We start from the raw sequence: 57,671 nt of genomic DNA, 5'->3' as shown, positions 1-57,671 counted from the left end.
CGTCGCGCAGCGCGATCTCGGCTTGCTCGCAATAGAAATGGGAAATGGGGTCGGCCAGCTTCTTGCCCTGGAATTTTTGCAGACGAATCGCCACATCGATGGCCTTGTCCCAATCCCGCAACTGCTGGTGGATGATCAACAGCTGTGCCAGCGCCGTCTCTTCAAAATCGCTATCGTCACACAGCTCATTCCAGAGCGCTTCAGCACGGTCTAGCAAACCGGCAGCCAGAAAGTCGCGAGCCAGCTCCTGCAAGGCCAGCTGGCGCTGCTCCCGGGTCAGTTGGCGGGTCACCAGATTCTGGTGGATCTTGATGGCACGATCGACCTCCCCGCGCTGGCGAAACAGGTTGCCGAGGGAGAGGTGTGTTTCGATGGTTTCACTGTCCACCTCAAGCAGCTGGATAAAGAGATCCACCGCCTTGTCGGATTCATCGGACAGCAAATAGTTGAGGCCCGCCACATACTGGCGGGAAAACTGGTTACTCTGTTTCTGGGTGTCCTGGCGAACACTCCTGCGCCCCATGTACCAGCCATAACCGGCAGCGATGGGCAACAGCAGGAAAAGCAGTTCAAGCATTGAGGAACATTATTCCTTACCCGGTGACCGGGCCAGCTCCAACTCGCGGGATTGACGACGCATGGTGCGGTTGAGGGTGCGGTTTTGCATTTTCAGGCGCAGGAACAGCAGGCCAAATACCAGCCAGCCCAGCAAAAAACCACCAGCGAAGAAGAAGCCCAACAACATGGCAAGTGAAAACTCGCCCTGAGCAATCAGGTAATTGAACTGAACCAGCTGGCCATTTTGTGAACCCAGGGCCAGGGTCAGAACAAACACCAGCACCAGCGGAATGAGGGCCAAAATACGCTTCATAAGAGCTCCCTGTCAGTATCTAATGAGAGGCTGATTATCCTTAAAATCGCAGGCAGACTCTAGAGTGAATGGGAAAAGAGTTTAAGAAACAAGACGATTGGCACAGGAATAGGCGCCAAAAACAAAAAAGGCATACCCGAGGTATGCCCATTTCTGCATTATTCAATGATGTTGACGCGCTCGCGCAACTCTTTGCCAGGTTTGAAGTGCGGGACATATTTCCCGGTCAGTTCAACCTTGTCCCCGGTCTTGGGGTTGCGTCCCACACGGGGCGCACGATAGTGCAGTGAAAAACTGCCAAATCCGCGGATTTCAATCCGGTCGCCGTTTTGCAAGGTCGACGCCATCTGTTCAAGGATCTCCTTGATGGCGGCTTCGACATCCTTGGCCGGCATATGCATGCGGCTGGATGCCAGTTGTTCGATGAGATCTGATTTGGTCATAACGTTAAATCTCCTTCCCCGATCACATGCAATATTCATTTTGCCAGGATAAAAAAGGGCGGCGCAATGCCGCCCTTTTCTTGCATCAAGGATTACTCACCCTTGGCGGCTTTGAACGCTTCCATCATAGCATTGCTGAACACAACTTCTTCTTGTTGGTTCAGGCTATCGATAGCAACACGCTCATCAGCCTCGTCCTTAGCACGGACAGACAGGCTTACGGTGCGGTTCTTACGATCAACGCCCATGAATTTAGCTTCTACTTCGTCACCAACAGACAGCACCAGAGTGGCGTCTTCTACGCGGTCACGAGCAGCGTCGGAGGCACGCAGGTAGCCTTCTACGCCGTCAGCCAGTTCGATAACGGCACCTTTGGCATCAACCTCGGTAACCTTACCCTTCACGATAGCACCTTTCTTGTTGTCAGCCAGGTACTTGTTGAACGGGTCTTCTTCGATCTGCTTGACACCCAGGGAGATGCGCTCACGCTCCGGATCCACTTGCAGAACAACGGCTTCGATCTCGTCGCCTTTCTTGAATTCACGCACGGCTTCTTCGCCCTGGTTGTTCCAGGAGATGTCAGACAGGTGAACCAGACCGTCGATGCCGCCATCCAGACCGATGAAGATACCGAAGTCAGTGATGGACTTGATCTTGCCGGAAACACGGTCGCCTTTGGCGTGAGTTTCGGCAAACAGCTGCCACGGGTTGGATTTGCACTGCTTCAGACCCAGGGAGATACGACGACGCTCTTCGTCGATGTCCAGAACCATCACGTCAACCACGTCGCCAACGTTAACAACTTTGGACGGGTGGATGTTCTTGTTGGTCCAATCCATCTCGGATACGTGTACCAGGCCTTCAACGCCTTCTTCGATTTCAACGAAGCAGCCGTAGTCGGTCAGGTTGGTCACGCGGCCAGACAGACGGGTGGTCTCCGGGTAACGCTTGGCGATAGCAACCCAGGGATCTTCGCCCAGCTGCTTCAGACCCAGGGATACACGGGTACGCTCGCGGTCGAACTTCAGAACCTTGACAGCGATCTCGTCGCCAACGTTGACGATTTCGGAAGGATGCTTAACGCGCTTCCACGCCATGTCGGTGATGTGCAGCAGGCCGTCAACACCGCCCAGATCTACGAATGCACCGTAGTCGGTCAGGTTCTTGACGATACCCTTAACTTCTTGACCTTCTTGCAGGTTAGCCAGCAGGCTTTCACGCTCGGAGGTATTCTCGGTCTCGATCACGGCACGACGGGAAACAACAACGTTGTTGCGCTTCTGGTCCAGCTTGATGACTTTGAACTCGAGTTCTTTGTTTTCCAGGTGAGCGGTGTCACGGATCGGACGCACGTCAACCAGAGAACCCGGCAGGAAGGCACGGATGCCGTTCAGTTCAACGGTGAAACCACCCTTGACCTTGCCGTTGATGATACCGATAACGGTAGCTTGCTCTTCGTATGCCTTCTCAAGCTGCAGCCAGGCTTCGTGGCGCTTGGCTTTTTCGCGGGACAGCTTGGTTTCGCCGAAACCATCTTCGATAGAGTCCAGAGCCACATCAACGGTATCGCCGACGTTGATTTCCAGCTCGCCCATGGCGTTCTTGAATTCTTCAGCCGGAATAGCGGACTCGGATTTCAGACCGGCGTCAACCAGTACGAAACCGTTCTCGATAGCAACGACAGTACCCTTGACGATGGAACCTTGACGGGTTTCAACGGCGTTCAGGGACTCTTCAAAGAGTTGAGCAAAAGATTCGATCATTGTTTATGTCACAAATGAAACATCCACTTGCAATCCGGCGCAAGCGGGGCTGTTTTAAATAATCTGCGCCATCCTTGGTGCAGACGACCGGGTGTCAGCTTGCGCTGGCATCACCAAGTTGTTGCTCTGCATAGGCGAGCACTGTTGCCAGCACGTCATCTATGGTCATGGCGGTAGAGTCTACCACCAGAGCATCTTCTGCCGGTTTCAGGGGCGCAGTAGCGCGATTTCTGTCGCGATCGTCACGTTCCCGGATCTCGGTTAAAAGACGCTCAAAGTTAACATCAAAGCCCTTATCTTGCAACTGCTTATAGCGGCGCTGGGCCCGTTCTTCGGCGCTGGCGTCGAGGAAAATCTTCACCTCGGCCTCGGGAAAAACCACGGTGCCCATGTCGCGACCATCAGCGATCAGACCCGGAGCCTGACGAAATGCCCGTTGACGGCGCAGCAAGGCTTCGCGTACCCGAGGGAAGGCGGCGATTTTACTGGCGGCATTGCCCACCTCTTCGGTGCGGATGGTGCGCGAGACATCTTCCCCTTCCAGGATCACCTTGACCAGATCCCCTTCAACCTGAAATTGCACATCCAGATTGGCGGCCAGCGGTACTAATGAGGCTTCACTGTCCAGCGCTACATCGTGATGCAGAGCGGCCAGGGACAACACCCGATAGATGGCGCCCGAGTCCAGCAAGTGCCAACCCAGCTTCTCGGCGAGCAGCTGACACAAGGTGCCTTTTCCTGCGCCACTGGGGCCATCAATTGTCATCACGGGGGCCATCTGAGGCATAACTTCTCTCCTGCACTGTGTTGCTCCCATCCCGAGGGGGTGGGTTAATGGGCGCCGATTATACCCGAATGTGGTGAGCCTGGCAGTCATCAATCCGCACAAAGGACCAAAACCACGGCGGGCAGTTGTGCTTGTCTCTTACTTGGACATTTCATTAAGCAATGCAGGGACTTGTTCTTATGGTCGTTGCCGACAAGGCGCGCTAAACTGGCCCCCTTTTTTGAGCCGTTAGCAGTAAGGAGCAACCTATGAGCAGCGTTACCCTCGTGGCCAAATCAAAATTGCCAACCCCCTGGGGCACCTTCACGCTGGTAGGTTTTCAGGAAACCGGCACTGGCAAGGATCACGCCGCACTGGTGATGGGCGACATTACCGGTGAAGAGCCCGTGCTGGGCCGGATCCACTCAGAGTGCCTGACCGGCGACGCCCTGTTCAGCCTGCGTTGTGACTGCGGTTTCCAGTTGCAGGCCGCCATGGAAAATATCGCCAAGGCGGGTCGTGGCGTGTTGTTGTATGTGCGTCAAGAGGGCCGTGGCATCGGTTTGCTCAACAAGATCCGTGCCTATCACCTGCAGGATCAGGGTGCCGATACCGTTGAGGCCAACGTGGCCCTGGGTTTCGCCGCCGACATGCGCGATTACACCATCTGCGCCGATATGCTCAAGCAGCTTGAGGTCAAGTCACTCAAACTGATGACCAACAACCCGCGCAAGATGAAGGCGATGGAATCCTTTGGCATTCCGGTGGCCGAACGGGTGCCGTTGCAGGAAGGGCGCAATCCCCACAACGAGTTCTATCTGTCTACCAAGGCCAACAAGCTGGATCACATGCTGAAGAAGTGAGCCTGCATTGACGAATGCCAGATAGTCAAACGCCTCCAATTCGGAGGCGTTTTTCTTGAGACAGTCACATACCGACCCAGGCTATCGCACTGGCACGGTCAGATTGGCCAGCAGTGCATCAAGCTCTTCGCCAGTGCGGGCAGCACAGCATTGGTCGACCTGCTCCCGGGTCAATTGCGGCGCGAGACGTGCAATCAGGTCATACAGATAGCCGCACAAAAACGCCCCTCTGCGTAACCCGATAGCGGCCACACCACCAGGTAGCCAGGGCACAGCCTTGAGCAGCAGATCCCCATCGCGCTGGAGCTCCCAGGCAAAGGTTGCCATCACCCCGATGCCCATCCCTTGTCTGACATAGGTCTTGAGCACATCGCTGTCGCTCGCACAACAGGCGATACGGCTCTCGGCATGAGCGCAATCAGAGCCCTGAGTAGTGGAGAGAGCCCTTCCGTCAGTCACCAGGGCAAACTCGACCAGCTCGGCCTGGGTCAGCGATGTCGCTTTGGCCAACGGATGATCCTTTGGCAGCACCAAGCCCCGTTGCCACTGAAAACAGGGCAGTATCAGCAGATCGCTCCCTTCCTCCAGATCATCGGCAAGCAGCAGATTGGCAGCGCCATCATGCACGGCTGCGCGGCACTGCGCCGCACTCCCCTGCATAACCGTCACCGAGACTTTGGGAAAGCGGGCCATGAATCCCTTGAGGATGGCAGGCAGAATATAGCGAGCCTGCAGATGGGTGGCAGCAATGGTGAGGGTTCCCTGCTCAGGATGCACATGCTGCCTGGCCATCACCTTGATGGTGGCCACCTTGTCCAGCACCTCGGCGGCCACTTTGATCACATCCCGACCGATGGGGGTGATCTGGGTCAGGTGTTTGCCACTGCGCTCGAAGATCTGGATCCCCAGTTCATCCTCCAGCATCCGCACCTGTTTGCTGATCCCGGGCTGGGAGGTAAAGAGGCTCTCGGCGGTGGCCGACAGATTCAGCCTGTGGTTCGCCACCTCGACGATATAGCGCAATTGCTGCAGTTTCATGGTGTAGCCCTCAAGCGAACCCACCATTAATAGTAACAAACTTTCTGCAAGGGCCCGCCGCCATCAGGCCGGGCGCTCCTTGAGCAGGAAATCGCGCAAAGCACGGTTGGCCATGGAGAGCGGATCGCCACGCCGCCACGCCACACAGAGATCGAGATAGATGGGCGGGTCGAAGGGCACACCACTCAGATCCGGTTCCTCTTCCAGCACCATCCGCAAGAAGGTGGTCACCGCAAAGCCTTGCCGCACCACGGCCTTGAGCAGAGGGATGAGATTGCTCTCGAAGGCGATATCGGGTTCGACGCCCAGGCTCTGGGCCAGCGCCTCCATATGCTCCCGGTGATAGAAACCGCGGCGAAACAGCGCCAACTCCTGAGCAAAAAACTGCGAGAGGGTCACGGCCGGTTCGCCGCGCAGGGGGTGATCATCCCCTACAACCATCAACATCTCTTCGCTTAGCAGATGTGCCCCCTCGATGGCGGGCGGCAGATCACTGGTGATGAGGATGGCCAGATCGAGGGAGCCATCCACCATCCGGCTGAGCAGCTCGCGGGTACCGGCCTCTTCGACCCGGATCTTGAGCCCGGGATAGCGATGCTTGAAGGCCATCAGACGAGGGGGAAAATAGTAGGAACCCATCATATAGGGGATCCCGATCCGCACCTCCCCTCGCTCCAACCCCTTCAGTTCGGCCATCTCAGCCTCGGCCTGATGCATTTGCAGCAACAGGCGCTCGGCATGACGACAGAGCACCTCCCCCTCCGGGGTGAGCCGTACCGCACGGTCCTGCCGATCAAACAGCCGCAACTCGAGCTGCTGCTCCAGTTTGGCGATGGCCATGCTGATGGCAGGTTGTGCCACATGCAGGCTGTTGGCAGCCTTGGTAAACGAACCGGTATCCCTGACCGCCAGCAGATAGGTGAGCTGTTTCAGATCCATGCATCAATTTGTCTTATGAGATAGATAACTTAAATATATTATATTTATAACAGCAAGGACTCTACCCTGACCAAAAGCTGTCAGGACAATACGCAATGATTGAAGTCGGAAGTCGCGAGTGGATACGTGCAACCCTGGCCCTCAGCCTGGGCTCTTTTCTGGTGTTTCTGAACCTCTACCAGACCCACCCCCTGTTACCCCTGATTGCCGAGGTCTTCTCGGTCAACTCCCTCTCGGCCAGCTGGACCCTGGCAGGCTGTACCGCAGGCCTCGCCGCCTCCCTGCTGATCTGCGCCAGACTGGCGGATCGCCATGGCCGTCGGCAGGTCATGCTGGGCACCCTCACCTTGGCAATCCTGCTCTCGTTGTTGATCCCGCTGGTTGAGCAGTTCAGCTCCCTGCTATTGCTGCGCATCCTGCAGGGGGCGCTGCTGGCCGGGTTACCAGCCACTGCGATTGCTTATATGGGGGAAGAGTTCAGCAAACGGGCGCTGCTCTCGGCGGTAGGGGTCTATATTGCCGCCAACTCCCTCGGTGGCATTGCCGGTCGGGTGGTCGGTGGCCTGCTGGCGGGCTGGTTTGGCGACTGGCAGCATACCTTTCTGGGGATTGGTGTTATCAGCCTGTCGCTGTTGCCGCTGGTCTTCTGGCTGCTGCCCCCTCAGACCCGCTTTGTGGCGAGCGCCCCCGTTCGTGGTCAATTTGTCCGCGCCTTGCAGCAACACCTGACCAACCCCTTGCTGGTAGGGGCCTATCTGATTGGCGGCCTCAACTTTATGGTGTTTCTGAACCAGTTCAGCTACCTCACCTTCTTGCTGGCCAAGCCCCCCTTCTCCCTGCCCACTCAATGGCTCGGCATGCTGTTTCTCACCTATCTTTCGGGGACCGTGGCCTCCTCCCTGAGCGGCCGTTTCGCCAACCGCTGGGGGGCACAACGCATGCTGCTGGTCGGGATCGCGCTGATGGCCATCGGCAGTCTGTGGCTGCTGCAGGGCAGTCTGCTCGGGATCCTGAGCGGCTTGCTGGTCTCCAGCTTCGGTTTTTTCCTGGCACACGCCTGTGCCAGTGCCTGGGTCGGTCATCATGTCGAACACAACCGGGCCCTCGCATCCTCCCTCTATCTGGTGGCCTACTATCTGGGAGCCAGTCTGGGTGGGCTTTACTTGCACCCGTTCTGGGAACGGGGCGAGCTGGGCGGGTTGGTCATGGGAATTGAACTGGTCCTCATCCTGACGGTGGGCTTGAGCCTCTGGCTTGGTCGTCTCAAGCAACAAACAGAATCGCCACTGCCCACCCAGCAACCCCACCGGCACGGGTAAGGGGCTCCGCGCAAACAGGCTCACGCACAATTAGATAACCATCTCGCGGCCAAGCACCGCCAGATAGCAAAAGGTGTCACACGGTGATAATGCCGATCATTTAAGGATCCATTGACCGATCCTTCTAGCCCCCTTTGTCGCCCCCAGCACTTTCCTGCAAGCTAGCAAAAAGCTTGGCCACAAGAGCATCGAGCGGCGGTTCCACGACACCGCCGCAGGCAGGCACCCGCAGGCCAATGTAGTGGTCTAATCACCCCGGTTGGGCCAAGCTGCAGCTGCTTGCCGTCGATAGAGTGATGTGGCGCACGCCCGATCCCCCGGACAACTCTGCCGCCTTTGCCAAGTCCGGTACCCAGCAGGCGAGACCGCCTATCCGCAGGTTCGCATACTTTGTCAGATGGAGCTAACCAGCCACCAGCTTGTTCAAACCGTCATGGATAGCTGCGCCGTCAACGAGATTGTGCTGGCGGAGAAGCTTATCGACCACACGCCAGGCAAACCACCGGCAACGAGCGGCACTGGCTGCTGCCACTCAACGCGGGGGCGCAAAGAAGTGGCCGCTGTTGCCCGAAACGATAGAAGCCCGCTTGCTGACTCGTACTATCAACGGCAAGGAGCACCAAGTGTTGACCTCGATGGTCGACCCGATGCGTTTCCCTGGGACTGACATCGTCGAGCTCTACAACCATCGCTGGGAAATATAGATCTGGGCTATCGGGAGATGAAACACAACCTGCAACAACACCGACTGACCCTGCGCAGCCAGATGGTGAAGATGGCCGCGAGTCTCAAGGGAGACTTGGCTAGCCAGCTGAGTTTTCACATGGCGTCGGTCTATCTCATTCATGAACTGAGCTGCATGCTGTACATGTCGCCGGGGACTATCCCGAAGCGGGTAGCTGAGCTGGAGAAACAGGCGGGACAGTTTGTATTGCCAGAACGAAGGGAGCGAGGTTACCCCCGCTGCGTGAAGCCAAGGCCACAGAGGTATAGTGTGAAAAAAGCCAATAAAAACAATGCCAGTCAGGCTTAACTGACTGGCATTACCCACAAGGAGCCCTGTTTATTTGTGTATCACTGACGTATTGGCTCAGGTAAAGCTGGTGGCGGGCAACTGGCAGGCCACGGCTTCGCGGCGCAGTTGCTGCAAGCGGGCAAGCAGTCCGCTCTGGCCCAGTTCCGTCTCCTGAGGCGAGAGATTGTCCACCAGCAGCGGATAGTGATCCGTCACCGCCTGCATCAGCCAGTCGAGACGGCGCAGGGTGAGCGGGCCGCAGCTTTGGCCGCTCAGATCATCGGCCACATCGAGCCGGTGGCTGCGATACATGTCCCGCCACCAGCTGGCGACCAGCGCCTCGTCGCTCGCCAGTGCGGCGCTCCACTCCCCCTGCAAGGCATGCAAGCGGGCCAGCACTGGCGCACTGGCCCCTTCACGGATCAGGTGATGGATCTCCCGTTTCACCCATTTCAGACAAAGCTCGCGCCAGTAGCGAAATTGCGGCAAGGGATCGGCCTCATCGAGCCAGAGCCCTGACAGGGTGCGGGTCTCCAGCCGCTCCGGCACATGGAACTGCGGGTCGACCAGACCGTTGGAGTTGTATTCAAAGCGGGGATCGAAGGTCCACATATAGCCAAAATCGAACACGCTGATCTGCTCGCCGTCATCGAGCAGGTTGCCCGGGCTCGGGTCCCAGTCAAACCAGCCCCAGCGGGCCAGCTCCCCCTGCACCTCCAGCATCTGGGCCAGATTACGTTCGTTGAGCTGATGCACCGGCACGCCCCGCAACCAGGGGGAGACCAGCACTCCGGCCCGCGCCGAGCCAAAGCTGGTGCAGACCACATGGGAGAGGATGGTGGGATGCAGCTCGCGCAGCGCCTCGATTTCGCGCCGCCGCTCCAGTTCGGTCAGAAAGGCGGTCTTGCCATCGAGGTTGGCCACCAGCGAATCCTGACGCCGCCGCTTGAGGCACCAGTGGTGCCCTTCCACCTTGAGGTGAAACACCTCGGCGGTGAGACCGTGACGATAGACCTTGATCACCGCCGGATGGGTATCCTTCAGTTTGACCAGCTGTGCCAGCGGCAACGGGCAGTCACGCTCGCGTCCGATCCGGATCTCTTCCTTGCTCTCCAGCATGCGCAGCAATCTGGCCTGGCGCGCCATCACCTTAGGATTCATACATGTACCTCCTGTCGCTATTGAGAGACTAAACAGCGCCTTTCTCCCAGGCCAGCGGCAAAACCCCATGATGACGCTTTCATCACATATTCCGTGCAACCCCTCGATCGGGATCACAATTTGCAAGGTTGAACTGTAACCAAATATTCATTGAGTGGTCATTAAATTGACAACCCGGAACAAGGCCCGCACCATCGGGTCAAACTCTATGCGGATGAACGATCTCTCCCTCACTCGCTCAAAGGATGAGCTTATATGAATCGCCCCTCCTCAGGCCGCCACCGCGTCCTGAGTCTGCCCTCTGGGCTGCTGGCCCTGCTGGGCGGATTGCTGCTGCTGACGCTGTTATTGCCGCTGATCAATCCCGGCAGCTGGCTGGGCCGTGCCCAGCCGCTGGTGCTGGGTCCCGCCGACAATCCGCTGGCGACCCTCACCCGCCACGCCCAGCTCTATAAAAGCGACAGCCGCGGCCTCTATCTGGTGGTGCGCAGCCAGTGGCAGTTGCGAGGGCCGCTGCAAGCGGGGGACAAGGTACGGGTGGAGCTGCTCAACGACAAGGGAGAGCGGATCGACGAGCTGAGTCAGGCGGTGGATAAACGTCAGGTTTGCCGCAATAACCGCTGCTCATTGGATCTCAACAGCACCCTGCGCGCCCCGGACGACGCGCTGGCCAGCCGCTATCAGCTGCGCATCGGCCTGCTACTCAAGGATCGCCCCGAGAGCGGCGATTTCAGCCAGATCCTGCAAACCCTGCCGGAGCAGGGCTTCAACCTCACCTATCTGGTGGTGAGCCTGACTCTGGTGCTGGCCCTGAGCGCCGCCGTGCTCAAAACTGTGCTGCCCAAGCTGCGCCGCAGCCTGCGCTGGCGGATCATCGGCAGCCTGCTGCTCGGCAACCTCACCTTCGTGCTGCTGCACGGCTTCGTGGTGTTCAAGCTGGGGGAGTTTCTGCTCTGGTCAGGCTTTCGGCCGGAGCACTACTACCTCGCCTGGGGCAGCATGGTGCTGGGCTGGAGCCTCTGCGCGCTGGCGGGCTTCAACCTCTATATGGGGCTGGTCTTTACCGCGCTTTCGGGCATAGGTCTGCTCGCCAACTTTATGAAGATCGCCATCTACGGCGTGCCGCTCGGCGGGGATGATTTTGGCAACCTGCTGGCGCTACTGCGGATCCTGCTCGATCAACATCCCATCCTGCCCATCTTCACCCTCTTGCTGGCTCTTTTTCTCTGCTGGCGCTTCGCCCTGTCACGCTGGGTGTTACGCACTGCCGCCGCCACCGTCGCCTTCTTTGCGCTGTGCGTGTTTGCCACCCAGACAGGCAACAAGCTGCTGGGGGCCAACATTCGTTACGTGGACCGCGCGGTCAACTACCACAGGGACATCATCCGCTCCGGCCCCGGCCTCTATCTGTTCAATCTGGTGGACGAGATGCTGCAAAGCGGCAGCGTGTTTCGCTACCCCTTGCAGATCAACGAGCTGACCCCGCAGCTGAGCCATCCGCCCCAAGGCATTGCGCCGCGCTGGGATCTGGTGATCGTGCTGCAATATGAGTCGCTCTGGCTCGACTGGAAGGGGCGGATCTGCGCCCCGGCCCCTACTCTCTCCCTGCCTGCCAGCGTGCAGCAGTGGCACAAGACCATCCACTCCCCCACCACCGGCGGCATGACGGTGCTGGCGGAGTTCGAGATGAACACCGGCCTGCCGGTGGGCTTGCTCAAGCAGGGTGTGGTGCCCTACTACTACCTCTCGGAGCAGGTGCCGGGGCTGGCCCAGAGCGCCAGACAGAGCGGCTATAAGACGCTGTTCGCCCACCCCTATGTGGAAAAATTCTGGGGCCGCGCCAAGGCGATCCCGGCGCTCGGCTACGAGGAGCGCTGGTTCGATACCCGCTTCACCACCCTAGAGCACAAGGGACTCTATATTTCCGACGATGCGCTGATCGACCATATGCTCAAGCGCAGCGAGCAGGATAGCCAGCCGCTGTTTGCCTACGCGGTCACCATGCAGGGGCACGGCCCCTTCGATGGCCCCCGCTATCAGGGGCAGGAGCGCAGCGGCGCCTGCCCGAACCAGAGCGAGAGCGACACCCAGCTGCTCAACACCTACTACACCGGGGTGGTGGATGCCATGGCCTCGCTGGAGCGGCTGCTCAAGACCCTCGACCAGTCGGGCAAACGCTATCTGGTGGTGGCCTTTGGCGATCACCAGCCATTTTTGATGTCCGCCGGCAAGGGTATTCACGGCGACAAACCGGCGCGCGATGCCACCTACCAGATCCCCATGATGGCCTTTGCCCGCGCCGATGATCCCCTCAATCTGGCAACCCAGTTTGCGCCAGTGCGCCAGCTCTACCAGATGGGTCAGGCCACTCGTCAGCTGCTGGCGGGGGATATCACCCCCATCGAGGACAAACCTCTGCTCCATCCGGTGCTGGGGGAAGAAAAAGGGTTCGACCCATCGAGCCTGGTGCCGCAGATCCGCGCCAGCTTCCGGCCCGATGCCCTGCCCTGATCCCACCCCACAAAAACAGACAAGGCCGCATCAGCGGCCTTGTTTTTTGACATTCATTTAGCACTCATTCTGCTCGCCACCAGGGCTGCAGCAAGGTGAGCTGCTGACGGTCGAGATCGAGCGCCACCTCGATGCCCAGCGGCAGCGTCAGCATGGGGTGGGTATGGGCACAATCAAACTCCGCCAGAATGGGGAAGTTCAGCTCCCCCACCACCTCCAGCAGGATATCGAGCGGGCGCTTGCCGCTACCCTGATCGTTGAACAACTCGTGTTTGCCGAGAATAAGGCCGCCGATCCGATCAAAGACGCCACACAGCTTGAGATGGGCGAAGGATCGCTCCAGCGTCTCGGCAGATTTCAGGCTGTCCTCCAGCAACAGAATGTCACCGCGCTCGATGGCGGGCATATAGGGGGAACCCCAGATCCCCGCCATGGTGTTGAGGTTGCCGCCGATCAGCCGTCCCTCTACCCGCCCTGTCCCCACCGAGATCAGTCGGTTGGGCTGGCAGAGCTTGGCCCGGGTCTGGTTTTCCCAATCCAGTCGCTCATCGCTCGAGTGCGCGGGGGTAGGCAGCGTGCAGGGGACGCCAGCTTCATCAGCCAGCACAATCTGTAAAAAACTTGCCAGCGTCTCGTCCACCAGCGGCGGTAACTCGCCAAAGGAGGCCACCAGCGCCGGGCCATAAAAAGTAACCAGGCCAGTTTGGGCATGGATGCCGAGCAGCAGCGCCGTCACATCGGAGTAGCCAACGATGATTTTGGGATCGCGCCTCAGCGCCTCGAAATCGAGGTAGGGCAGCAGGGAGTTGGAGTTGCTGCCGCCAATCACCGACATGATGCAGCGCACTTGCGGGTCGCGAATAAGGGCGTTGAGCTCTTCGGCCCGCGCGGCGATGGAGCCGGATCGCCAGTGATCCTGCTGGCCAGTCAGGCTGCCCGCCTTGAGCCGGAAGCCCTTCCCCTCAAGAAACGCCCTGGCGCGGGCAAAACGGTTGGGGGCCCAGGCGGTCGCCGCGCTGGAGGGGGAGAAAAAAGCGATGGTATCGCCACGTTTGAGCAGCGGGGGAACCAATAACGTCATGACACGCGCATCCTTGCCAACATCCAGCCATTACAGAATCTTTGAGACTCTTACATAACCCCTTTGATCACAACGGGTTTTATCGTTAGCGTTTAGAAATACCAAACACTTGATTCATTATTAACAGATATTCTAAACGCTATCCCCTTCCTAGAATGACCTCATTGCGATGGCCAACCCCGGTTGGCTATCAAAGCGGTCGGTCTGACAGCCCGGACGTTTCTCCCCCACTTATCTTTTATCTCTCACTTATCAATGAGGTGCTTGTCATGAATAGAACCGCATCCCCCAGCGCATTGGTTGTAGAAGGCGGTGCCATGCGTGGCATCTTTGCCAGCGGTGTGCTGGATGCGTTTATCGAGCATGACTATCGCCCCTTTGACTTCGCCATCGGCGTCTCGGCAGGGGCCACCAACCTCTTGGCCTACCTCGCCAGCCAGCATGGCCGCAGCCACGACATCCTGACCGAGCTGGCGTGCAGCCAGCAGTTTATGGATCCCCTGCGCTTTGCCAAGGGGGGCAATCTGGTGGATATCCACTGGCTGTGGAACACCAGCTGCCGCAAATACCCCCTCGATATCCATCGCTATCGCGAGACCGGCATCCCCTTTTATGCGGTGGTGACCAATACCCTGACCGGCAAGGCGGAGTACATCCGGGTCAAGCCGGAGAACATGAACGAGGTGCTGCCCGCCAGCTGCGCCATTCCCCTCGCCTCCCACGAATACCCGGAGGTCCATGGGGTACCGATGACAGATGGCGGCGTCGCCGACTCCATCCCGGTGATCGAGGCCTACCGCCGCGGTGCCCGTCATATGACGGTGATCCTCTCCGAGCCGCTCGGCTACCGGCTCAAACCGATGCCGTTCCCCTGGATGATCCGCACCCTGCTCAAGACCCGCCCCGCGCTGGCCTATGCGCTGGAGCAGCGGGATCGCAGCTACAACGAGGCGCTCGATTTTATCGCCAATCCGCCGGCTGACTGCCAGATCGAGGTGATCGCCCCGGCCGACTACTTCCCCGTGTCCCGTTTTACCCGCGATATCAACAAGCTGGAGATGGGATACGTGATGGGCAAGTGCGCTGGCTATCAGGCCGCCCTGCTCAATTGATGACAGGCATGACCCGACCTGCCGCGACGCACGCGCCGCCAACACAATAACAATCGGGTCAGTTGAGCAACATGAGTCATAAAAACAGACCGTGGCGAGGCAAGCGCGGCCAGAACCGGTGCCAGACACTCTGAGCAGCCAGCCCCTCATCCCTATGCCAGGGCATCTCACCCTCATACAAGGTGTTTATTTATGTCGTTTCTTCTCACCCATCCCGCGCTGGCGCAGCTGTTCGAGCGGCTGCTGCCCGATTACCGGATCATGGCGCCCGCGGCCGAATATCGGGGCGGCCGCTTCTCCGACACCGACAACGTCACCTACCACAGCATCCGCCATCCGGCCGAGCTGGTGTGGCAGGAGAAGTCCCACTTCTCCCCGAAAGAGGTGGTGCTCCCCATCACCCAGACCCTGTTCCACTTCGACAATCTGGAGCTGCGCGAATCCAAGGTGGAGGCCAAGCCCACCCTGCTGTTCTTGCGCAGCTGCGATATCCACGCCCTGCGCCGACTGGATCAGGTCTATCTCAAGAACGGCCAGAACAGCGACGTCTACTACGCCAGACTGCGCAGCAAGCTCAAGCTGGTGCTGCTGGAGTGCCGCGAGAGCTTCGAGAACTGCTTCTGCGTCTCCATGGGGAGCAACGAGACCCGAGACTACGCCGCTGCTATTCGTCTGAGTGATGAGGGTGCCCGTATCGAGGTCAAGGATCCCGAGCTGCTCGGCTACTTTGCCGAGCTGGGCGAATCCGATGACTTCACCCCGGAGTTTGTCCAGAGCAACCCGGTCAAGGTACGCCCCCCGGACAGCGTCTGTGACGACCCCCAGCGGATCCGCCAGATCCTCACAGCTCACCCGGTCTGGGCCGAGTACGACAGCCGCTGCATCGGGTGCGGCCGCTGCACCACCTCCTGCCCGACCTGCAGCTGCTACAGCGTGCACGACCTCACCTATGCAGAGAATCCCAAGCAGGGTGAACGCCGTCGCCAGTGGGCCAGTTGCATGGTGGATGGCTTCAGCGACATGGCCGGTGGCCACGGTTTTCGCGCCAAACATGGCGAGCGCCTGCGTTATCGCGCCCTGCACAAGGTCAACGACTACAAGGCCCGTCAGGGAGAGGAGCACATGTGCGTCGGCTGCGGCCGCTGCGACGATCGCTGCCCTCACTACATCTCCTTTAGCAACATCATCAACAAGATGACCGATGTGGTCGAACAGACCATCGCAGCCGACCACGCGCAGGGGGCGAACTGATATGTGCCAGTGCCAGCAAACCGCAACAGCAGAACAACAGCAGAACGTGGTCGAAAACCGTCTGCTGCCCAAGGCCTACACCATTCTGGCCATCGAGCGTCACACCGAGCTTGAGTGGAACTTTCGGGTATCACGCGATTTTGATGTCCACTACGGCCAGTTTGTGGAGATCTCCCTGCCTACCGTCGGCGAAGCGCCCATCTCGGTCTCCGACTATGGCGATGGCTATGTGGATCTGTTGATCCGCAAAGTCGGCAAGGTAACCGATGCGCTGTTTGCCCTCGATGTGGGCGACAAGGTGTGGATGCGCGGCGTCCATGGCAACGGCTATCCGCTGGAGGCCTACCGCGACCAGCACCTCATCGTGGTGGCGGGCGGCACCGGCGTCGCCCCGGTCAAGGGGCTGCTGCGCCGCTTCAGCAAACATCCGGAAGAAGTGAAGTCCCTCGACATGATCCTCGGCTTCAAGAACGAGCAGGCGGTGCTCTATCGCCACGAGATGCCGCTCTGGGCCGAGCAGCAGAACCTCATCGTCACCCTGGATGAGGGCAAGGAGAGCGAGCAGTTTCGCATTGGCCGGGTCACTGACTACATCGACCAACTGGATCTCGCTGACAAGGAGGATATCCAGGTGATCGTGGTCGGCCCCCCCATCATGATCCGCTTCGTGGTACTCGCCTTCCTCGAGCGGGGCATCCCCAAGGATCGCATCTGGGTCGACTACGAACGCCGCATGGCTTGCGCCGTGGGCAAGTGTGGCCACTGCCGGATGGGCGACACCTATATCTGCGTGGATGGACCGGTCTTTCGTTTTGACCAGGCCCAGCATCTGATCGACTGAGGGAGAACACCATGAGTCTCGATATCGACATCATCAAGGCCCGCGCCAAGAACGAATACCGCCTCTCCAAGGTGCGCGGCGAAGCGATGATCAGCGTACGCATTCCAGGCGGGATCATGCCCGCCCACCTGCTGGCGGTGGCCCAGCAGATCGCCGAACAGTACGGCAACGGCCTGATCCACCTCACCACCCGCCAGAAGCTGGCGATGCCCGGCATCAAGTATCAGGACATGGACAAGGTCAACGCCGCCCTCGAGCCCTTTATCAAGGAGATCGAGGTTGAGACCTGCGGCATCGAGGTAGAGGACACCCGCGCCGGTTACCAGACCATCGGCGGGCGCAACATCGTCGCCTGTCAGGGCAACACCATCTGCCAGAAGGGCAATATCGACTGTACCGGGCTGGCCCAGCGGATGGAGAAACACCTCTACCCCAACCCCTACCACCTCAAGATGGTGATCGCTGGCTGCCCCAACGACTGCGCCAAGGCCAACATGGCCGACTTCGGCATCCTCGGCATCGCCAAAATCCACTTCAATGCCGAGCGCTGTATCGGCTGCGGCGCCTGCGTCAAGGCGTGCAGCCACCACGCGGTAGATTGCCTCGCCATCAAGCATGGCAAGGCAGTCAAGGAGGAGAGCAAGTGCATCGGCTGTGGCGAGTGCGTGCTGGCCTGCCCGACCCTGGCCTGGCAGCGGGATCCCAAGCAGCTCTATATGGTCAAGCTGGGGGGACGCACCAGCAAGAAGACCCCTCGTACCGGCAAGCTGTTCCTCAACTGGGTCACCGAAGAGGTGCTGCACGCGGTGATCAAGAACCTGTTCGAGTTCGAGGCCGAGATGCTGGATGGCAAGCCCATCTACCTGCACATGGGTCACCTTATCGACCGAGCCGGTTATCACAAGTTCAAGGAGCGGGTGCTGCGCGGCGTCACCCTCAATCCGGAAGCCATGGTCGCTGACCGCATCTTCTGGGCCGAAGATCAGTACGTCGCCAACATGCACGTCAAAGCGGTGCAATAGAAAAACCTCGTTTGGGGAAGCGTGATCAAGTGGCCGACACCGGTGGGGATCTGTCGTTGGCCCGGGCGTCGATCACCCTTCCCCTTTTTTATTCCCGTCGGGGGACCGTTCCCCCGACCATCCGGGGTGCGTCACGGCGCGCCCTGCTACCTCGCCCGACGCGGCATTGCGAGCGGGCCTGCATCCGGAGCCTGTTATGGACTTTCTCCCTCTCTTTTGTCAGCTGCAAAACAAGCCGGTGCTTATCGTTGGCGGCGGTGAGGTGGCGGTGCGCAAGGCGCGCCTGCTGCTCGATGCCAAGGCGAAGATCACCATCAATGCCCCGCATCTCGAACCCCAGCTGATGAGCTGGGCCGAGCAGGGTCGCCTGACCGTCTGCGCTGCAGATTTTCACCCCGAGCTGCTCGATGGCAAGTGGCTGGTTATCGCCGCCACTGACAATCCAGAGGTCAATCATCAGGTCTTCAGCGAAGCGAATCTGCGCCAAATCTTCTGCAACGTAGTGGACTCACCCGCCCACTGCAGCGCCATCATGCCAGCCATCATCGACCGCTCGCCGCTGATGGTGGCCATCTCCAGCGCAGGTTCGGCGCCGGTACTGAGCCGCCAACTGCGGGAGAAAATCGAAGCCATGCTGCCGCAACACCTCGGCCAGCTCGCGGCGCTGGCCGGACGCCTGCGCGAGCGAGTAAAGGCCATACCGGACAAGCTGGCCCGCCGCCGCTTCTGGGAACGGCTCTTTAGCCACGATCGCCTCGCCCTCCAGCTGGCGCGCGGCCAACAGCAGGCAGCCGAACAGAGCGTCGCCGAGCTGCTCAACGAGCCGCTGCAGAGCAAAGGGAGCGTCACCCTGGTGGGGGCTGGCCCCGGCGATGCGGGGCTGCTTACCCTAAGCGGTCTGCAGCAGCTGCAACAGGCAGATGTGGTGGTCTATGACCGGCTGGTCTCGCAGGAGGTGCTGGCACTTGTTCGCCGGGATGCCGAGCGGATCTTTGTTGGCAAGGAGGCGGGCCGCCACTGTGTGCCCCAGCAGGCGATCAACCAGCTGTTGCTGGAGCAGGCTCGCCTAGGCAAACAGGTGGTACGGCTCAAGGGGGGCGATCCCTTTATCTTTGGCCGGGGCGGCGAGGAGCTGGAGACTTTGGCCGAGGCAGGCATCCCCTTCTCGGTAGTGCCGGGCATCACCGCGGCCTCGGGTTGCGCCGCCTACAGCGGCATTCCCCTCACCCACCGCGACCATGCCCAGCGAGTGCAGTTCATCACCGGGCACGACAAGGAGGGCAATATCGCCCAGGAGTGGTCGGCGCTGGCCGCGCCTCACCAGACTCTGGTGTTCTACATGGGTCTAGCCCACGCCGCTCGCATTCAGGATGAGCTGCAAACCCACGGTATGCCCGGCCACACCCCGGTGGCGCTGGTAGAGCAAGGCACCCAGCTGAGTCAACGAGTGGTACGCGGCGAGCTGCAACAGCTGGCCGCACTGGCTCGTCAGGTGAAGAGCCCGAGCCTGATCATCATCGGCTCTGTGGTGACCCTCGCCGACAAGTTGGACTGGTATGGGGAGGCCAACACCCTCACCGGGGTCTGATCCGGCAGATGCGCCCAAGGGGCGAGATAATGCCCTCCAGAGACAAAAAGCAGACACCGTGCAACCGGTGTCTGCTTTTTTCATCAACAGGATCAGCGCTAAACCACGCGCCCGTTACTCCAGCGTGATGGGGCCGGTGTTCTGGGCATCGCTGTCATTCCAGCCGCTCTCATAACGAATGCGCGGATCCCCCTGCAGGGTGTAGAGAATGGTGCCCTGACGAAACTGCAGCGCACCATCGGCCCGCTTGGCCTTCACCTTGCCCCCGTTGACCCACACCTGCTCCTTGCCATCCACCTGAATGTTGGCCACGGTGGCACCGGTCTCGCTATTTTTGGCGGTCCACTTGCCTTGATAAGGGGAATCCCCTTTAGCCATCGGCAGCGCAGCCGCCTTGCCAGCAGACCAGGCGCTGACCGTACAGATGCCGTTGGCTCGCTTGTCATGCTTGATGGCGTAATCGACGCTGGGCTCGCTGGTCGCGGAGTCAGAGGTGATGCCGATCATGATCTTGCCGCTCTGGGCGGTATAGGCGGTCGGCGCATCGGTTTTCAGCGTGGCCTTCTTGCCATTGATAAAGACATTGCCCCCTTGCGCCTTGACCTGAATATTCATCGGGCAGCTGGCGGTAAAGTTGGGAACGGCCGCGACGGCACTACCGGCATAAGCGGCGATGGCCAGCGTGATAACAGTCAACAGAGCAGATTTTTTGTGCATCTTGATACGCCTTCAAGAAAGAGTGATTCATGCAAAATGGGGTCATCCGTGATGAGGTGTCGTCCTGATGGCTGCCACTCTAGTCCGGCGAATCAGGGGGGCCCAGTTAAAAAAAATAAAACCCGCCCCATCGGGTTATGAAAAAATATAAAAGTTTGAAATCATCAACTTAGACTCATTAATGGCATGGGCTCAACACCCCGTTCACGCCTCGTTACCCACTGCCTGGCACAAAAAAGCCGATAACCCGGTTATCGGCTTTGGCCCGAACAGCTGGCGGCAGGATATCAGAACACCACGGCGGTGCCGCTGATACTGACCATCAGCATGCTGCCGTTTTGCCCCACCACCTCGTAGTCGATATCGATGCCAACCACCGCATTGGCACCCAGGGCGGCGGCACGCTCTTTCAACTCATCGAAAGCGATCTCGCGGGCACGGGCCAGCTCTTTTTCATAGGCGCCGGAGCGGCCACCGATGATGTCGCGGATCCCAGCAAAGAGATCCTTGAAAATGTTGGCGCCAAGGATGGCTTCGCCCACCACGATGCCGCGGTATTCACGAATGGTTTTGCCTTCCAGCGTGGGGGTCGTCGAGAGGATCATCTTGAACTCCTGTGAGTAGCAGAAGGGCTCAGACTACCCCAACTGCCCGCAAATCCCAACCGGGTGGTGGCCTGTACTACGCCGTCCTTAAAAATCACGACGACCAGATAAAAAAACACCGCGCACGGGGCGCGGTGTTGCTATCGAAACGTCATGGCCGGCGGCCAGACCATCACGGATTGTATGAGACCACCGAGCCACTGAGGCCGGTCATCTGGGAGATCCGCCCCTGCATCCCCTGCAGCTTGGCCTTGGAGACATCCGGCCCGATAAAGACCCGGTTGAGCTGACCCTGCACCGGTGTGCGCGGCGAGGTGTGGGCAGAGTAGCCCGCCGCCCGCAGCTTGCTCACCAGCGCGTTAACGCTGTCGACGTTCTTGAAGGCACCAAGCTGGAGGATCCAGCTACCCTGTGCCGGCGCGGCAGCGGGCGCGGGTGTGGTCGGCTGGGTCATCTTGCTTTCAATCAGATCGTCGAGGGACTTGATCTGACCCGCCTGCGCTTTGGCTGGCGCAGGTGCCTTGGCCACTTCAACCGGTTTGGCTGGCGTCGGCTTGGGTGCAGGCTTTGGCGGTTCGACCGGTTTTTTGGCCACCACTTCCGGCTTGGACTGTGGCTTGGGTTGGGCATTCTGTTGCGGCTGGCTCGGCGCCGGTGCGGCAGGGGTTGTCGCCGGCTGCGCGCCGTTGCCCTGACCTGCAAGGGTCATGGGATCAGCCACCTCTTCCACTTGCCACTGCTGGGCCGCAGAGGCCTGTTGCTGGCTGGCCAGATGCTCAGCAGGCAAGGTGCTGGCCGCCGAGACTTGCAGCGCAGGTTTGGCTGGCTCCAGCTCGGGGCGCAGCGGGATCTTGGCAAAGGCCTCCTCCTTTTGCGCCAGCTTGTGACCATCCAGCAAGTCCGGCAGGAAAATAACAACCAGGGCCACCAGGATGACGGTGCCCACCAGACGGTTTTGAAACTTCGAGGCCAAGTTGAATCCTACCTTTACGTAACTCAATATGCGATTTGGCTCCCCGCCCGAGGGCCGGGGAGCCGGGGTGTGGCCTAGACGGCGACACCCGCCAGAATGTCGGCGACAGTGTAAAACGAACCAAACACAATGACCATATCGTCCGGACTCGATGCGGCCAACGCTGCCTGATAAGCGGCGCTGACATCATCAAATGCCCTGGCAGGCCCCTTGCCCTCCCCCAGCGCGGCAGCCAGCTGCGCAGCGGTGGCGGCGCGCGGGCCGGTCAGGCTGGCCAGATACCAGTCGCCAATCAGACCATCGAGTTCGGCAAGCGATCCTGCCATGTCCTTGTCTTTGAGCATGCCGACTACGGCGCGGCGCACGCCTGCGCAGGGCATTTTACGCAGCTGGGTCGCCAGATAGGCCGCCGAATGGGGGTTGTGGGCCACATCGACGATGACCAGCGGCGCGCTTTGCAGTTGCTGCATCCGGCCAGCCAGTCGGGCATTGGCCAGCCCGTCACGAATGGCAGACTCCGGCAGCGGCAAGCCGAGGGACTCCAGCGCCGCCAGCACGGTCACCGCATTCATCAGCGGCAGAGCCGGTTTTGGCAGATCCCGCCACTGGTTGAGGCCGTGATAATCCCAGCAGCTCTCGTGCTCATCGCCACGAAAATCGATACCGACCTGACGCAGGTTGGCACCAATGCGCGCGGCTTCGCTGGCGATGGTCGCAGGCGGATTGGGCTCCCCGCTGATGGCGGGTTTACCGGCGCGATAGACCCCGGCCTTCTCCACCGCTACCGCTTCACGGGTATCACCCAGCCAGTCGCAGTGATCCAGCGCGATGGAGGTGATCATCGCCACATCGGACTCAACCACATTGGTGGCGTCGAGTCGACCGCCCAGCCCCACTTCCAGCAGCAGCACATCGGGCGCCGCGCGGCAGAAGATCCACAAACCGGCCAGGGTGGCGAACTCGAAGAAGGTAAGGGCAATCTCGCCGCGGACCGCGTCCACCTCGGCAAAGGCGGCGCAGTGGTCGCTATCGGGCAGCTCTTGCCCGTTGACCCGCACCCGCTCGGTAAAGCGCAGCAAATGGGGAGAGGAGTAGACACCGACTTGGTAGCCTGCGGCCATCAGAATGCTGGCCGCCATGGCACAGCTGGAGCCCTTGCCGTTGGTGCCCGCCACCGTGATCACCTTGAACGGCAGTTGGGTCAGTCCCATACGCCGGGCGACAGCACCGACCCGATCCAGCCCCATGTCGATATTGACCGGGTGGATCTGCTCCAAATAAGAAAGCCAGTCGACAAGCGACCGGCTTTGGGATTGTTGCATGTTTGAACTCATCTTCACTCTTCGATGACGTGAGTATTCAGCATTTTGGCGAGCAGGCTGGCCAGACGGTTACGCATTTCGCGGCGATCGATGATGATATCGATGGCACCCTTTTCCAGCAGGAACTCGGAGCGCTGGAAGCCTTCAGGCAGCTTCTCGCGTACGGTCTGCTCGATAACACGCGGGCCAGCAAAGCCGATCAGCGCCTTGGGCTCGCCCACGTTGATGTCACCCAGCATTGCCAGACTGGCGGAGACGCCACCCATGGTGGGGTCGGTCAGCACGGAGATATAGGGCAGGCCCGCCTTGGTGAGTCTGTCCAGCGCCGCACTGGTCTTGGCCATCTGCATCAGGGAGAACAGCGCTTCCTGCATGCGAGCACCACCAGAGGCGGAGAAGCAGACCAGACCGCGACCTTCCTTGATGCACTCCTCAACGGCGCGCACGAAGCGGGCACCGACCACAGAGGCCATGGAGCCACCCATGAAGGAGAATTCGAACGAACAGGCGACAACCGGCACCCCTTTGAGGGTCCCTTTCATCACCACCAGCGCATCTTTCTCTGCCGTATCTTTCTGGGCGGCGGACAAACGATCCTTGTAGCGCTTGGAATCCTTGAATTTCAGTACATCCTGCGGCTCCAGCTCGGCACCGATCTCGGTACGACCCTGCTCATCGAGGAAGCTCTCGAGACGGGCGCGGGCGCTGATACGCATATGATGATCACACTTGGGGCACACTTCGAGGTTGCGCTCCAACTCTGCCCGGTAGAGCACCTGTTCACAAGCACTGCACTTGGTCCACACCCCTTCCGGAATGTTGTGACGACGGGGCGCAGTGATCTTGCTCTTGGGAAGAATCTTCTCAAGCCAGCTCATGGAATTCCTTAATGCTTTTGTGCCTGACAAAACGCATCGAGCCTAGATTGTTCAATGACTTACTAGCTCGATGGCAACAAATGACGGGTCATTAAACCACAATTTTTCGGGCGCAGTTACTAAAAACTGGTCGTACCCGGTGCCGAGTCCGGCAGCCACAGTGGGCCGAGCGGCAACTGCGGCAGAGCAAACTCGGCCGGGTAATCGACGTCGACCAGATAGAGGCCACCTGCCTTGGCGGTCGGCCCGGCCAGATTGCGATCCTTGGCAGCCAGCACCTCGGCAATCCACTCCACCGGTTTGAGCCCCTGCCCCACCAGCAGCAGGGAGCCGGTGATGTTGCGTACCATGTGGTGCAGGAAGGCGTTGGCCTTGATGTCGAGCACGATGTAGGGGCCGGAGCGGCTGACGCACAGATGAGTCACATTGCGCCACGGGGTGTTGGATTGGCAGGCGACGGCACGGAAGGTGCTGAAGTCGTGCTCCCCCAGCAGGCTCTGGCCCGCCTGGTGCATCAGCTCGGCATCGATGGTCTCGTGATAGTGACTGACGCCACTGCCGAGGATCGCCGGCCGGTAGTTGTGGTTGTAAATGACATAGCGGTAGCGACGGGCGGTGGCGCTGAAGCGGGCGTGGAAGCTCTCGTCCACCGGCTTGACCCAGCGCACGGCGATATCCGGCGGCAGGTTGGAATTGAGCCCCAGGGTCCAGGCGCCCTCGGCGCGGTTCGCCTCGGTATCGAAGTGGATCACCTGGCCGGTGGCATGGACACCGGCATCGGTGCGTCCGGCACACTGGATGGAGACAGGGTGGTTGGCAATCCGGCTCAGAGCCGTCTCCAGTTCAGCCTGCACGCTGATCACTTCACGCTGACGCTGCCAGCCGAAATATCGGCTGCCGTCATATTCAATACCTAGGGCAATTCGCATGGATAAACTTGTCTTGTTGTGAAAACGCAGTGAAAGAAACGGGGCGGATTATACGCGCTCAGCCCGAAAAGTCCCACCACACGCGCAATTGGCCTGGATGGCCAGCTTGCATGGCCACCCTCGCCCCATCGCAACTCGCCAAAAAAAGAGGGCAGCCCGCTGGCTGCCCTCGTTTTGCTGATCCCGTGATGGGAATTGATTTAGCCCAACCGCTTGAGCAACTTCTCGGCTTCGGCGCGCTGGTGATCGCTGCCCTGCTCTGCCGCCTCTTGCAGCAGCTCGCGGGCGCTATCCTTGTCATCAATCTCGAGGTAGGCACGGGCCAGATCCAGCTTGGCACCCACACCGCCGTCGTCGGCATCCACATCAAACCCGGTGGATTCCGGCAGCACCTCGGGGAAGCCATCGAGCCCCACATCCAGCGAAAATCCCTGATAAGGCTCCTGCTCAGTGGTGCTGGCATCGGCCTCGGCCAGCAGCTTGTCGATCTCGACGTAGCCGCTCTCCTGCGCTTGCTCACGGGGCTGCACATCGGCCGGATGAGATTCCACCTCGGCGAACGCATCTTCGAAATCGGAGAGCGCCAGCTCGTTGGGATCCCACTCCAGATCCAGCTCGGCGTCCTTCGCCGTCTTCGCCTTGGCCGGCTCAAGACCGAGCTCGGCCAGCATCGCATCGGCACTCTCGTCGGCACTGAGATCAATGGCGTTGTCATCTTTGCCAGCGGCGGGCTCGTCGAAGGCATTTTCGAACTCGCCGAGATCGAAGCTGGCCAGATCGTCGTCAGCGGCGCCGACTTCGTCAATGGAGTTCAAATCGGGCTCGAGGTCGGCAGAGAGATCCGCATCCAGCTCGGCAAACAGGGCGGCCTGCAGCTCCTCTTCGCTCATGACTTCATCAGCGGCCTTGGGCTTGGGATTGAACTCGCTGGCCAGATCCATGGCGGGCTCGTTGGCCAGCGCGATCGGCTCATCCAGCGAGAGATCGAGATCCGGCACCAGATCCGGGTCACGACTGGCTGGCTGGGCCGCCATCCGCTCCGGCTCGAAGCCTTGCAGATCCATTTCGCCATCGTCGCTGAACACCAGATCCAGGTCCGGCTTGTCCGGTTCAACCGGCATGAAGCCATCGGGGGTGTTGAGATCCGGTAGCGGGCGCACCGGCTCATTGTCGGTCACATCGACGCTCAGCAGATCATCAAATTCGCTCTGCTCCTGATCCATCATCATCGCAGTGGATTCGGAGAGGCTCTTCTCCTGCTCTTCCAGCTCGCGACGGGCACGGGCCCGCAGCCAGAGGGTCACCAGTGCCAGCACCAGCAACACCGGCAGCAAGATGATCATGGCGAGGTTGAGCGGTGAGGCGAGCAGATCCATCAGCCAATTTTGCTTGGGCTCGGGCGCAGCGACCACCGGCGGAACCGGCTGGGCTTTGAGCTCGGCAATCTCTTTTTGCAGCGCAGTCTGATCCTGCAGCTGGGCCTTGAGGGTCTCCACCTCTTCGGTCAGCGATTGCAGGCGCAGCTTGAGCCTGTGGTTCATTTCGGTCACCTGGCCGAGCTGGGCATTGGCATCTTCCAGTGCCAGCGCCATCTCGGTGGCAGGTTTGCCGACCGGTTTATCCAGATCGGAAGGCAGAGGCGCCGGTGTAGTGCCTTCTGCAGCGCTTGGTACAGGCGCGGGAGCCACTGCCTCTTTCGGCGCGGGCTCGCTCACCTTGGCCACTTCTTTGGTTTCAGCAGCCGGTTGCGGTGCCACAACAGGCGCAGGAATGGGTGCGGCTTTCGCCACCGGCAGCGGTGCCGGGGCAGCTTTCACCGGCTCGGATTTGGCCGCCTCAACCTTCGCAGGTTTGACGGCAACCGGTTTGGCCGTGTGGGCCTGCTTGTTGGCCAGATATTTGGGGCTCAGCCCTTTCCAGCTGGCGTTGTCGCTGCGGAATTTGGCGCGCGCCTGGGCATCGGTGATGACGCTCGCCTCGGCCACGGTCGGCAGCAAAATGCGGGAACCCACCAGAATGTGGTTGATATTGCCATCGGCAAAACTGCGGGGGTTTTTCTCGTAAATCGCCACCATGGTCTGGTAGACGCTGACACTCGTAGAGGGGCGATATTTGCTCGCCAGACTCCAGAGGGTATCGGTCGGACGAACAGGGCCATAGCTACCGGCATTGGCCGTGGCCTGACGCACCACCGGCTCGGCGGTTGCGCGCACCGGCTGCGCCACGGGTCTGGCGACCGGTTGCGCCAGCGGCTGGGAATTGACGGCGGGAGGTGCAGGTTCGTCAGGGCCTTTTAGCTCGACAAAAAAAGGCTCCCGCGCCGAGTCTTCAGCCTGGACGGTGCCCAGCAGACCCAATGCGAGTAGCGTTGCCAATGTTATGCGGGAATGTCCCATATTCGTTCCTTCGTATGACGGCCCTATCGCATTGAAAAATCTGGATAGTTACCCCAAAACAGTCGGTTCAATATAAATCAGGCTCGCCTAGCAAGCCAGCAGTCCGACACATTTAGCACCCAACTTGACTCTGAGTGTAGGAAAAAACTTAATCAGTTGATATCGCAACAGAATCTTGAAGTGGCGGAGTGCGGCATGGGTCACACCCCGCAGTACTCACCGGCCGGATGCGCAGCACTCCCTGCTGCGCATCGGTGGCATCATCCAGCTTTACAGATAGTCGCGAACCAGCAGCTCGGCAATCTGTACACTGTTGGTTGCCGCGCCCTTACGAACGTTATCGGCCACGATCCACATATTGATACCACTCGGATGAGAAATATCCTGGCGCACCCGACCAACCAGCACCTCATCCTTGCCGGTTGCGTCACGCACCGGGGTCGGATAATCCCCTTCGTCATCAAACAGGGTCACGCCCGGCGCATTGCGCAGCAGATCCTTGACCTGTTCGGCATCGAGCGGCTGATGCAGTTCGACGTGTACCGCCTCGGCGTGGCCGTAGAAGACCGGTACCCGCACACAGGTGGGGTTCACGGCAATGCTGGCATCGCCCAGGATCTTCTGGGTTTCCCACACCATCTTCATCTCTTCACGGGTGTAGCCGTTATCGGTGAAGCTGTCGATCTGCGGGATCAGGTTAAAGGCGATCTGTTGCGGATAGATGGTCGGTTCCACCGGGCGACCGTTGAGCAGCTGCGCGGTCTGGCCTGCCAGCTCGCTGACCCCTTCTTTACCCGAGCCTGACACGGATTGATAAGTGGCCACGTTGATACGGGCGATCCCCACTTCATCGTGCAGCGGCTTCAGGGCCACCAGCATCTGGATGGTGGAGCAGTTGGGGTTGGCGATGATGTTGCGATTGCGAAAATCGGCCAGCGCGTCCGGGTTCACTTCCGGGATCACCAGCGGGATATCTTCGTCATAACGGAAGCAGGAGGTGTTGTCGATGACGATGCAGCCGAGCTCGGCAGCAATCGGCGCCCACTTGGCAGAGACCTCGGCACCGGCGGAGAACAGCGCGATCTGCACCTGGCTCCAGTCAAACTCCTCCACATCGAGGATCTCGAGGTTCTTGCCGCCAAAACGCACGGTATCACCGGCGCTACGGCTGGAAGCCAGCGGATAGAGGGTCGCTACCGGAAATTCGCGCTCTTCCAGGATCTCGATCATCGCCTGACCCACGGCGCCGCTGGCACCCAATACCGCTACGTTAAACTGCTGGCTCATTCTGTTCTCCTCTGATAATGCTGCAATGGCACCGGCTGGCGCCATGGTCGGCAGGCTCTCGCGCTGCGAGATGACGCTGCCTGATATGGCTGAACCGGCGCAGTAGCATCTGCGCCAGCTCAGTAAAAAATGGGGTCGGTGTGGCCAGCGCGGCTCACCCCGTCCGGTTATCTTCCAACAATTTGCCCCCGTTCAGGGGCGTGACAGCGCAAATCCCAACGCGCCCAGCGCCTTGTCGGCAAACTCCCCATCGATCTGCAGGGAGGATAGTTCACGGCGCTCGGGATAGTGTTTGCGCTGCTCGTCAAAGCTGCCGGGCTGGCCGACTCTGGCCCGAAAACGGGCATCATCGCGGCGCACATCATAGACCAGATGCACCAGCTGCTTGATCAGCGCCTGATCCGGCACTCGGCCCGGCACCACCACCTGCACATCGGGGGCAGGCAAGAGCTGACTCAAATCCTGACGAGGCTCGCGCCCCAGCTGCTGGCAGAGCGCCTGATAGAGCATCCAGGTGCCGCGCGCTTTCCCCTCCAGGCTGTAACCGGCGATATGGGGGGTGGCAATCTCGGTATGGGGCACCAGCTCTGCCAGTGGCTCGGGCTCGTTCTCCCACACATCCATCACCAGTCGCAATGGCGCATCGCTCAACTGACGCGCCAGCAGGGCCCGGTTATCCCACACCTCGCCTCGGGAGGCGTTGATCAGGATCTGCCCGGCAGGACGGGCGGCAATCTGCTCGGCATCCAGCAGATGGTAGGTGGCATCCTGCCCTTCGCGGGTAATGGGCACGTGGAAGCTGACGATATCGGCGCCAAGGGCGGTCTGGTAGTCGACAAAACCCGCATCAGGATTATCCCGTGCCTTGGGCGGATCGCAGCGCAGCACCCGCATGCCGAGCGCTTGGGCCTTGCCAGCCACGCACTCGCCGGTATTGCCCGCGCCAATCACCGCCAGCGTCATGGCCGAGAGGTCGAGTTCGTAACGCTCCGCCAGCACCAGCAGGGCGGAGAGCACATAGTCCCCCACCGAATACTTGTTGCAACCTGGGGCGCTGAAGAAAGAAATATTGCGGCTCGCCAGCAGCGCCTTGTCCACATGGTCGGTGCCGATAGTAGCGGTGCCGACAAACCCGAGTTTCGGGCTGGTCGCCAGCAAATCGCCGTTGACGCGGGTGACCGAGCGCACCAGCAGCACATCGGCATCCAGCAGATCGCGGGCCTGCATCTGCCGTCCGGGCAAGGGGATCACCTCGCCAAATTCGGCAAACAGCTCCACGGCATGGGGCATATTCTCATCAACGACTATCTTCATCGGGCTCTCTTTGGTCACAACCGCCACGGGGGCGCCATTCTAGCGCAAAGCCGCCCGAGATTTCAGCCTGTGATGCAATCCGGCGCGAAAGGGGGCCACATTGTTCGGCGGCCGCCCCATCCACCCGTTCAAACAGGGTTTTTCGCCACAAATGTGTAAGCAGAGGTAACAAACTGACTGCTCGGCTTTGTCCGGGCATGTCACGGTGGCACAATGCCCCTCTTTTTCGCGATCGCCCATACCCACCATGCCGCAACACGCCCCGTCGCTCCCAGCGTCAACCACCTCACTCACCCGCAGTCAGGTGCTCGGATTCAGTGCACTGTTGATCCTGCCCCTGCTGCTACTCGCCACGCTGCCCTGGCAACCGTTTCTGACCGGCTCGCTGCAAGCTGGCTGGTTATGGTGGTCATACGCCCTCACCCGTATGGTCGATATTCCCGGGATCGGAGTCAGTGGCGCCCTCTTGCTGCTGCTGACCCGCTACAAACTCAAACTGGAGCTGGCCCCCTTCATTGCGCTGGGGTGTGCACTGGCGGCCCTGCTTGCCAGCGACTGGGTGCTCAAGAGCCTGATCAAACATCTGACCGAGGAGCCCAGACCCTACCTGCTCTGGCTGGAGAGTCAGGCGCTGATCCCGGCCATCAAGAGCTTCTATGCCAGTAGCGTCGAGGTGCGCAGCGAACAGGTTCACGCCGCCAGCCAGCTGCTGGCCCTGCCCGAGTGGCTCGGCCACCACTGGCAAAAGGAGGTAAATTACGCCTTCCCCTCTGGCCACAGCATCGCCGCCATCAGCCTGGCCCAGTTTTTCGGCCTCATCTGGCTGGCCCGCGCCCCCACAGGTGTCTGGCTGCTACCGCTGTGGGCGCTGGGGATTGGCCTGTCGCGCATGGTGATGGGGATGCACTGGCCGATGGATGTGCTGACCAGCGCCCTGCTTGGCACTTTCACGGCGCTGATCGCCGCCCGCTGGTGGCTGCACAGATATTGAATCCAGCGCCATCTTGCACAGGCTTCCTGCGTGGGATGGGAGGACAAGCCTGTGCTTTTTTGCCATAATGCCGCCTCATTTTATCCCGACCGAGATCCCATGACCGACGCAGTTCATACCCTCAAGGGCCGTTTCCGTGGTTTTTACCCCGTCGTCATCGATGTTGAAACAGCCGGGTTCAACGCCAAGACCGATGCTTTACTCGAAATCGCGGCTTACACCCTGAAAATGGATGAGCAGGGCTGGCTCGTTCCCGACCAAGTGTTCCACTTTCATGTCGAGCCCTTCGAAGGGGCCAACCTGGAAAAGGCCGCGCTGGAGTTCACCGGCATCGATCCTTACAACCCGTTGCGTGGCGCTGTCTCGGAGAAAGAGGCACTGACCGAGATCTTCAAGGGGATCCGCAAGGGGATGAAGGAGCAGGATTGCGGCCGCGCCATCATAGTGGCCCACAACGCCACCTTCGATCACGGCTTCGTGATGGCCGCCGCCGAACGGGCTGGCCTCAAGCGCAATCCGTTCCACCCGTTTGCCACCTTCGACACCGCTGCCCTCTCCGGGCTGGCGCTGGGTCAGACCGTGCTGGCCAAGGCGTGTCAGAGCGCCCGCATCCCGTTTGACAATAAAGAGGCGCACTCTGCCCTCTATGACACCGAGCGCACCACCGAGCTGTTCTGTCATATCGTCAACCGCTGGAAGAGCATGGGGGGCTGGCCACCAGCGCATCCGGATGACGACACGCCGGATACCCCTGCCGATGACGACGTGCAGGCATAAACGGATGAAGGCTGCCACAGGCAGCCTTCGTTGTTTTCGGGGGCGTGATTGATCGCTCTGCGCACAAGAAAGCACCATCAACGTCACGATCAACCGCTGCGCGCGCAATGCACTGAGACAAACCGGCCACAAACCCTCATTTTGATCCACCTTGTGCCAGATGCTGCTGCGATATGAGGGGGTTGACTGATTTTTTTCTCGACATTTGTCACATTTTTCGCAAACTAACTCCCCTTCACATGACAGACAGCAATAACAAACTATAAGGAAATCAAATGAATCCAGTTGTTATCGCAGTCGGGCTGATGCTGGTGCTCAGTCTGCTGCGGATCAATGTGGTGGTCTCGCTGGCGCTGGGGGCCATTGCTGGCGGCCTGGTCGGCGGGCTGTCGTTGACCGATACCCTCACCACCTTCAGCGGTGGCCTGGGCGGTGGCGCCGAGATTGCCCTCTCCTACGCCATGCTGGGCGCCTTTGCGGTTGCCATCTCCCGCTCCGGGATCACCGACCTGCTGGCCCGCAAGGTGATCAGCCAGTTAGGCAAGGATGCCAGCTCGACCCGCATCATGTGGGTCAAGACCCTGCTGCTCTGTTCCGTGCTGGCCGTGGCCATCTCGTCCCAGAACCTGATCCCGGTTCATATCGCCTTTATTCCCATCCTGATCCCGCCGCTGCTGCATGTGATGGCGCAGATGCAGATCGACCGTCGTCAGGTTGCCTGTGTCATCACCTTTGGCCTGACAGCCACCTATATGGTGCTGCCGGTCGGCTTTGGTGGCATCTTCCTGAACAACATTCTGGCCAAGAACCTGATCGATAACGGCGTGCCCATCACCACCAGCCAGATCCCGCTGGCGATGGCCATTCCGGTCGCCGGTATGTTGCTGGGCCTGCTGATCGCAGTGTTCATCAGCTATCGCAAACCGCGCCAGTACGATCTCGCCAAGATCCTGGATGCGGAGCCTGAGACCGTTGAACTCAATCTCACCCACATCTGGGTCGCTCTGCTGGCCATTGGCGTGGCACTGGGGCTGCAACTGATGACCAACAGCATCGTGCTGGGTGCGCTGGCCGGTTTTGTCATCTTCACCTGCGGTGGCGTCATCAAGTTTCGCGAAAGCCAGGATGCCTTCACCCAGGGGGTGCGCATGATGTCGCTGATCGGCTTCATCATGATCTCCGCCGCCGGCTTTGCTGCCGTGATGAAGGCAACCCACGGCGTCGATACGCTGGTTCAGGTGGTCGCCTCCGGCATCGGCCAGAACAAGGGCATCGCCGCCTTCCTGATGCTGCTGGTGGGCCTGCTCATCACCATGGGGATCGGCTCCTCTTTCTCCACCGTGCCCATCATCGCCACCATCTATGTGCCGCTCTGTCTGCAGCTTGGCTTCTCACCGATGGCGATCATCGCACTGGTCGGTACCGCCGGCGCGCTGGGGGATGCGGGTTCACCGGCCTCCGACTCGACCCTGGGCCCGACCTCCGGCCTCAACGCCGATGGTCAGCACGACCATATCTGGGACAGCGTGGTACCCACCTTTATTCACTACAACATCCCGCTGGTGATCTTCGGCTGGATTGCCGCCATGGTGCTCTGATAGCCCCGCTGGCAGCGGCCACCATGCACAACAAGAAGGCGACCTGAAGGTCGCCTTCTTCATTGACGCCAACCAGTCCCCCGCTCGACATGAATAGTGGCCGCCAGCCAGATAGGCCTTCTGAGCAACTCACCGCCATCGCTTACGACTGCCGGAGTCACTGGGCGCAATGCTGTCACTCCCCGTCCAACCATCCGCCCAAGCGCACACCAACCTTGAACTCATAAAGAGTGCGGGTCTCCCGCTCGCTCCAGTGGATTGCACAAGGATGCGCTGCACTGTCGCTGTACTATCGCAGTACTATCGCGCAGCACTATCGGTTCGCTCAACGCTTGCCAATACAGAGAAACGGCTGCCCGTCCTGCGCTATGGCAGAACAGCGGATGACACCCGACCACGTCACAACCGCCTGTTGAATAGAAAAGGCGTTCTCTCTCCCCGGCATCCAGTTATCAAATAGCGGCCATCATGCGCTCTACCCACAACGCCTTATGCCACCCTGGCGTTCAGTAAGAACAGAGGGCAAACCGCAGGCACAAAAAAAGGCCGCTCAATGAGCGGCCTTCTTCATAACGGGGTCAGCAATCAGCTTTCGCGACGCTTGCCACTGAATTTGCGATCTTTGTTGAAGCCACCTTCACGGCGCTCACCGCTCTTGTTGAACGGGCGGTCACCCTGGGGACGGCGATCCTTGTTGAAAGGACGGTCCTTGTTGAAAGGGCGATCGCTGCGCGGAGGACGGGGAGCAGTGTTGCTACCGGCCGGCACTTCGGTGTAGCGGGTGATCTGCAGCGGACGCTGGCAAACACGGGCTTTCTTGATCACTTCCAGTACATCGGCGGTCATGCCTTTCGGCAGATCGACGGTGGAGAAGTCATCGGCGATGTCGATGTTGCCGATGAAACGGCTCTCGATGTTCGCTTCGTTGGCGATGGCGCCAACAATCTGGCCCGGCTTGACGCCGTGATGGGCACCCACGTCTACGCGGTAACGCTCCATCTCCACATCCGGGTTGTCTTTCAGCGGACGCGGCTCGAGGGACGGCATGCGACGGGCAGGACGATCACCACGGTCGCCGAAGTCACGGGCACCGAAATCGCGGCCACCGTCACGACGGTCGAAATCACGACCACCACGATCGTTGCTGGCATTCAGCAGCGGATCCGGGATGGAGTCATCCAGCAGCAGCGGTTGGTCGCCCTGTACCAGCTTGGCCAGTGCGGCAGCCAGCTCCAGCGGATCGGCAGAATCTTCTTCGATCAGCTCGTTAACCAGGTTCACATAGATCTCGAGCTCTTCACCCATCATGGTTTCCCGGATGCGCTCTTTGAACTTGGTCAGACGGTGCTGGTTGATGTCCTCGGTGCTCGGCATCTTCATCGGCTCGATGGCCTGACGAGTAGCGTGCTCGATGGCGCGCAGCATGCGACGCTCACGGGGAGCAACGAACAGGATGGCTTCACCTTTACGACCGGCACGACCGGTACGGCCGATACGGTGTACGTAGGATTCGGTGTCGTACGGAATGTCGTAGTTCACTACGTGAGTGATACGCTCAACGTCCAGACCACGAGCGACGACGTCGGTGGCGATCAGGATGTCCAGCTGGCCTTGACGCAGCTTGTCAACGGTACGCTCACGCAGTTTCTGCGGGATGTCACCGTGCAGCGCTTCACAGGCGTGGCCACGAGCGGCCAGTTTGCCAGCCAGCTCTTCGGCAGCATTCTTGGTGCGCACGAAGACCAGTACGGCTTCGTACGGTTCGACTTCCAGCAGACGGGTCATGGCGTCCAGCTTGTGCAGACCGGTTACCTGCCAGTAACGCTGGCGGATGGTCGGTGCAGTGGACGTCTTGGTGATGATCTTGATCTCTTTCGGCTGCTTCAGGTGTTTCTGGGCAACGCGACGGATCTGGTCCGGCATGGTAGCGGAGAACAGGGCAACCTGACGGGTGGCCGGGCACTGCTCCATGATCCAGTCCACGTCGTCGATGAAGCCCATACGCAGCATTTCATCGGCTTCGTCCAGTACCAGGGCTTTCAGGCCGGAGAGGTCCAGGTTCTTGCGACGGATCAGATCCATCACACGACCCGGGGTACCGACGACAACCTGGGCACCGCGACGCAGGGCGCGGGTCTGGGTTTCGTAAGAGGAACCGCCGTAGATCGGCAGGACGTGGAAGTCAGGCATGTGCTTGGCGTAACGTTGGCACGCCTCGGCAACCTGCAGGGCCAGTTCACGGGTCGGAGCCAGCACCAAAACCTGAGTGTTGCGGTTACCAGCTTCCAGACGAGACAACAGAGGCAAGGCAAAAGCAGCGGTCTTCCCTGTACCGGTTTGCGCCTGCCCCAGCAGATCGTGTCCCGCCATCAGGTGGGGAATTGCTGCGGCCTGGATCGGTGACGGGCGCTCATAGCCCACGTCTTGCAGCGCTTTCAATACAGGCGCGGCCAGTCCAAGCTCACTAAAAAGGGGCAGTTGTTCGGTATCAGACATAGATTCTTCCAGATTAAGGCAGGCGGCTAAGCACCGCGGAATAGCAAAAAGGCGGCGATTATAGCGCCACTTTGTTCTGCTGTCTTGAAAAATGTGATAAGCCTCTCAAGACGTTGGCAATTATAGAGGGATCTTGCGACTATGGCTTGCTTATTTTTCACTACTGGTGCGTTATTGCAGGTCACTCCTCGCTGGAGTCCTTGCCCCGCTTGTGTTTGAGCACCGCCATCGTCAGTCGGCTGGTACACAATAAACGTCCCCGTTCGTCCCGAATTTCAATCTGCCACACCTGAGTCGTCGCCCCCAGATGCAGCGGCGCGCAACGACCGGTCACCACCCCTTCCCGCTTGGCCCGCAGATGGTTGGCATTCACCTCCAGTCCCACGCAGTAGCTATCTGGTCCCACCGCCATGTTGGCTGCCAGCGATCCCAGGGTTTCTGCCAATACCACTGACGCGCCCCCGTGGAGCATGCCAAGGGGCTGGTGGGTACGGTGATCCACCGGCATGGTCGCTTCCAGGCAGTCCGGGCCAAAGCCGGTATAGACGATGTCGAGATGGGCCATCAGGGTGTTGCGAGAGGTGGCATTGAGCCCCTCCAGACTCATGGGCTTGCGCCAGATGGGGGCATTTTCTTGACTCATGGCGAGCAGACTCCTTATGTAATCAATGGGTTAAACGCGAGCAGTGTCGGCGAAAAAGACAAAGAAAAAAAGATGCCCCGATCGGGGCATCCTGGCAACCACCTTGCGTCACCAGGGATAAGTGACTCCGGGCCACTCGGCCCACGGCACCTCTCGCCCCGGCAGACGGGGTTCCGGCCACTGCCACACCCTGGCGAGCCAGTCGCGCAGCTGCGTTTCCAGCTCCTCATCCGTGATGGGCGCCTCGGCAACCTTCCAGAAGAAGAGCTCCACCGCCACCTCCGGCAGCACCGATGGGTAGAGGTAAACCCCGCCCCAGAATTGCGGCTCCCGATCCGGGCTCCAGAGGCCATAGGCAAAGGAGCGCTTGGCCAGAAACTCCGACTGCTGCCACTCCAGATCGCCTTCGTGCTGGCTCAGGCTGAAGTGGGCGGAGGGCCATATATCGTTCGGGCGAAACAGCTGATGAAGCTGCTCGCGCTCGCGCAACATGGCGACAAACTCCACCACCGCCTGAGCGGGAGTGGCGGGTAACAGCAAGAAACGCGGGTGCCGATAGGCCTTCGGCACCCGAAACCGCTTGGGAAACATCAGCATCAGAGCAGCTCCAGCAGGGCCTGCAATGGATGTTTGAGCTTCTCCCCCTCCATTCGCTTGACCTGACTGCGGCACGAATAACCGGTCGCCAAGCAGCGCGCTTTGGGCAGACGGGCGAGCGGGTCGGCCCAGCTCAGCCCATAAATGCCCTTGGAGTTTTCCACCTGTTTGACGTCGTGACCATAGGTGCCTGCCATGCCGCAGCAACCCACAGAGACCGGCTGCAAACTGGCCCCGAAGCGGCCGAACAGGGTGCTCCAGTCGCCGTGGGTCGAGGGCTTGGCGGTCTTCTCGGTGCAGTGAGCAAACAGATACCAGGGCTCGGGTTCACTCCCCTCCTCGCACTTTGCCTTGTTGGTGTTAACGGGCAGCAGCTCTGCTGGCAGCGAGAGCAACCACTCCTGTGGTAGCAACACCTGAAAATCGCCTCGGGCCGACCCCAACGCCTTGGCATATTCGTCGCGATAGCAGAGCACCATGGCCGGATCCACCCCCACCATGGGGATGCCGAGCGCCGCCACCTTGTTGAGGAACTGGGCGCTGTTGGCGGCAGTGCGGGCAAAGGCGCGCAGGAACCCCTTGATATGCTGGGGTTTGCCGTTGGGTTTGAAGGGCAGCAGGTAGGGCTGGAACCCGAGCTTGCTGGCAAGTTTCACCAGATCGCGCACCACGGGGGCATCGTAATAGCTGGTGAAGGGATCCTGCACGATGAGCACCACCTGCTTGCGTTGCTCGGCGCTCATCCGCTCCAGTCCCGGCAGATCAAAATAGCGGGCGCGGTTATCGTGCAGGCTCTCGGCCAGGGTCGGCACGCTCAAGAGCGGCACATCCACCATGCCGATGCTCTTCTCGGTCGCCTTCTGGGCCCACTCTTTTTCGAGGAAAAAGTTGACCAGCTTCGGCGCTTTGGCGAGCAGCGGCGCATAGCTTTCGACGGTGCCGACAAAGTAATCCTTCGGCGCGCGCAGGTAGCGACCGTGATAAAGCTGCATAAAGCGGGCGCGAAAATCGGGCACATCCACCTTGATCGGGCACTGGCTGGTGCACGCCTTGCAGGCCAGACAGCCCGCCATCGCCTCCATCACCTCGTGGGAAAAGTCATACTCACCACGCTGTTTGGCCCAGCTGTTGCGCACCTTGTCCACCAGCTGCTTGAAGCGCACGCCACCGGATTGCAGTGCCACCTCTTCTGCCAGCGGATCGAAGCCCTGCTCCGCCAGCTGGCGCAGCCATTCGCGCATCAGGCCCGCTCGCCCCTTGGGGGAGTGGCGGCGATCGCGGCTGATCTTGACCGAGGGGCACATGGGGGAATCGGTCTCGAAGGTGAAACAGAGACCGTTGCCGTTGCAATCCATGGCGCGGGTGTAGCTGGTGCGCACCGCGAGCGGGATCTGGCGGTCATACTTGCCGCGCTTGGGACCATCGACCGACACCAGCTCGGCGCCGCTGCCATAGGGGATGCAGATCTTGCCCGGGTTGATACGGTTGGCCGGATCGAACGCCCCCTTGACCCGCTGCAGCTCTTCCCACAGCTCGCCAAAGAAGGCGGGGCTGTATTCGGAGCGAAAGCCCTTGCCGTGCTCCCCCCACATCAGGCCGCCATATTTGGCGGTGAGCGCCACCACCTGATCGGAGATGCGGCGCAGCAGTACCTCCTGCTCCGGGTCACAGAGATCCAACGCCGGACGCACGTGCAGCACACCGGCATCGACATGGCCGAACATGCCGTAGTCGAGGCCGTGGGCGTCCAGCAGGGCACGAAACTCCATGATGAAATCGGCCAGCGACTCTGGCGGCACGGCAGTATCTTCGGTAAAGGCCACCGGCTTCTTGCGACCTTCGGCGTTGCCCAGCAGTCCCACCGACTTCTTGCGCATGGTGTAGATGGTCTCGATGCTCGGCAGGTGGTCACACACCTGATAGCCGATGATCCCCGCCTCGCCCTTGGCCAGCAGTGCATCGATACGGCGACAGAGCTCAGCCACCTTGGCCTTGTGTTCCGCCTCGTCGGTATCGGCAAACTCGACGATGTTGAGCCCCTGCAGATCCTTGCCGGGCACATCCTGAATAAGTTCTTTGACCGAATGCCAGATGATGTCGGCGCGGGCCAGTCCCAGCACCCGGGAGTCCACCGTCTCCACCGAGAGGGCCTGCGCCTGCACCATAAAGGGGGCGTTGCGCAGGGCGGAGGGGAAGCTGTCGTACTTGACGTTAACGAGCGTGCGGTAGCGCGGGATCGGTGTGATGTTGAGTCTGGCTTCGGTGATAAAGCCCAGGGACCCTTCCGATCCGCACAGCACCCGGCTCACATCCAGCGTATCTGTATCCGGTTGATAAAGGTGCTTGAGATCGTAACCGGTCAGAAAGCGGTTGAGCTTGGGGAACGTCGCCTCGATGTCGGCGCGCCGCTCCTTGCCGATGCGATAGAGGGTGCGATAGATCTCCCCTTCCCGAGTTTCGAGGGCCAGCTTGTCCTCAAGACGGGAGCCATTGACCGGCTCGGTGACCATGATGTCACCGTTCTCCAACACGGCTTTCAGGCCGAGCACGTGATCCGAGGTTTTGCCGTAGACCAGTGACCCCTGCCCCGAGGCATCGGTGTTGATCATGCCCCCTAAGGTGGCGCGGTTGGAGGTGGAGAGATCCGGCGAGAAGAAGTAGCCGTGAGGCTTGAGCCAGGCGTTGAGCTGGTCTTTCACCACCCCGGCCTGGGCGCGCACCCACCCCTCCTCCAGATTAATTTCCATGATCTGGTTCATATAACGGGAGAGATCGACGATAATGCCGCCGCCCAATGACTGACCATTGGTGCCGGTACCGCCACCACGAGGAAAAAAACTCAAGGAAGCGAACGCCGGCTCTGCGGCCAGCTTGAGCATTGCTGCTATGTCGTCCGCACTGCGCGGATAGAGAACCGCCTGAGGTACTACCTGATAGACGCTGTTATCCGTCGCCATCGCCAACCGGCTTGCATAAGACTTTTCGATATCACCACGAAATGCGCTGCGCTCTAGCAACTCAAGAAACTGCAGGGTTGCGGGTGACAAACTGTCCTGGTAATCGAGTCTCGGGATCATGAATCCTTGTTCCCATCCTTTGCTTGATGCCGGCACGCCGGCGACTACGACTGGCCGCCTGTCAATGGCAATCAGGCCAGTCCGCTCACATGTGAGCGGGCAGTATATCAGCTAGAAAACCGCTTGCGCTTGGCAATATTCACCATTTGAAAGGAGGACTTTTATGGCTCACCCCAGCCATGTTATCAGTACGCTTATCACCACCGAGAAGCAGGCGCTCACCCTGTCACTCATCGGCAGCATCGCCTTTGCCATCTTCGGTATTGGCTACGGTCTGCTGGTCGGCTCCCACGCCATCATGCTCGACGGTATTTTCAGCCTGTTCAGCATGGGTATGACAGGTCTGGGTCTGGTCACGGCCTACTTCGTTACCCGTCCCTACGATGAGCGCTTCCAGTACGGCTACGCCCACTTCGAACCCATCGCCAACGTGATCAACGGCCTCATCATCTTGCTGCTCTGCCTGGGTGCACTCTATAACGGCATCACCACCCTGCTGGAGGGTGGCCGCGAGATCAACCTCGGTCACGTCCTCATCTGTGCGGCCATTTCCACCTTCCTCTGTTCGCTGCTTTATCTGGTCGAAGCCCGCTTGGCCAAGCAGTTCAACTCCGAACTGGTGCGCGTTGATTCCGAGGAGTGGCTGGTCGATACCATTTTAAGTGCCACCCTGCTGGTCGGTTTTCTGGTCGCCATTGGTCTGGATGCCATCGGCCACGGCCAATACAACCGCTACATAGACCCGGTGCTGGTCTCGCTGCTGGCCCTCTGTGCCACCCTCATTCCCATCAAGGTGCTGAGCAGAAACCTGCGGGAAGTATTCAAAATTGCCCCCAAGGGCGATGTGTCACAGCACGTCGAGCGGGAAATAGAGACGCTGCGCCAGCGTTATGGCTTCGAGTGCTACAGCCATCTGGCGAAAAGCGGTCGCCGCTTCGATCTGGAATTGAACATTCTGGTGGCACCGGATCAGGATTGGCCGGTCGAACGGCAGGATGCCCTGCGCCATGAGCTCTGGTCCCGCCTCGGCGATACCCTGGGCGATGCCTGGCTCTCGGTCTGCTTCACCCGCGAAAAGCGCTGGTTGTAACGACCGCACGGGGGAGCGCGGCGTGGCCGCCTCCCTCTGTCTCATCACAGCCCCGTCACGCCCCGTTGATGCTGCACTTGCCAAATTGGCGCCAATCGTTATCATCAGGGCTCATTTTTTACCCGAGGTTTTATTGCCCATCATGGACAATCCCCGAAGTTGCCCTTCGTCCCTTTCTGTCAAAGCCTATCTTTATCTGCTTCATCAGCGCCTCTGAATAACACCTTTGCCTTGCTGTTACTGCGGCCATCGCGCGCCGTGATCACTGTTTGCTCTGTCTGTTTTTATTGAGGTCATACAATGGAATTGCTGCTGGATCCCCATATCTGGATTGGTCTGTTTACCCTGATCATTCTGGAAATCGTGCTGGGGATCGACAACCTGGTCTTCATCGCCATCCTGGTGAAAAAACTGCCCCCCGCCCAGCGGGACAGGGCGCGCATCATCGGCCTGTCGCTGGCCCTGCTGATGCGACTCGCGCTGCTGAGCGTGATGTCATGGCTGGTCACCCTGACCACCCCGATTTTGCATCTGTGGGATCACCCCTTCTCCGGTCGGGACCTGATCCTGATGGGGGGCGGCCTGTTCCTGCTGTTCAAGGCCACCTCCGAGCTGCATGAGCGGCTGGAGGCCAAACCCCATGACGATGGCCCGGTCGGCGCCTACGCCAGCTTCGGCGTGGTGATCGCCCAGATCCTGGTGCTCGATGCGGTCTTCTCGCTCGACTCCATCATCACTGCCGTCGGCATGGTGGAACACCTGGGCGTCATGATGGCCGCCGTGACCATCGCCATGGTGGTGATGGTGCTCGCCTCCAAGCCGCTGACCCGCTTCGTCAACGCTCACCCGACCGTGGTGGTGCTCTGTCTGAGCTTCCTGCTGATGATCGGCTTCAGCCTGGTGGCAGAGGGCTTCGGCTTCCACATTCCGAAGGGTTACCTCTACGCGGCCATCGGCTTCTCGGTGCTGATCGAGTTTTTCAACCAGCTGGCCCAGCGCAGCGCCGAGCGCCACGAAGCCAAACAGCCGCTGCGCGAGCGCACCACTGCGGCCATCTTCAAGCTGATGGGCAGCAAGGCCTATCAGGATCAGCCGGATGACGATCTGGACGCACCGGCGCCTGCGCCGCTGAGCTTTGGCGAGGAGGAGCGCTACATGGTGACCGGCGTGTTGTCGCTGGCCGAGCGATCCATTCGCACCATCATGACCCCGCGCTCCGAGATGGCCTGGATCGATATCAACGACTCCAGCGACGAGATCCGCGCCCTGCTGCAGCGCGAGCCCCACAGCCTGTTTCCCATCTGTGACGGGGATCTGGACGAGGTGATCGGGGTGCTCAAGGCGCGCGACCTGCTGTTTGCCTTGAATGAAGGGCAATCCTTAAGCGAACTGGCCAAGCAGAACGATCCCATTATCGTGCCGCAGACCATCAACGTGATCCGCCTGCTGGCGGAGCTGCGCAAAGCCAAGGGGAGCCTCATCCTGGTCTCCGATGAGTTTGGCGTCATTCAGGGGCTGGTCACCACCCACGATCTGCTGGAGGCCATCGTCGGCGAGCTGCCGGACGAGGATGAAACCCCGGATATCGTGCGTGATGGCGAAGGGTGGCTGATCAACGGCAGCACCAACATCCACCATGTGGAGCAGGTGCTGGAGCACGAGGGGCTGGTGAGCGAGAGCGACGAATACGTGACCCTGGCGGGCATGCTGCTCTCCCACTTCGGCACCCTGCCCACCCCGGGCCAGCAGCTGCAACTGCAGCAGCTCAACTTTGAGGTGATCGAGGTGAGCGAGCGGCGCATCGAACGAGTGAAAGTGATGCCTGGCGCGGCTTGAGCCTGCCACCAGCAAAAAACTGAAGAGGGCCAGACGGCCCTCTTTTTTATGCTTCAACCTTATGCCTCAACACCGCCTCTCTCGGCGGTTTGCGCTGATTGCTGCATCAAACGCAATTCTCTTGTGCAATTACCCATCTTTTTCACAACAAGATGGCGGCATAAAGTGGCCTCACTTCCACCATGAGGAACTCAAGATGAGCCACGATCACCTGTTCTGCCCGCTGCGCCTCGGCCAGCTGCACCTTGCCAACCGCATCGTCATGCCCCCCATGACCCGCTCCCGTGCCAGTCAGCCCGGTGACGTGGCCAACGCCATGATGGCCAGCTACTACGCCCAGCGCGCCGAAGCGGGCCTGATCATCAGCGAAGGCACCCAGATCGACCCCATGGGCAAGGGCTACGCCTGGACGCCGGGGATCTACAGCGCCGAGCAGATCGCTGGCTGGAAGGGGGTGACCGATGCCGTGCACGCCAAGGGCGGCACCATCTTCGCCCAGCTCTGGCACGTCGGCCGGGTCACCCATCCCGACAACATTGGCGGCGCCCAGCCCATCTCCTCGTCAGCCATTGCGGCCACGGGCGTCAAGGTGTTCGTCGATAACGGCAGCGATGCGCCGGGTTTTGTCGAGACCGTCACCCCGCGTGCCATGACTCAAGATGATATCGATGCGGTAATGGGCCAGTTCCGTCAGGCGGCTCGCAACGCCATCAGCGCCGGTTTTGACGGCATCGAGCTGCACGCTGCCAACGGCTACCTCATCAACCAGTTCCTCGACTCCGAATCCAACGCCCGCACCGACAGCTACGGCGGCTCGCTTCAGAACCGGCTGCGTTTCCTCAAAGAGGTAACCGAAGCGGTCAGTAGCGAGATCGGCGCCGATCGGGTTGGGGTGCGTCTTGCGCCGCTCACCACCCTCAACGGCACCGTGGATGCCAATCCACAGGAGACCTATCTGGCGGCTGCCCGCCTGCTGGGCCAGCTCAATGTCACCTACCTGCACATTGCCGAAGCGGACTGGGACGATGCCCCCCTGATGCCGGAGAACTTCAAGCAGGGTCTGCGGGATGCCTTCCCCAACACCCTGATCTATGCCGGTAAATATGATGGGGCCCGTGCGCGCGCCGCCCTCGAAGCGGGCTGGGCCGACATGATTGGCTTTGGCCGCCCCTTCGTCGCCAACCCGGATCTGCCGAACCGGCTGCGCCACGGCTATCCACTGGCCCCCCACGATCCGGCCACCCTGTTTGGCGGCGGCGAGAAGGGGCTGACCGACTACCCCGTCTATCAGGCCGATGACGCAGCCACCCACCGCTGATTGCCGATGGCCAACCGGACACTTAAAGCAGGCCCCACAGGTTGGGGCCTGCCGTATTGCTGCCCATTCGCAGCAGTGGCAGTTTCACTCTCTTGCTGTTGCAATGATCTCGTTGTTCTCTCCCCCTAGCTTTCACAAGGAGTCCCCATGAATCACACCCAAGCCTGGTGTTGGCATGCCCCAGGCGAGCCAGAGCAGCTCACCCTGACCGAACTTTCTTTAGCGCCGCTCGCCCCTGACGAGGTGCTGGTAGCCAACCGGGTCATCGCCTTCAATCCGGTGGACTGGAAGCTGATCGAATATGGCCACTCCAACTGGCAGGATGGTCAGGTGCCCGGCGTCGATGGCATGGGCACTATCGTGGCGCTCGGCGCCAACGTCAGCCATCTGCGTCTCGGCACCCGGGTCGCCTACCACACCGACCTGCGCCACCACGGCAGCTTTGCCCGCCACACCCGGGTACCGGCGCGCGCCCTGCTGCCGGTGCCCGATGCCCTGAGTGACGAGGCGGCGGCCGCCCTGCCCTGTCCCCGGCCTCACCGCCTGGCAGGCGCTGGCCAAGCTGCCACGCCTGCACGGCGAAGCGCTGCTTATCACTGGCGCGGGCAGCAGTGTCGGCCGCTTTGCGGTGCAGCTGGCCCTTAAACAGGGAGCGCGAGTCTTTGCCAGCGCCAGCCCACGCCACCATCAGTGGCTCAAACAGATCGGGGTGCAGGGAGTGGCCGATTATCGGGATCCGGAGTGGCTGGCCACCCTGCAAGCGGCCAACGGTCACGAGCCGTTTGAGGGGATCATCGATCTGGTCTCCAGCCAACAGGCAGAAAGCTTGCTGCCCGCCCTTGGCTACTATGGCCATATGGTGACGGTGCTCGGGCGCATCCCGCACAACCCGCTGCCCGCCTTTAGCCATTGCCACTCCTTGCACGAGATTGCGCTCGGTGCCCAGCACGCCTTTGGCACCGACAAGCAGTGGAGCCGACTGGTGGCTGCCGGTGTCGCCATGATGGGGAAAATGGCGAGCGGTGAGCTGACCCTGCCGCCGCTGGTGATCGGCAACTTCGAGGCGCTGCCCACCCTGCTCGAGCGCTTCAAGCGCGAAGGACGGGGCGAAAAGTTTTTGGTGCGAGTGGCGTAATACTGCCGTCCTCCAGAAACCACACCAGCCTTTGAAATAAGAGAGGCCCGCCAGTCATGGCGGGCCTCTGTTTATATCAACTGCTTTTCATATCGAGGGCATTGGCGCCTGACTCAGTGCAGGATCACCCCGTGGGTCGCGGCATAGCCACGGATCTCGCGGGTCAGCCGCGCCTTGTCCGCCAGAGAGAGCCAGCTCGCCTCAACGGCATTGAGCGACAAGCGGCAGAGCTGACTCATGGTCGCGCCGAGGCCATCGGCCAGCGCCGCAAAATTGGCCCCCATGTAGCCACCGAAGTAAGCGGGATCGTCCGAGTTGATGGTGACGCAGAGCCCCTGCTCCAGCAGCCGCAACACATTGTGCTGGGCCATATTGCCAAACACCTTGAGCCGGGTATTGGAGAGGGGGCAGACGGTGAGCGGCAGCCGGGTATCGGCCAGATAACGCAGCAACTCGGGATCATCGGCCGAGCGCACCCCATGATCGATGCGGCACACCTGCAGCTCGTTGATCGCCTGCCAGATGTAGTCGGCAGGCCCCTCTTCACCAGCATGGGCCACCACCGGCAACCCCAGCTCGCGGCAGCGGGCAAAGACCCGGGCAAACTTGCTGGGCGGATTGCCCTTCTCCCCCGAGTCAAGACCGATGCCGTGAATGCGCGAAAGGAAGGGCTCAGCCTCTGCCAACGTCGCGAATGCCTCCTCTTCACTGAGGTGGCGCAAGAAGCTCATGATCAGCCGCCAGCTGATGCCAAACTCCTTCTCCCCGGTCTGCAGCGCCCGCTCGATGCCACTCAGCACAGTCGCAAAGGGGATACCGCGAGCGGTGTGAGTCTGCGGGTCGAAGAAGATCTCCACATGCACCACCTTGTCGGCGGCGCAATGCTCAAGATAGGCCCAGGTGAGGTCGAAAAAGTCCTGCTCGGTAATGAGCACGCTGGCACCGCGATAGTAGAGATCGAGAAAGGATTGCAGGCAGTCAAAGTCATAGGCGGCGCGCACGCTGGCGACATCGGGCCAGGGCAGTGGCACGCCGTTGCGGCGGCCCAGCTCAAACATCAGCTCGGGTTCGAGGCTGCCCTCGATATGCAAGTGCAGCTCCAGTTTCGGCAGTCCGGCGATAAATTGCGCGGCGGTGAGGTGTTCGGTTGTGACTGGCTTGGGAATTGGGGTGTCCATAGCGACGGCTCCATCAGCAAAGTGATCCGGCGTCAGCCCCTCCACCAGACTGACCCGACGGCAGCTTTATTGTGCACCGAAGTGGCGAGACAGGGGAGACTTGTCATCAAACAGACTTATAATGGCGTCACAAAAATCATAAATGATTGAACATCTTAACGATTGGCGGCTCGCCTGCGCCCTGACAAGGAGTTTTCATGAAGAAGAACGTCATCTGCGATATCGACGGTGTCATCCTGCACAACAACGATCTCATCCCCGGTGCCGACCGTTTCGTCCATCGCCTGCTGGAGCAGGGCAGCAAGCTGCTGTTTCTCACCAACTACCCGGCCCAGACCCAGAAAGATCTGCAAAACCGCTTCCGCTCCGCAGGTATCGAAGTGCCGGAGGAGTGCTTCTACACCTCTGCCATGGGCACCGCCGACTTCCTCAAACGTCAGGATGGCAAGAAGGCCTATGTGATCGGTGAAGGGGCACTGACCCACGAGCTCTACAAGGCCGGTTTCACCATCACCGACATCGACCCCGACTTCGTGGTGGTGGGCGAGACCCGCAACTACAACTGGACCATGATGCAACTGGGCGCCAAGTTCGTCGATCAGGGGGCCCGCTTTATCGCCACCAACCCCGATACCCACGGCCCCATGATGCACCCGGCCTGCGGCGCCCTGTGCGCCCCCATCGAGCGGATGACCGGCAAGAAGCCGTTTTATGTCGGCAAGCCGAGCGCCTGGATCATCCGTGCGGCGCTCAACCGGATGGAGGCCCACTCCGACGACACCATCATCATCGGCGACAACCTGCGCACCGACATTCTGGCGGGCTTTCAGGCGGGTCTCGAGACGGTGCTGGTGCTCTCCGGGGTGAGCAAGGTGGCGGATATCGACCGCATGCCGTTTCGACCGAACCATATTTTCGACTCCGTGGTCGACATCGATATCGTCTAATCACCACCCAAGCGTTAAACAGGGCAGGTCTCAACTGCCCTTGCAGGATCTGTTATGGAACCCATTCTGATCGCCGTGGCCTTTGGCTGCGGCATGGTAGTCAATCTGATTGGCCTGCCCCCCCTGCTCGGCTTTCTGGCCGCCGGTTTTATCCTCAACGGCATGGGATATGAAAATACTCCCGCCTTGAGCGAGGTGGCCGATCTCGGCGTCACCCTGCTGCTGTTCACCATCGGCCTCAAGCTCAATATCAAGACCCTGATGCGGCGCGATGTGTGGGGCACCACCAGCCTGCACCTGCTACTCTCCACCCTGCTCTTTACCGTGGTGCTGCTGGTCTGCAAGGGACTGGGGCTCCACCTCGCCCTGTCACTGGACTGGAAGCTGGCGCTGCTGCTGGGCTTTGCCCTCTCCTTCTCCAGCACTGTCTTTGCTGTCAAGGTGCTGGAAGATCGCAGCGACATGAATGCCCTCTACGCCCGCATCGCCATCGGGGTGCTGGTAATGCAGGATGTGTTCGCCGTGGCCTTTCTGGCGTTCTCCAGTGGCAAGTTGCCCAGTATCTGGGCGCTCTGGGTGCTGGGATTGCCGCTGCTGCGCCCGCTGTTGTTCAAGCTCTTGGAGCGGGCCGGTCACGGCGAGTTGCAGGTGCTGTTCGGAGTGTTTCTGGCGCTGGTAGTGGGAGCCGCCGGTTTTGAAGTGGTCGGCCTCAAGCCGGATCTCGGTGCACTGATCATCGGCATGCTGCTCGCCTCCCATCCGGCTGCGGCAGGGCTGGCCAAGGCGCTCTTCAACCTCAAGGACCTCTTTCTGGTCTGCTTCTTTCTCACCATCGGCCTCAACGGCCTGCCAACCCACGACACCATGCTGCTGGCACTGGCGCTGGTGCTGGCCCTGCCGCTCAAAAGCGCGCTCTACTATCTGGTCTATAGCGGTGCCCACCTGCGGGTGCGTACCGCCCTGCTCTCCACCCTGGCGCTCACCAACTTCTCGGAGTTTGGCCTCATTGTCGCGGCCATCGCCGCCAAGGCGGGCTGGATCTCCCACGAGTGGCTGGTGGCGGTCTCGCTGGCGCTGGCGGCGAGCTTTATGATCTCGGCCCCGCTCAATGCCCAGAGCGAGCGCATTTACCACCGCATCGGCCACTGGCTGCGAGGATTGCAGGCGAGCAACCTCCATCCGGAAGACAGGCCCATCGAGCTGGGCGATGCCGAGGTGATCATCCTCGGCATGGGACGGATTGGTCAGGGAGCCTACTTCGAGCTGGAGAACAAATACGGCAACGTCATTCTCGGGGTGGAGAACGACAGCGAGAAGCTGCCCACCCTGCGCGCCCAGGGGATGAACGTCATCGAGGGGGATGCCACCGATACCGACTTCTGGGACAAGGTGCTGCTCTCCAATCAGGTCAATCTGGTACTGCTGGCGATGCCCCACCACTCGGGGAATCTCTACGCCATCGAGAAGCTGCGCAGCCACGGCTTCAACGGCAAGATCGCCGCCATCGTCCGCTTCGAGGATGATATAGCCTCCCTGCAGGAGCAGGGGGTGGATGCGGTGTTCAACGTCTACAACGAAGCAGGCAGCGGCTTTGCCCGCCATGTGATCCGCCGTTTGCAGCCACTCTGATCCTGCGGCCAGCGGCTCTTGGCAAGGGAATGCACATCGTTTAAGTTATGCACAACCTCGTTTAATAAAACGAACAAACGTGGGGCCTGGATGGCCCCGCTTTTATATCCCCATTGCCATGGAGGCACCATGAAGACCCTCAACGACTGGATTTTGCCGGGCCGCCACGAGGCGGCCCCTACCCCACTGATGCCAGCCCCCGAGCGCATTAAAGCGGGCAACCCGAGTCAGACGGTGTGGAACCACTACTCCGACCCCAGCCAGCAGTTTCACGTGGGCTTCTGGTCTTGCGAGCCGGGCCGCTGGGCCATCCACTACACCGAGCACGAGTATTGCCAGCTGCTGGAGGGGGATGTGGTGATCCACGACAGTCTGGGCGGCCAGCTGGTCCTCAAACCCGGCGATCAATTTGTCATTCCCGCCGGCTTTATCGGTGAGTGGGAGACCCTTACCCCCTGTCGCAAGGTCTATGTCATCTTCGAACCCGCCTCGGCTTGACGTTCACGTCACCCTGCCCCGTTGCAGCAACCCTTATCCTGTTGATCCGCTTGACGCTTACGGCATGATTTTCTGCGGTTTTCCCGCTTGCAAAAGGTTTTTCCGCTAGGCATTGTGTCTGACGAGGAATGTAAATGGAATTTCGAGCCCGGACGTGGGGGGCTCATATAAAAATCAAGAGGATTACCGCCAATGTGTTCTATTTTCGGCATTCTGGACATCAAAACCGACCCGGCTCTATTGCGCAAATCGGCGCTGGAGATGTCCAAGCGACTCCGTCACCGCGGGCCTGACTGGTCCGGCGTCTACAGCTCCGACAAAGCCATTCTGGTACATGAGCGTCTGGCCATCGTCGACCCGGGCAATGGCGCCCAGCCGCTCTACAACCCCGAGCGCACCCATGTGCTGGCGGTCAATGGCGAGATCTACAACCACAAAGAGCTGGAGAAAACCCTCAAGGTCGACTTCCAGTTTCAGACCAAATCCGATTGTGAAGTGCTGCTCGCTCTCTACAAGGAGAAGGGCCCAGCGTTTCTGGACGATCTCAACGGCATCTTCGCCTTTATCCTCTATGACGCCGAGCAGGATGCCTATCTGATTGGTCGCGACCACATGGGGATCATCCCCCTCTATACCGGTCGCGACGAACACGGCAACTTCTATGTCGCCTCCGAGATGAAGGCGCTGGTGCCGGTCTGCAAGAGCGTCGAAACCTTCCCGCCGGGACACTACCTGTGGAGCAAGGATGGCGAGCTCAAACAGTGGTACAAGCGCGACTGGATGGAGTACAGCGCGGTCGAGCACAACGTCAGCGACAAGGCCGAGCTGAAAGCCGCGCTGGAAGCGGCGGTCAAACGCCAGCTGATGTGCGACGTGCCTTATGGCGTGCTGCTCTCCGGCGGGCTGGATTCATCCGTCATCTCCGCCATCACCAAGATCTACGCCGCCCGTCGGGTGGAAGACGATGGCAAGAGCGAAGCCTGGTGGCCGCAACTGCACTCCTTTGCCGTGGGGCTGGAAGGCTCGCCTGACTTGGCTGCCGCCCGTAAAGTGGCCGATCATCTGGGCACCATCCACCACCAGATCCACTTCACCGTGCAAGAGGGTCTGGATGCCCTGCGCGACGTCATCTATCACCTCGAGACCTATGACGTCACCACCATCCGCGCCTCCACGCCCATGTATCTGATGGCCCGTTACATCAAGGCGATGGGGATCAAGATGGTGCTCTCCGGCGAAGGCTCCGACGAGCTGTTCGGTGGCTACCTCTACTTCCACAAGGCGCCCAACGCCAAAGAGTTCCACGAAGAGAACGTGCGCAAGCTCGCCTCTTTGCACCTCTATGACTGCCTGCGCGCCAACAAGTCGATGGCTGCCTGGGGCGTGGAAGGTCGTGTGCCCTTCCTCGACAAGGAGTTCATGGACGTGGCGATGCGCCTGCAACCTGCCGACAAGATGTGCGGCAAGGGCAAGATCGAGAAGCACATCCTGCGCGAAGCGTTCGAGGATCTGCTGCCCCACGAAGTGGCATGGCGCCAGAAGGAGCAGTTCTCCGACGGCGTGGGTTATTCGTGGATCGACAGCCTGAAAGCCATGGTGGAACAGGAAGTGACGGATCAGATGTTCGAGGCAGCGGAATTCCGCTTCCCCATCAACACCCCGCTCACCAAGGAGGCCTACTTCTACCGCGCCATCTTCGACGAGCACTTCCCGCTGGAAGCCGCCGCCCGTACCGTACCTTATGGCAAGTCGGTCGCCTGCTCCACCCCCACCGCGCTGGAGTGGGATGCCAAGTTCAAGGAGATGGCCGACCCGTCCGGCCGTGCCGTGATGGACGTGCACCAGCAAGGCTACTAAGCCCGAACGGGTTCACCCGGGCGGATAACGTCAGATAGCAAAAAGCCCTTCACCACGGTGAAGGGCTTTTCGTTAATTCATCTACGGATAACCGAAGGGGCAGTTACAGATAGAAGATCCCCACGATCAGGGTATGGAAGACAAAACCGACCATCAGGGGTACCGAGGTGCGCTTGATCACCGCGAACGGAGTCAGCTTGGCGCCACTGGAGACCGCGATGATCACCCCGGAGACTGGTGACATGGCGCGTCCCATATGGGAGGCCTGCTGCATCGGCAGGATCATGGCGGCGGTATTGACCCCCATGCTCGCCGCAATCTGTGGGATCAGCTCGACAAAGGCGAGGAAGGGCGCATTGCCGGAGCCCATGATGATGGCGGCAACCAGCGTCACCAGAGCAAAAACGATCGCCATGGCAAAGGCGGGCAGCCCCACATGTTCGGCGCCGACGATCAGAATGTCGATCACCCCCAGCACCTTGATGCCGTGGGCGAAGATCCCCGCCGCCACCAGCAGCCCCACCACGTTGCTGAACGCTGACCCCATGCCGTTGAGGAAGTGGCTGAAACCACCGCACACCTGCTTCATGTCACGGGTTCTGGCTGCCTCTACCACCATGCTGATAAACATCGAGATCATCACTATGGTGATGACGTTGAGCTTGATGTGATCGACAAAGAGGGAGGAGAAGCCCACCGCCATGATGATGGGCAGCATCGGCAAGATGGCATAAAAACCGGGGACTCCGACCTGTTGCGCTGAGTCGTCCACCGCAGCAGCGCCCTGATGCTGGTGTCCGTCCTGCAGATCGCAACGACGTTGCCAAAATACGTGCATCAAGCCCACCACCAGCACGGTCGCCAGTGCGGCCGGGCCCTGATAGGTGTAGACATATTCGATCACGTTGTGGCCCATGCCCACCGCATCGGTTGCACGGATGGCGTCAATGGCGGTCGGGGTATAGGCCACCCCGAGGGAAGTAGCAATCACCCCGGCCGACGAGGCCGCAGAGAGGCCCAGCCCCACCATGATGGGGAACAGGGTCGCCATCAACAGTACCGCCAGACCGGTCGCCGAGGGGATCGCCAGTTGCAGCGCGCTGGCCAGCAGATAGGAGAAGAACAGCAACACATAGGGAGAGCGCAACCGGCGCAGCGGACGAATCGCAATGCGAACCACCGCATCATTGGCACCGATATGATCCATGTAATGGGCAAAGCCCATCAGCGCCATGATCATCAGCCCCAGATCGGCCGCCCGCGAACTGAAGAGATCCCGCATCACCTCAAACGGATCGAACAGGGCAATTCCGGTGCTCGCAACCCCTTTGGGCAGCACACTCCCCCACCCTGCCAGCTGGCTTGCCACCATCAGCACCAGACCGGCGGCAAACAGCACCGGCTCGGCCCGATAGCCTTTGAGGATCAACCTGGCCACCAGCACGATGACCAATACCGCAATAACTACCTGAAACATGACGACTCCTTAGCGACTGAAACGGGCGTGGGTGAGCTTGATTATCTCGATCACCACGGCACTGGCCGCCTCGAGGGATTTAACCGGCAGGTACTCGTAGATGGAGTGAAAGTTGTGGGCACCGGTGAAGAGGTTCGGGCAGGGCAATCCCTTCTGGGAGAGCACGGCGCCATCATAACCACCGCGCATCGGGATGGGCTTGGGGGTGATCCCCAGCGTCTCGTAAGCGGCCAGCGCCAGTTCGATGGGATAACGATTATCGCCCTGCAAACTGTTGAACACATTGCTGTAGCGATCGCTCAAGTGGTAACTCACGCTCTGCTCACCCCACAGGGCCTGACAGCTCTTGCCGAGGGTGTCGAGCAGGGTCATTCGTTGCTGATACCCATCCTGAGTGAAGTCGCGCACATCCAGCTTGAGCACAGTTTGGGCGCTGTTGCCCTGCATCTGCTTGACCCAGTAGTAACCTTCACGCCCCTCGGTATATTCAGGCGCTTCGCCCCCCGGCAGCATGGCGATAAACTTGTGCGCCATCAGCAGCGAGTTTTTCAGCTTGCCCTTGGCCGACATGGGATGAGCCGAGGCACCGTGAAAGACAAACTCCGCATCCCCCGCATTCCAGTTCTCATAGACCAGCTCGCCAACCCCGCAGCAGTCGAGGGTGTAGGCGAAATCAGCGCCAAAACGTTCGGTATCGAACACCTTGGCGCCGCGCAGCCCCTGCTCCTCGTCAGGTACCAGACCAATTTTGATGGTGCCGTGAGGGATCTCCGGGTGTGCCTGCAGATAGGCCACCGCATTGACGATGGCGGCGATGGCCGCCTTGTCATCGGCCCCCAGCAGGCTGGTGCCGTCGGTCACGATGATCCGATCGCCAACATAGTTGGCCAGCTCGGGGAACTCGCTCTGGCGCAGGGTGATCTGCAGCTCGGCATTGAGGCAGATATCTCCCCCTTCATAGGCCACCACCTGGGCATGGGTATCGTTGGTATGTTCGGCACTGGTATCGAGATGGGCAAAGAAGGCCACGGTGGGCAGATCCCCGCCTACATTGGCAGGAAGTGTGGCGGTCAGGATGGCGTTGTCCGCTACCTCCACGGTCAGCCCCAGGGCAATCAGCTCCTCTGCCACCTTGTCAGCCAGCACCCGCTGCCCAGGAGAAGAGGGCATCACCCCGGCGGCGCCCGCTTCACGGTTGGTGGTGGTATTGATGGCGGTGTATCCCAAAAATCGGTCGACAATCTGCATTGCGGTAGTCCTGTGAGTAGTGACGGAATGATGCCGTGACGAGATCCGGCGGCGCGGTCACCTTATTCAGAAAGCAGTCGCCTTTTTCTGCAAACAGCCGTCTGATGAAGCGATAACGCCTTGGATTAACGAGAAAAAATGAGATGGAGAAAGAGAGTGCCCATCACAGTCGAATCAATGGGTAGTGATAAATAACACAGAAAAGCTGCATAAAAGCCATCAGATAACCAAAAGTGGGTAGCTGATCACATGCCTGATATGCTGAAAGGCGAAATAAAAACCTGAATGAAAGTCTCTGCTTTCGTATTGGGTAGCGAAATCCACTGCCCGGGCCAGACACATTGGCGGAATGTCATAGAGGAAAAATGCCGGAGCACAGGCTCCGGCATCGATAGAGGGAAAGTGTTCAGAGGAACCGGTCAGCCTGGCGACCGCTCAGGCTGACCGTCGGGGTCCCTCTTTGGCATGATGAGTGCGTCGCGGTTAATCCTTTTTCGCCTTATTGGCGAAGAAGATATCGGCCTGAATATCCTGGGTGCGCACCGTGAAGATCTGGTTGGTCAGATCTTCCGTCAGCGTTTCGGCCTCCTGCATCACCCGCAGATTGAAGTCGTTGAGCATGCTGTTGGCGGCAACCTTGTCGGTCTTGACCGTTTTCAGGTAGTTGGCTTCCATCTCTTTCTGCTCTTTGGCGATCTTCGCCTCCCAGCTCTGGTACGCCTGCTTCACCATGGGGGCCAATTTGGGGTAATCGGTCATCACCAGGGTCTGCAGCTTGCGATATTTCCAGTAGATGGAGTCGCTGTCGGCCTTGTCACTGCCCATGGCATAGTGCGCCGGATAGGCCTCCAGACCGCTGTAGTAGGGAACGAAGGCGGTCAGGTCCGCCATGCCGAGGCCCACATAGGTCACCTCCCCTACCTCACGCGGCATCCAGGGGCGTACCTGCATCACATGGGACTCATAGGTGCGAAACACGCTGACGGGGCGCCACGGCTCCTGACCATTCAACCCCTTGCTGTAGGGATCGTGCTCGGTGCCGTCATAGTGATTGCGCAGCACCGCCTTGACCTCCTCCAGCGTCATCTTCTTCTCAGGGGAGAGGGTGACCGGGAACTGGCGACCGGCATCTACCGCCTGCTTGAGCGAGGGGTTAAACATCTGCTGGATGGTCCAGACCCGCGGATCGTTATAGGTGCGATCCCGCTCGTCATCGCGGGTATAGGCTTTCGAGAAGTTGAACGCCCCATCCTTTTGCGGATGGTAGAGCCCCTTCTCGGTAGCAAATTCGATCAGATTTTTCGATCCCATCATGTCGGCACTGGCGGGATCGTACTGCTGCAAGCGGCCCTGATTACCGGTGGCAAAATAGTGATTTTTCGGCAGACGCTGCGCCATCCAGTGGTGGCCGGTGGCGGTCTCCAGATACCAGAGCTCGTTGTCATCCACCACGGCAACGCCAAATCCCTCTCCCGCGCCTATGGTCTCGATGATGTTACCAAGCAAGGCGATCGCCTCGCGGGCCGAGGTGGACCGAGAGAGCAGCACATCGGGAATGTCATCCTCGGTGATCCCCTTGTCTTCCACATAGGGGTCAAAGGCGAGCGCTTCGGGTGAGGCAAAAATGGACTCGGTGCCGCTCACCCCTACCCCCTTCTCATTGAACCCGGTAGCGCCGTGCAGCTGGGTCTTCCAGTTCGGCACTGTGGTATAGCGCAGGGAGTTTTTCGGCAAGGGGTAGCTGAAATCATTGGCGCCGTTGTGAGCCTTGGAGCTGTGCACGCCACTTTGCCCCTGCTTGGCCGGATGGATCACAAAATGTTGGGCTTTCAGGGCATCGCTGTCGGCGCTGCGGGCCACCATCATGGAGCCATCGGCACTGGCCTCACTGCCGACCAGCAAGGTGGTACAAGCGAACGCCGATGAGAAGAGGGCAAGGTTGATGGAGAGTGCGACGACGCACTTTTTGAAGGAATGCATGAGATCTCCTTGTTGCACAGAGTGGTTGCAAATAAACGGTGGCTCGCCAGTCAACCTGCCTCTGTCGCAAGGGATAGCCACAGTGACACGGGCCGGGCAGTGCGGGCCATCAAACCGTAAAAAATGAAAAAGAGAGGTGCGGACAAATCGCGGGACAATCGACAGAAACCTAGGCGCCCATGATAAGCGACCTGTTCGCATCTCCCCTTTCGCCTATACCTCAGGCGTGGCGATACTAGGCTTAATCAACTGATGGGAGTGTGATTAATAACGCAAAACACCAACAATGAAGCACGCTACAACTCAAAATATTGATAACTGTGACAAGAGCGGAGTTTTTGACAATAAGTCGATTCACCAGCCCCCCCGGAGGCAAACCGGCGATGAGATCAATCAAGAGAGGGTCGGATAGCGGGGTGACGTGAGCACGTCATCCCGTCATTTTCAGCTGTGTCAGCGGATCACTGCGCGTCCGGCTGGTTTGCGGGGGCGGCCTTGATAAAGGCCTGCAACTGTTCGCAGTTGGCGACAATGCGGCAGATGGTGGGGTAATCGTCCAGGATCATCTCGTAACGGCGCGCGTTATAGACCTGCGGCACCAGCATGCAGTCGGCCAGGGTCACTTCGTTGCCGACGCAGTAGACACCGGCGGTGGTCATCAACAGCTGTTCAAGGGCAGTGAAGGTCTCGTCAATCCAGTGGCGATACCAGTCCGCTTCCTGTGCTTTGTTGGCCCTGAAGTGCTCTTCCAGATAGCCCAGCACCCGCAGATTGTTGAGGGGATGAGTATCACAGGCGATCATGTTGACGATCTGGCGCACCCGGGCCCGCGCCTCGGGAGCAGAGGGCATCAGGGAGTAGGCGGGATAGGTCTCGTCGAGGTACTCCATGATGGCGACGGACTGACCGATCTGCAGATCGCCATCCACCAGAAACGGCACCAGCCCCTGGGGGTTGAGACGGCGGTAGGCCTTTTCGCGCTGTTCGCCCTGCCGTAAATTGATCGGATGCTGCTCGTAGGCGAGCCCCTTGAGCTGCAACACGATCCGCACCCGAAAACTTGCCGACGAACGCCAATAGCCAAACAACTGCAACATAATCTGTCCCTGCTTTTTATCTGGGCCCGAAGCCCGGCAGGTGCTCGCCACCTGCCTCCTTGTGTATCAGGCACCGGTTGAGGGCTCGTCGTGATCCGGACATATCCGGAATTGGGTTGCCACCAACCGGCGCTGGCCATCAACCTCCCTGACCGCTCGCAGGCACCACTTGTTGAGAGATGGTGCCAAACAGGTTT

At 60.1% G+C, this 57,671-nt stretch carries 48 protein-coding genes and 1 pseudogene (2 of these 49 cut by a window edge); 21 read left to right on the top strand and 28 right to left on the bottom strand.

Translation table 11 applies throughout. From position 1 onward, the window contains the following. The 5 genes from lapB to cmk form a co-directional block, all read right to left on the bottom strand. A protein-coding gene (lapB, locus tag PG888_RS04860; RefSeq protein WP_182939464.1) for a lipopolysaccharide assembly protein LapB crosses the window boundary here: on the bottom strand, positions 1–577 show its start. Its footprint begins 590 nt before the window's first position; the window shows 577 of its 1,167 coding nt (coding positions 1–577); its start codon is at positions 575–577; the stop codon falls past the left edge of the window. Between the two features lie 9 nt (positions 578–586). Further along, positions 587–871, bottom strand: coding sequence for a LapA family protein (locus tag PG888_RS04855; RefSeq protein WP_005337143.1), 285 nt, complete (start codon positions 869–871; stop codon positions 587–589). A 158-nt stretch (positions 872–1,029) separates the two neighbouring features. Further along, positions 1,030–1,314 carry an integration host factor subunit beta gene (gene ihfB, locus PG888_RS04850; protein WP_033136607.1) on the bottom strand — a complete coding sequence of 95 codons (285 nt, stop codon included), beginning with the start codon at positions 1,312–1,314 and terminating at the stop codon, positions 1,030–1,032. Positions 1,315–1,406: 92 nt separating this feature from the next. Then, the gene (rpsA, locus tag PG888_RS04845) at positions 1,407–3,077 is read right to left on the bottom strand and encodes a 30S ribosomal protein S1 (protein WP_042013223.1); all 1,671 of its coding nucleotides are present in this window, start codon (positions 3,075–3,077) and stop codon (positions 1,407–1,409) included. Between the two features lie 94 nt (positions 3,078–3,171). Further along, on the bottom strand, positions 3,172–3,864 hold the full coding sequence (gene cmk / locus PG888_RS04840) for a (d)CMP kinase (RefSeq protein WP_042057282.1): 693 nt from the start codon (positions 3,862–3,864) through the stop codon (positions 3,172–3,174). Between the two features lie 248 nt (positions 3,865–4,112). On the opposite strand from cmk, the gene ribA reads away from it, so the two are divergent. After that, complete coding sequence (gene ribA / locus PG888_RS04835; RefSeq protein ID WP_005337152.1) at positions 4,113–4,706, top strand: GTP cyclohydrolase II; 594 nt, start codon at positions 4,113–4,115, stop codon at positions 4,704–4,706. Positions 4,707–4,787: 81 nt separating this feature from the next. On the opposite strand, the gene PG888_RS04830 is transcribed toward ribA, so the two are convergent. Both PG888_RS04830 and PG888_RS04825 read right to left on the bottom strand, forming a co-directional pair. After that, complete coding sequence (locus PG888_RS04830) at positions 4,788–5,744, bottom strand: LysR substrate-binding domain-containing protein (RefSeq protein ID WP_182939463.1); 957 nt, start codon at positions 5,742–5,744, stop codon at positions 4,788–4,790. Between the two features lie 63 nt (positions 5,745–5,807). Continuing rightward, positions 5,808–6,683 carry a LysR family transcriptional regulator gene (locus PG888_RS04825; protein ID WP_182939462.1) on the bottom strand — a complete coding sequence of 292 codons (876 nt, stop codon included), beginning with the start codon at positions 6,681–6,683 and terminating at the stop codon, positions 5,808–5,810. Positions 6,684–6,778: 95 nt separating this feature from the next. Between PG888_RS04825 and PG888_RS04820 the strand changes: the two genes are divergently transcribed. Then, on the top strand, positions 6,779–8,002 hold the full coding sequence (locus PG888_RS04820) for an MFS transporter (protein WP_182939461.1): 1,224 nt from the start codon (positions 6,779–6,781) through the stop codon (positions 8,000–8,002). Positions 8,003–8,132: 130 nt separating this feature from the next. Further along, positions 8,133–9,035, top strand: a pseudogene (locus PG888_RS04815) (transposase); the annotation flags it as partial. A gap of 57 nt (positions 9,036–9,092) precedes the next feature. Here the strand turns inward: PG888_RS04815 and PG888_RS04810 are convergent. After that, on the bottom strand, positions 9,093–10,178 hold the full coding sequence (locus PG888_RS04810; RefSeq protein ID WP_182939460.1) for a hypothetical protein: 1,086 nt from the start codon (positions 10,176–10,178) through the stop codon (positions 9,093–9,095). A gap of 255 nt (positions 10,179–10,433) precedes the next feature. Between PG888_RS04810 and PG888_RS04805 the strand changes: the two genes are divergently transcribed. Continuing rightward, the gene (locus PG888_RS04805; RefSeq protein WP_270692844.1) at positions 10,434–12,689 is read left to right on the top strand and encodes an LTA synthase family protein; all 2,256 of its coding nucleotides are present in this window, start codon (positions 10,434–10,436) and stop codon (positions 12,687–12,689) included. 64 nt (positions 12,690–12,753) lie between these two features. Here the strand turns inward: PG888_RS04805 and PG888_RS04800 are convergent, their stop codons facing one another. Then, positions 12,754–13,770: a S66 family peptidase gene (locus PG888_RS04800; RefSeq protein WP_182939458.1), complete on the bottom strand. Its 1,017-nt coding sequence runs from the start codon at positions 13,768–13,770 to the stop codon at positions 12,754–12,756. Between the two features lie 269 nt (positions 13,771–14,039). On the opposite strand from PG888_RS04800, the gene PG888_RS04795 reads away from it, so the two are divergent. The 5 genes from PG888_RS04795 (at position 14,040) to cysG (ending at position 19,584) form a co-directional block, all read left to right on the top strand. Beyond that, positions 14,040–14,882 (top strand): patatin-like phospholipase family protein, encoded by an 843-nt coding sequence (locus PG888_RS04795; protein WP_182939457.1) that lies wholly within the window; start codon positions 14,040–14,042, stop codon positions 14,880–14,882. 192 nt (positions 14,883–15,074) lie between these two features. Then, entirely contained in the window at positions 15,075–16,133 is a 1,059-nt protein-coding gene (gene asrA, locus PG888_RS04790; protein ID WP_270692845.1) for an anaerobic sulfite reductase subunit AsrA, read from the top strand. A gap of 1 nt (position 16,134) precedes the next feature. Next, on the top strand, positions 16,135–16,974 hold the full coding sequence (gene asrB / locus PG888_RS04785; RefSeq protein WP_182939453.1) for an anaerobic sulfite reductase subunit AsrB: 840 nt from the start codon (positions 16,135–16,137) through the stop codon (positions 16,972–16,974). Between the two features lie 11 nt (positions 16,975–16,985). Further along, positions 16,986–17,996, top strand: coding sequence for a sulfite reductase subunit C (gene asrC, locus PG888_RS04780; RefSeq protein ID WP_058051680.1), 1,011 nt, complete (start codon positions 16,986–16,988; stop codon positions 17,994–17,996). A 196-nt stretch (positions 17,997–18,192) separates the two neighbouring features. Further along, complete coding sequence (gene cysG / locus PG888_RS04775) at positions 18,193–19,584, top strand: siroheme synthase CysG (protein ID WP_182939452.1); 1,392 nt, start codon at positions 18,193–18,195, stop codon at positions 19,582–19,584. 114 nt (positions 19,585–19,698) lie between these two features. On the opposite strand, the gene PG888_RS04770 is transcribed toward cysG, so the two are convergent. The 9 genes from PG888_RS04770 to PG888_RS04730 form a co-directional block, all read right to left on the bottom strand. Beyond that, entirely contained in the window at positions 19,699–20,301 is a 603-nt protein-coding gene (locus tag PG888_RS04770; RefSeq protein ID WP_182939451.1) for a hypothetical protein, read from the bottom strand. 287 nt (positions 20,302–20,588) lie between these two features. Further along, on the bottom strand, positions 20,589–20,906 hold the full coding sequence (locus PG888_RS04765; RefSeq protein WP_042657642.1) for a heavy metal-binding domain-containing protein: 318 nt from the start codon (positions 20,904–20,906) through the stop codon (positions 20,589–20,591). Between the two features lie 172 nt (positions 20,907–21,078). Beyond that, the gene (gene dedD, locus PG888_RS04760; RefSeq protein ID WP_182939450.1) at positions 21,079–21,879 is read right to left on the bottom strand and encodes a cell division protein DedD; all 801 of its coding nucleotides are present in this window, start codon (positions 21,877–21,879) and stop codon (positions 21,079–21,081) included. Positions 21,880–21,953: 74 nt separating this feature from the next. After that, complete coding sequence (gene folC / locus PG888_RS04755) at positions 21,954–23,213, bottom strand: bifunctional tetrahydrofolate synthase/dihydrofolate synthase (RefSeq protein ID WP_182939449.1); 1,260 nt, start codon at positions 23,211–23,213, stop codon at positions 21,954–21,956. A gap of 2 nt (positions 23,214–23,215) precedes the next feature. After that, positions 23,216–24,079, bottom strand: a complete 864-nt coding sequence (gene accD / locus PG888_RS04750; protein WP_042657645.1) for an acetyl-CoA carboxylase, carboxyltransferase subunit beta — start codon at positions 24,077–24,079, stop codon at positions 23,216–23,218. A gap of 119 nt (positions 24,080–24,198) precedes the next feature. Then, a complete protein-coding gene (gene truA / locus PG888_RS04745) occupies positions 24,199–25,008 on the bottom strand; it encodes a tRNA pseudouridine(38-40) synthase TruA (RefSeq protein ID WP_167565119.1) in 810 nt (269 codons plus the stop codon). Between the two features lie 200 nt (positions 25,009–25,208). Then, positions 25,209–27,404 carry a FimV/HubP family polar landmark protein gene (locus PG888_RS04740; RefSeq protein WP_182939448.1) on the bottom strand — a complete coding sequence of 732 codons (2,196 nt, stop codon included), beginning with the start codon at positions 27,402–27,404 and terminating at the stop codon, positions 25,209–25,211. Between the two features lie 270 nt (positions 27,405–27,674). Beyond that, on the bottom strand, positions 27,675–28,691 hold the full coding sequence (locus PG888_RS04735) for an aspartate-semialdehyde dehydrogenase (RefSeq protein ID WP_182939447.1): 1,017 nt from the start codon (positions 28,689–28,691) through the stop codon (positions 27,675–27,677). Between the two features lie 192 nt (positions 28,692–28,883). Then, positions 28,884–30,005: a 4-phosphoerythronate dehydrogenase gene (locus PG888_RS04730; RefSeq protein WP_182939446.1), complete on the bottom strand. Its 1,122-nt coding sequence runs from the start codon at positions 30,003–30,005 to the stop codon at positions 28,884–28,886. A gap of 247 nt (positions 30,006–30,252) precedes the next feature. Between PG888_RS04730 and PG888_RS04725 the strand changes: the two genes are divergently transcribed. The 3 genes from PG888_RS04725 (at position 30,253) to PG888_RS04715 (ending at position 33,371) form a co-directional block, all read left to right on the top strand. After that, positions 30,253–30,996 (top strand): phosphatase PAP2 family protein, encoded by a 744-nt coding sequence (locus PG888_RS04725; RefSeq protein ID WP_182939445.1) that lies wholly within the window; start codon positions 30,253–30,255, stop codon positions 30,994–30,996. Positions 30,997–31,095: 99 nt separating this feature from the next. Next, on the top strand, positions 31,096–31,773 hold the full coding sequence (rnt, locus tag PG888_RS04720) for a ribonuclease T (RefSeq protein WP_075113058.1): 678 nt from the start codon (positions 31,096–31,098) through the stop codon (positions 31,771–31,773). Positions 31,774–32,048: 275 nt separating this feature from the next. Further along, positions 32,049–33,371, top strand: coding sequence for a Na+/H+ antiporter family protein (locus PG888_RS04715; protein WP_042657651.1), 1,323 nt, complete (start codon positions 32,049–32,051; stop codon positions 33,369–33,371). Positions 33,372–33,956: 585 nt separating this feature from the next. Here the strand turns inward: PG888_RS04715 and PG888_RS04710 are convergent. The 4 genes from PG888_RS04710 to ydiJ all read right to left on the bottom strand — a co-directional run bounded on the left by PG888_RS04710 (position 33,957) and on the right by ydiJ (position 40,184). Next, on the bottom strand, positions 33,957–35,867 hold the full coding sequence (locus PG888_RS04710) for a DEAD/DEAH box helicase (RefSeq protein WP_182939444.1): 1,911 nt from the start codon (positions 35,865–35,867) through the stop codon (positions 33,957–33,959). Between the two features lie 181 nt (positions 35,868–36,048). After that, positions 36,049–36,510, bottom strand: a complete 462-nt coding sequence (locus PG888_RS04705; RefSeq protein ID WP_182939443.1) for a hotdog fold thioesterase — start codon at positions 36,508–36,510, stop codon at positions 36,049–36,051. A gap of 108 nt (positions 36,511–36,618) precedes the next feature. Continuing rightward, positions 36,619–37,107, bottom strand: coding sequence for a hypothetical protein (locus tag PG888_RS04700; protein WP_182939442.1), 489 nt, complete (start codon positions 37,105–37,107; stop codon positions 36,619–36,621). Further along, a complete protein-coding gene (gene ydiJ, locus PG888_RS04695; RefSeq protein WP_182939441.1) occupies positions 37,107–40,184 on the bottom strand; it encodes a D-2-hydroxyglutarate dehydrogenase YdiJ in 3,078 nt (1,025 codons plus the stop codon). Before ydiJ ends, PG888_RS04700 begins: the two co-directional genes overlap by 1 nt. A gap of 163 nt (positions 40,185–40,347) precedes the next feature. Between ydiJ and PG888_RS04690 the strand changes: the two genes are divergently transcribed. From PG888_RS04690 to PG888_RS04670, 5 genes are all read left to right on the top strand, one after another. After that, positions 40,348–41,274, top strand: a complete 927-nt coding sequence (locus PG888_RS04690) for a cation diffusion facilitator family transporter (RefSeq protein ID WP_270692848.1) — start codon at positions 40,348–40,350, stop codon at positions 41,272–41,274. A gap of 300 nt (positions 41,275–41,574) precedes the next feature. Continuing rightward, positions 41,575–43,110, top strand: a complete 1,536-nt coding sequence (locus PG888_RS04685) for a TerC family protein (protein ID WP_182939440.1) — start codon at positions 41,575–41,577, stop codon at positions 43,108–43,110. A 196-nt stretch (positions 43,111–43,306) separates the two neighbouring features. After that, on the top strand, positions 43,307–44,428 hold the full coding sequence (locus tag PG888_RS04680; protein ID WP_182939439.1) for an alkene reductase: 1,122 nt from the start codon (positions 43,307–43,309) through the stop codon (positions 44,426–44,428). 147 nt (positions 44,429–44,575) lie between these two features. Beyond that, a complete protein-coding gene (locus PG888_RS04675) occupies positions 44,576–45,073 on the top strand; it encodes an alcohol dehydrogenase catalytic domain-containing protein (RefSeq protein WP_232093632.1) in 498 nt (165 codons plus the stop codon). After that, entirely contained in the window at positions 45,057–45,563 is a 507-nt protein-coding gene (locus PG888_RS04670; protein ID WP_270692856.1) for a hypothetical protein, read from the top strand. The genes PG888_RS04675 and PG888_RS04670 overlap by 17 nt, the downstream gene beginning before the upstream one ends. Positions 45,564–45,676: 113 nt before the next feature. Here PG888_RS04670 and PG888_RS04665 read toward each other — a convergent pair whose 3' ends face one another. Next, positions 45,677–46,741, bottom strand: coding sequence for an adenosine deaminase (locus tag PG888_RS04665; RefSeq protein ID WP_182939438.1), 1,065 nt, complete (start codon positions 46,739–46,741; stop codon positions 45,677–45,679). 197 nt (positions 46,742–46,938) lie between these two features. Between PG888_RS04665 and PG888_RS04660 the strand changes: the two genes are divergently transcribed. The 4 genes from PG888_RS04660 (at position 46,939) to asnB (ending at position 51,672) form a co-directional block, all read left to right on the top strand. Continuing rightward, positions 46,939–47,688, top strand: a complete 750-nt coding sequence (locus PG888_RS04660; protein WP_043164926.1) for an HAD-IIA family hydrolase — start codon at positions 46,939–46,941, stop codon at positions 47,686–47,688. 54 nt (positions 47,689–47,742) lie between these two features. Continuing rightward, the gene (locus PG888_RS04655) at positions 47,743–49,317 is read left to right on the top strand and encodes a cation:proton antiporter family protein (protein WP_182939437.1); all 1,575 of its coding nucleotides are present in this window, start codon (positions 47,743–47,745) and stop codon (positions 49,315–49,317) included. A 129-nt stretch (positions 49,318–49,446) separates the two neighbouring features. Beyond that, positions 49,447–49,815, top strand: coding sequence for a cupin domain-containing protein (locus PG888_RS04650; protein ID WP_182939436.1), 369 nt, complete (start codon positions 49,447–49,449; stop codon positions 49,813–49,815). A 192-nt stretch (positions 49,816–50,007) separates the two neighbouring features. Further along, positions 50,008–51,672 (top strand): asparagine synthase B, encoded by a 1,665-nt coding sequence (gene asnB, locus PG888_RS04645; protein ID WP_182939435.1) that lies wholly within the window; start codon positions 50,008–50,010, stop codon positions 51,670–51,672. A gap of 103 nt (positions 51,673–51,775) precedes the next feature. On the opposite strand, the gene dcuC is transcribed toward asnB, so the two are convergent. The 5 genes from dcuC to PG888_RS04620 form a co-directional block, all read right to left on the bottom strand. Beyond that, positions 51,776–53,149 carry a C4-dicarboxylate transporter DcuC gene (gene dcuC / locus PG888_RS04640; RefSeq protein WP_182939434.1) on the bottom strand — a complete coding sequence of 458 codons (1,374 nt, stop codon included), beginning with the start codon at positions 53,147–53,149 and terminating at the stop codon, positions 51,776–51,778. A gap of 9 nt (positions 53,150–53,158) precedes the next feature. After that, positions 53,159–54,397 carry a peptidase T gene (gene pepT / locus PG888_RS04635; protein ID WP_182939433.1) on the bottom strand — a complete coding sequence of 413 codons (1,239 nt, stop codon included), beginning with the start codon at positions 54,395–54,397 and terminating at the stop codon, positions 53,159–53,161. A gap of 483 nt (positions 54,398–54,880) precedes the next feature. Further along, the gene (locus tag PG888_RS04630) at positions 54,881–56,377 is read right to left on the bottom strand and encodes a C69 family dipeptidase (protein ID WP_182939432.1); all 1,497 of its coding nucleotides are present in this window, start codon (positions 56,375–56,377) and stop codon (positions 54,881–54,883) included. 461 nt (positions 56,378–56,838) lie between these two features. Then, complete coding sequence (maiA, locus tag PG888_RS04625; protein ID WP_182939431.1) at positions 56,839–57,474, bottom strand: maleylacetoacetate isomerase; 636 nt, start codon at positions 57,472–57,474, stop codon at positions 56,839–56,841. 139 nt (positions 57,475–57,613) lie between these two features. Next, positions 57,614–57,671, bottom strand: the 3' portion of a protein-coding gene (locus PG888_RS04620) for a fumarylacetoacetate hydrolase family protein (protein ID WP_182939430.1). Its footprint extends 938 nt past the window's final position; only the last 58 of its 996 coding nucleotides appear in the window; its start codon lies off the right edge, out of view; it ends in the stop codon at positions 57,614–57,616.

Origin of the sequence: Aeromonas sp. QDB23, from assembly GCF_027707745.1 — a bacterium.
Lineage (GTDB): Bacteria > Pseudomonadota > Gammaproteobacteria > Enterobacterales > Aeromonadaceae > Aeromonas > Aeromonas allosaccharophila.
Note: the sequence above shows the minus strand (reverse complement) of the source record. Positions and strands in the feature narration are given on the sequence as shown.

What these genes read in the sequence shown, in the direction of transcription:
- PG888_RS04765 (WP_042657642.1), bottom strand. Translation starts at nt 20,906, where the DNA reads ATGATCCTCTCGACGACCCCCACGCTGGAAGGCAAAACCATTCGTGAA.
- PG888_RS04805 (WP_270692844.1), top strand. Translation starts at nt 10,434, where the DNA reads ATGAATCGCCCCTCCTCAGGCCGCCACCGCGTCCTGAGTCTGCCCTCT.
- PG888_RS04730 (WP_182939446.1), bottom strand. Translation starts at nt 30,005, where the DNA reads ATGAAGATAGTCGTTGATGAGAATATGCCCCATGCCGTGGAGCTGTTT.
- PG888_RS04630 (WP_182939432.1), bottom strand. Translation starts at nt 56,377, where the DNA reads ATGCATTCCTTCAAAAAGTGCGTCGTCGCACTCTCCATCAACCTTGCC.
- maiA (WP_182939431.1), bottom strand. Translation starts at nt 57,474, where the DNA reads ATGTTGCAGTTGTTTGGCTATTGGCGTTCGTCGGCAAGTTTTCGGGTG.
- PG888_RS04855 (WP_005337143.1), bottom strand. Translation starts at nt 871, where the DNA reads ATGAAGCGTATTTTGGCCCTCATTCCGCTGGTGCTGGTGTTTGTTCTG.
- PG888_RS04770 (WP_182939451.1), bottom strand. Translation starts at nt 20,301, where the DNA reads ATGCACAAAAAATCTGCTCTGTTGACTGTTATCACGCTGGCCATCGCC.
- cysG (WP_182939452.1), top strand. Translation starts at nt 18,193, where the DNA reads ATGGACTTTCTCCCTCTCTTTTGTCAGCTGCAAAACAAGCCGGTGCTT.
- PG888_RS04710 (WP_182939444.1), bottom strand. Translation starts at nt 35,867, where the DNA reads ATGTCTGATACCGAACAACTGCCCCTTTTTAGTGAGCTTGGACTGGCC.
- asrB (WP_182939453.1), top strand. Translation starts at nt 16,135, where the DNA reads ATGTGCCAGTGCCAGCAAACCGCAACAGCAGAACAACAGCAGAACGTG.
- ydiJ (WP_182939441.1), bottom strand. Translation starts at nt 40,184, where the DNA reads ATGATCCCGAGACTCGATTACCAGGACAGTTTGTCACCCGCAACCCTG.
- PG888_RS04675 (WP_232093632.1), top strand. Translation starts at nt 44,576, where the DNA reads ATGAATCACACCCAAGCCTGGTGTTGGCATGCCCCAGGCGAGCCAGAG.
- PG888_RS04650 (WP_182939436.1), top strand. Translation starts at nt 49,447, where the DNA reads ATGAAGACCCTCAACGACTGGATTTTGCCGGGCCGCCACGAGGCGGCC.
- PG888_RS04820 (WP_182939461.1), top strand. Translation starts at nt 6,779, where the DNA reads ATGATTGAAGTCGGAAGTCGCGAGTGGATACGTGCAACCCTGGCCCTC.
- truA (WP_167565119.1), bottom strand. Translation starts at nt 25,008, where the DNA reads ATGCGAATTGCCCTAGGTATTGAATATGACGGCAGCCGATATTTCGGC.
- pepT (WP_182939433.1), bottom strand. Translation starts at nt 54,397, where the DNA reads ATGCAGATTGTCGACCGATTTTTGGGATACACCGCCATCAATACCACC.
- PG888_RS04825 (WP_182939462.1), bottom strand. Translation starts at nt 6,683, where the DNA reads ATGGATCTGAAACAGCTCACCTATCTGCTGGCGGTCAGGGATACCGGT.
- ihfB (WP_033136607.1), bottom strand. Translation starts at nt 1,314, where the DNA reads ATGACCAAATCAGATCTCATCGAACAACTGGCATCCAGCCGCATGCAT.
- PG888_RS04705 (WP_182939443.1), bottom strand. Translation starts at nt 36,510, where the DNA reads ATGAGTCAAGAAAATGCCCCCATCTGGCGCAAGCCCATGAGTCTGGAG.
- PG888_RS04700 (WP_182939442.1), bottom strand. Translation starts at nt 37,107, where the DNA reads ATGCTGATGTTTCCCAAGCGGTTTCGGGTGCCGAAGGCCTATCGGCAC.
- asrC (WP_058051680.1), top strand. Translation starts at nt 16,986, where the DNA reads ATGAGTCTCGATATCGACATCATCAAGGCCCGCGCCAAGAACGAATAC.
- PG888_RS04665 (WP_182939438.1), bottom strand. Translation starts at nt 46,741, where the DNA reads ATGGACACCCCAATTCCCAAGCCAGTCACAACCGAACACCTCACCGCC.
- PG888_RS04800 (WP_182939458.1), bottom strand. Translation starts at nt 13,770, where the DNA reads ATGACGTTATTGGTTCCCCCGCTGCTCAAACGTGGCGATACCATCGCT.
- PG888_RS04660 (WP_043164926.1), top strand. Translation starts at nt 46,939, where the DNA reads ATGAAGAAGAACGTCATCTGCGATATCGACGGTGTCATCCTGCACAAC.
- cmk (WP_042057282.1), bottom strand. Translation starts at nt 3,864, where the DNA reads ATGCCTCAGATGGCCCCCGTGATGACAATTGATGGCCCCAGTGGCGCA.
- rpsA (WP_042013223.1), bottom strand. Translation starts at nt 3,077, where the DNA reads ATGATCGAATCTTTTGCTCAACTCTTTGAAGAGTCCCTGAACGCCGTT.
- PG888_RS04830 (WP_182939463.1), bottom strand. Translation starts at nt 5,744, where the DNA reads ATGAAACTGCAGCAATTGCGCTATATCGTCGAGGTGGCGAACCACAGG.
- PG888_RS04715 (WP_042657651.1), top strand. Translation starts at nt 32,049, where the DNA reads ATGAATCCAGTTGTTATCGCAGTCGGGCTGATGCTGGTGCTCAGTCTG.
- dcuC (WP_182939434.1), bottom strand. Translation starts at nt 53,149, where the DNA reads ATGTTTCAGGTAGTTATTGCGGTATTGGTCATCGTGCTGGTGGCCAGG.
- PG888_RS04655 (WP_182939437.1), top strand. Translation starts at nt 47,743, where the DNA reads ATGGAACCCATTCTGATCGCCGTGGCCTTTGGCTGCGGCATGGTAGTC.
- rnt (WP_075113058.1), top strand. Translation starts at nt 31,096, where the DNA reads ATGACCGACGCAGTTCATACCCTCAAGGGCCGTTTCCGTGGTTTTTAC.
- PG888_RS04740 (WP_182939448.1), bottom strand. Translation starts at nt 27,404, where the DNA reads ATGGGACATTCCCGCATAACATTGGCAACGCTACTCGCATTGGGTCTG.
- asrA (WP_270692845.1), top strand. Translation starts at nt 15,075, where the DNA reads ATGTCGTTTCTTCTCACCCATCCCGCGCTGGCGCAGCTGTTCGAGCGG.
- PG888_RS04810 (WP_182939460.1), bottom strand. Translation starts at nt 10,178, where the DNA reads ATGAATCCTAAGGTGATGGCGCGCCAGGCCAGATTGCTGCGCATGCTG.
- asnB (WP_182939435.1), top strand. Translation starts at nt 50,008, where the DNA reads ATGTGTTCTATTTTCGGCATTCTGGACATCAAAACCGACCCGGCTCTA.
- PG888_RS04680 (WP_182939439.1), top strand. Translation starts at nt 43,307, where the DNA reads ATGAGCCACGATCACCTGTTCTGCCCGCTGCGCCTCGGCCAGCTGCAC.
- PG888_RS04725 (WP_182939445.1), top strand. Translation starts at nt 30,253, where the DNA reads ATGCCGCAACACGCCCCGTCGCTCCCAGCGTCAACCACCTCACTCACC.
- PG888_RS04690 (WP_270692848.1), top strand. Translation starts at nt 40,348, where the DNA reads ATGGCTCACCCCAGCCATGTTATCAGTACGCTTATCACCACCGAGAAG.
- PG888_RS04685 (WP_182939440.1), top strand. Translation starts at nt 41,575, where the DNA reads ATGGAATTGCTGCTGGATCCCCATATCTGGATTGGTCTGTTTACCCTG.
- PG888_RS04735 (WP_182939447.1), bottom strand. Translation starts at nt 28,691, where the DNA reads ATGAGCCAGCAGTTTAACGTAGCGGTATTGGGTGCCAGCGGCGCCGTG.
- folC (WP_182939449.1), bottom strand. Translation starts at nt 23,213, where the DNA reads ATGAGTTCAAACATGCAACAATCCCAAAGCCGGTCGCTTGTCGACTGG.
- ribA (WP_005337152.1), top strand. Translation starts at nt 4,113, where the DNA reads ATGAGCAGCGTTACCCTCGTGGCCAAATCAAAATTGCCAACCCCCTGG.
- accD (WP_042657645.1), bottom strand. Translation starts at nt 24,079, where the DNA reads ATGAGCTGGCTTGAGAAGATTCTTCCCAAGAGCAAGATCACTGCGCCC.
- PG888_RS04795 (WP_182939457.1), top strand. Translation starts at nt 14,040, where the DNA reads ATGAATAGAACCGCATCCCCCAGCGCATTGGTTGTAGAAGGCGGTGCC.